Origin of the sequence: Streptomyces sp. HUAS CB01, assembly GCF_030406905.1 — a bacterium.
Taxonomy (GTDB): Bacteria; Actinomycetota; Actinomycetes; order Streptomycetales; family Streptomycetaceae; genus Streptomyces; species Streptomyces chengbuensis.
Window position 1 is genome coordinate 4,373,089 of record NZ_CP129137.1, and the last position, 55,963, is coordinate 4,429,051.

Consider the following 55,963-nt stretch of genomic DNA (forward strand, 5'->3'; position numbering starts at 1 on the left):
GGCGGGGCCGTCTGAGACCGGGGCCGCCCGGGTTCGGGGCCGATGGCGGCCGGATGCCGTCTCGGTCGGCCGCCTGGGACGGGGACCTCCGGACGGGAGCCCAGGGCAGGAGCGCCGAGACCGGTGGGACCGGGGCCCGTCTGGGATCGGGGCCCGGCGGGGGCCGGAGGCCGTCTGGGGCGGGGGGCCGGTTGGGACGGGCTACCTGCCGGCCCGGAAACCGGAGAGCCACTGAACCGTTCGCTCATGGCGGCCCGTTCGGCGCTCCTTCGCTCCCAGTTCCTTCGCTCTTTCGCTCTTTCGCTCCTTCGCTCATGCGGTCCGGCGGCCCTGCGGTCGGCGGACCTGAAGCTCCGCGGCCTCGCGACTCGGCGCTCCCGCGGCCCCGCGAATCGGCAGCCCGGCGCCGGAGAAGCGGCGCGGGCCCGGCTCACTTCGCGTCCGAATACCGTTCCACCACCGCCGTCGTGAAGGGGAACCGCACCGGCGTCTCGCCGAAGGCGATCCGCCCCGCCAGCTCACCGGCCGCGCGGATCGCCCGCACCACCTCCTCGGCCTCCTCGGCCGGGCAGTGCACGATCACCTCGTCGTGCTGGAAGAAGACCAGTTCGGCGCGCATGTCCGCGGTAGCCCTGCGCAGCGCGGCGAGGAGGAGCAGCGCCCAGTCCGCGGCACTGCCCTGGACGACGAAGTTACGGGTGAACCGGCCGCGGGCCCGGGCGTCCGTCGAGGCGTAGCCCGGTGCGAACTCGCTCCGGGCCGGCGCCTCGTCACCGCCCGGCTGCGGAATGCCGGCCTCGTCGTCGTCGCCGGCACCGGCAGCCGGCGGGCTCGTGCGGCCCAGCCAGGTGCGGACCAGACGGCCCTCCTCCCCGGCGCGTGCCGCGTCGTCCACGTACGCCACCGCACGGGGGAAACGGCGGCGCAGCGCCGCGAGGTTCTTCAGCCCGTCGCCGCTGGTCTGGCCGTAGACGGCTCCGAGCAGTGCGATCTTGGCGTGCTCGCGGTCTCCGGAGAACGCCCGGTCCGACAGCCGCGTGTACAGGTCGTCGTCGTGTCCGGCGACCTCCATCAGCCCCGGGTCGCGGGAGATCGCCGCGAGCACCCGGGGCTCCATCTGGTCGGCGTCGGCGACGACGAGCCGCCAGCCCTCGTCCGCGACCACGGCACGCCGGATCACCTTGGGGATCTGCAGCGCACCGCCGCCGTTGGTGGTCCAGCGGCCGGACACGGTGCCGCCGGGCAGGTACTCCGGCCGGAAGCGCCCGTCCCGCACCCAGTCCTGCAGCCAGCTCCAGCCGTGGGCCGTCCAGATCCGGTACAGCTTCTTGTAGGCGATCAGCGGCCGCACGGCCGGATGGTCGATCTCCTCCAGCTCCCAGCGCCGGGTCGACCGCACCTTGATCCCGGCCCGGGCGAACGCCTTGACGACCTCCGCGGGCAGATCGGGGCGCACCCGGTGCCCGAACGCCGCCGAGACCTCGTCGGCCAGTTCGGCGAGGCGGCGCGGCTCGCCCCCGCCCGCGTACCGCTCGCCGAGCAGTTCGTGCAGCACGTCCCGGTGGACGTCCGCGCGCCACGGCAGGCCCGACCTGTTCATCTCCGCGGCCACCAGCATCCCCGCCGACTCGGCCGCGGTCAGCAGCCGCATCCGGCCGGGGTGCTCGGTGGCCCCGTGTCTTCGCTGCTGCCCGGCGTAGACCTCCAGCAGACCCTCGAAGGGCACGGCCACGGGCTCCGGTTCGAACAGCGACGACTGCGAGCCGGGCACGGCGGCGCGCTGCGGCGGGTCGTCCGGCACGGGGGCGTGCCGCAGACGAGCCCACGCGGCGGCCGCGGAACGCGGCTCACCGTGCCGCCCCTCGTGCCCGAGCAGGAGCAGCTCGGCGTCCTCGATGTCGTAGCACCGCTCGACGCCCACGCCGGCCGCGAGCAGGCGCGGATAGATCTCGGTGGTGGACCGCCACACCCACCGCCCGACCTCCGGCCGTGACCTCACCGCGGCGACGAGATCGCCCTCCCTGCGCACCTCCCCGGCGGGCAGCCCGTCCGGGCCGAGCGGCACGAGAAGCGCCCCGCCGTCCTCGGCCGGGGCCAGGGCCCACCGTTCGTTCATGGTGGCGAGTCTGGCACTCACGACTGACAACGCCGCGCCCGCGCGCCCGGCCGGGTGCCCCGACACGGGTACCGCGGGCACCGGCCCCGCGGCCCGGCGCGGCGACAGGCACGGGCGTTCCTCCGCTGCCACGGCGACCCCCTGCCGCGCTGCCACGGGAGTCCCCGTGCCGGGCCGTCCGCCCCCTGCCGGGCCTCCCGTCCGTCAGGTCAGCGCGCGGACCACCCTCGCCGGGTTGCCCACCGCCAGCACACCCCGGGGCAGGTCCCTGGTGACGACGGCACCGGCCCCGACCACCGTGTCGTCGCCGATCGTCACGCCCGGGCAGACGATGACGCCCCCGCCGAGCCAGACGTTGTCGCCGATCGTGATCGGGTCCCCCTTCTCCCAGCCCTCCCGCCGGCGCTCCGCGTCCAGTTCGTGGGAGGGGGTGAGCAACTGGACGTTCGGGCCGAACTGGCAGTGGGCGCCGACCGTGATGGGCGCGACGTCGAGGAACACCGCCCCGAAGTTGACGAACGTGCCCTCGCCGATGCCGATGTGGTACCCGAAGTCGCACTGGAACGGCGGCCGGATCCGGACACCGTCGCCGACGGAGCCCAGGAGCTCGGCGAGGATCGCGGCCCGGTCGGCGGGCGCGGCGCCGCCGTCGGCGTTGTACGCCGCGCAGAGTCCGAAGCGCCGTTCGCTGTCGGCGGCGAGTTCGGGGTCGTCGGGGAGGTACCAGTCTCCTGCCAGCATGCGCTGCTTGTTCTCACCCATGGCCTCACCGTACGGCCCGGCGGCCGGCGAGCACCGGCGCGATTCCCGCCGTCACGGCGATCAGCGCGCAGGCGGCGACCGAGGCGCCGAGCACCGTCCACGGCAGGTCCGGGGTCACCGGCGCAGACAGCGCGGCCAGCGCCGCGGCGAGTCCGGCCAGGTTCACCGCCGTGACGGCGGCGCCCAGCAGTGCGCCGATCCCCACCGCCAGCAGCGACTCGCCCGCCACGACCGCCACGACCTGGGCGCGCGTCGCTCCGGCGAGCCGGAGAGTCCGCAGTTCGCCCGCTCGTACGGAGTTGGCCATGACGAGAGTCCCGGCCAGCGCGATCGCCGTGTACACCAGCGCGATGCCGAGCACCACGAACAGCCCCAGACGGACCTGCGGCCCGGTGCGGGGATGCGTGGCCGCGGCCCAGGCGTCCGCCGTGCGGACGTCGCCGCCGGTGGCCCGCAGGGCCGCCGTGACGGCGGCGAGGTCCGCGCCCGCGTCCAGCCGGACGTCGAGGCGGTCGAGGTGCGCCGCGGGCACGTTGGCGGCGGTGACATAGGCGCCGTTGCCGCCGGTACCGGCCGCGAGGACGGCCGCGATCCGCAGCGTGACCGGCCGTCCGTCGCCCAGCCACACGTCAACCGCCGCACCGACCCGGTGCTCGGACCACTCCTCGTTCACGACGATGGAGCGGTCGTCGAGGTCCCGGAGATCACCGGCCACGACCGGCAGGCGGGCGACGGATGCCAGGGCCGCGGGGTCGGTGACCGCGCGCGCCTCGGACCGTACGAGGGCGGTGCGGTCCTCCCGTACGAAGACGGCGGTGGCGGCGGAACCCGACACCACGGCGCCCGGGATCGGCCCGGGGGCCGTCAGTTCCGCGCCGGTGACCACGAGATCGGCCGACGTCCGACCCCGGGCTTCCGCGCCTTTCGCGGCCGTCACCGTGGCCGCCGACCCCATCAGGGAACCTGCCATCGCCACGGTCACGAGCACAGGAGCGGCGACGGCGGCCGTACGGCGGCGGGCCGCCCGGGCGTTGGAACGGACGAGCAGCGCGGCCGCCCCGGGCAGTCGCAGCAGCCGCGCCAACGGCCCTGCGAGCAGCGGCGACAGCGCGGCCACGGCCGTGATCAGCACCATCGGCCGAGTCGTGTACGACTTGCGCTTCAGCAGATCGGCCGGGTCGGTCGTGAGTGTCCAGAGCAGCAGCCCGGCGCCGCCCAGGAGCAGCGCGCCGCCGAGCAGCAACCGTCCGAGCGGCATCGCGCCGCTCTCGGCGTCCGCCTCCCGCAGTGCCTCGGCGGGTCCGGTACGTCCCGCTCGCCGCGACGCGGCCCAGGCCCCGGCGCAGGCCACCGTGAGCCCGGTCCAGAACGCGGCGTGGAACGGCCAGGTGTGGTCGCCGACGGTGAACCACGACGGAGCGATCCCTTCGTCGACCAGCAGCCCGACCAGCCGGGGCGCGCCCCACGCGCCGAGCGCGCAGCCTGCGGCCGAGGCGAGGACGCCGACGGCGGCGGCCTCCGCGAGGAGCAGTCGGCGCAGCTGGCCGGGGGGCGCGCCGGCCGTCCGCAGCAGCCCGAACTCCCGGCGGCGCAGCGCCACGCCGAAGGCGAACGTCGAGGCGACGACGAAGACCGCGACGAACGCGGTGACGCCAGCGGCCGTACCGAGCAGGGAGTTCACGGTCATCAGCGCTTCGGCGTCCTGCTCGGGCCTGGGGTCGGCCCGGCGGCGGTCGTCGCCGGTGAGCACCTGTGCGCGGTCGCGCACGACGGCGCGTACGGCCGCGGGGTCGGCGGTGACCCCGACGGCGTCCGGGCTGCCGTCCGTGATCAGGGGGCCCAGGGTCGCGAGTTCGCGCTGGAGTTCGATGTCCACAGCCTGTGGATGAGCGAGCCGCTGGGACACCCGGGCGGTCGTGGGGCCCCGTTCGACCTCCACGGTGAGCGTGTCCGTCCCCATGACGACGACGGGCGCGCCGGCGAACCGCTCGACCGGCCGCACGGGCGCGTCCACCGTCGACGCGAGGCCGAGGCCCATCGCGGCGAGCAGTCCCACCCCCAGAGCGAGTGCGATGAAGCTCCCGAGGAGGGTGGCCCAGCGGGCCCTGAGCGAGGCGAGGACGACGGTCACCACGTGAACCCTCCGGAGGCGTGGTGACGCGGGGTACCGGGGGCGCGGGCAGCGGCGGCCGGAAGCCGGCGTCCGCCCCCGAGCCGGGGCCCGTCCTCGCCCCCGCTCCCGCCTCCGCCCCCGTCCCCGGCGGACGCGGGTCCGGGGCCCCGCCCGGGTGTCGGCTCGGCTGTCTCCAGATCCGTCATCGCCGCGGCGACCTGCCCCGCGGACGGGGACGCAAGCCCGCCCACCAGCCGTCCGTCGACCAGGAACACCACGCGGTCGGCGTACGACGCGGCCGCCGGATCGTGGGTGACCATCACCACGGTCAGTCCCTCCCGGTCCACGAGATCCCGGAGCATCACCAGCACGGCCCGCCCCGCCGTGGTGTCCAGCGCTCCGGTCGGTTCGTCGCCGAACAGCACCGCGGGACGGGTGATCAGCGCCCGTGCCAGCGCGGCCCGCTGCTGCTGACCGCCGGAGAGCTGGGAGGGCAGGTGCCGGGCGCGGCCGTCGAGCCCGACCGCCGCGAGGGCGTCCCGCACCTGCGCGCGGGACGGGCGCCGGCCCGCCAGCCGCAGGGGGAGGGCGACGTTCTGCGCGGCGGTCAGTGAGGGGACGAGGTTGAACGACTGGAAGACGAAGCCGATCCGGTCCCTCCGCAGCAGGGTGAGCCGGCGCTCGCTGAGCCCGGTCAGTTCGGTCCCGCCCACCTCGACCGTGCCGGACGTCGGCCTGTCCAGCCCTGCCGCGCACTGCAGCAGCGTGGACTTCCCCGAGCCCGAGGGGCCCATGACGGCGGTGAACGTGCCGGGGAGGACGTCGAGGTCGACGCCGTCGAGTGCGGCGACTCCCCCGTAGGTCCTGCGCAGCGCGCGGATCCGTACGGCGGCGGTGGTCGTGGGCGGTGGCGGGGACGCGGTCGTGGTCATGGCTCAAGACTGCCGTCGGCGGTGCGTGCGATCACGACCACTGGGGGGCGTCCCGGGGGTGGGGCCTGCCCTACCCCCCCCGGGGCCGGTGCGCCCGCCCGGCGCAGGGCTCCAGGGGGTGGGCTCGCGTAGGCTCGATCGGCGTGGATGTGGTGGAGCGTGCGCTCGGCGGGGCGCTGTACGCCGATGACGACGACGCGCTCGACAGCGGCGCCTCGCTGCTGGCCGCGGCGCCGCCCGAGGCCGACGCGGAACTGGCCCGGCGCGGCGAGGAGTTCGTGCGCCGTGCCTGGGAGCGCGGCTGGCAGCCGGCGGACGTCGTACGGATCGTCCGCCGTGACCTCGACGAGGGGCATGTGGAGCTGGCCGCCGGTCTGATCGCGACGGAGACCCGTCGGTACGGGGACGACCTGCCGCCGCGCTGGCGCGCGCAGCTCGACGAACTGCCGGGCGGCGGGAGCGGCCGGCGCCCCGCGGACCGGTTCTCGCACGCGACCGCCGTGCTCCAGCTCTACCGGCTCCTCGTGCGGCTGCCGGTGATCGAGCCGGTGGGGCCGGTGCCGGGGGCGCCCGTGCACCGGGCGTCCGTCGTCCCGCACCACACCGAGCCGCGGATGCTCACCCGGATCCGCGCCCTCCTCGCGAAGGCCGAGGCCACCGGCTACCCGGAGGAGGCGGAGGCGCTGACCGCGAAGGCGCAGGAGCTGATGGCGCGCCACAGCATCGACGACGCGGTGCTCGCGGCCCGTACCCGTCGTGCGGACGTGCCGGCCGCCTGCCGGATCGGCGTCGACGCGCCGTACGAGACGGCCAAGGCGATCCTGCTGGACGCGGTGGCCTCGGCGAACCGCTGCCGCGCGGTCTGGAACAGCGGCCTCGGCTTCTCGACGGTCGTCGGCTTCGAGGCGGACCTGGAGGCGGTGGAGCTGCTGTACACCTCGCTGCTGGTGCAGGGGACGACGGCGATGACCCGCGCGGAGGCCTCCCAGCGGGCGGGCGGACGCAAGCGGACGAAGACATTCCGGCAGTCGTTCCTGCTGGCGTACGCGAACCGCATCGGCGACCGGCTGGCGCGTGCGACGTCCCACGTGGCGGAGGACACGGCCGGCGGCGAGCTCCTCCCGGCGCTCGCCGCCCGGGACGTCGCCGTCACGGACCACGCGGAACGCCTCTTCCCGGACACGGTCCGCACCCGCGTCCGCGGCGCCACGGACGCTGCGGGCTGGCACGACGGCACCGCGGCCGCGGACGGCGCCCGTGTCCGCCCCCGCGACCGCCGGGGCGAACTCCCGCGCTGACGCGAGGTGCCGGGGTCGGTCCGTCAGTCGTCCCTGCGTCGGACTCGCGGCGCGGGCGGCCCGTGCTCCGGCGCCGCCGTACGGCGAGGTCCGCGCGGCCCGGGCGCTCGTGGTGCCGTGGCACGGTGTCGGCCGTCCGGTGGTCCCGCGCCGGCGGCAGCCGTACGGTCCCGTGCTCCGTGCACCCGTGCCGCACGGCTGTCCATTCACGGCCTCAAGAGCCGCGTGTCCGGGCGCCCGGAGCCGTCGTTCCGTACCGAACGCCGAACGCCGAACGCCGAACGCCGAACGCCGAACGCCGAACGCCGAACGCCGAACGCCGAACGCCGAACGCCGAACGCCGAACGCCGAACGCCGGACCAACCGCACCGCCCGTGCCCCGAGCCCGTGGACGCTCACCGCCGCCGTCCGTCCCTCACCAGGACGACTTCGTCACCCCCGGCAGGAACCCCGCATGCGCCTGCTCCCTCAGACGGACGCGGGAGAGGCCGAACCTGCGGACGTAGCCGCGCGGGCGGCCGTCGACCGCGTCGCGGTTGCGGACGCGGGTCGCGCTCGCGTCGCGCGGCTGGCGGCGCAGCTCGCGCTGCGCGGCGAGGCGGTCCTCCTCGCTCGTGCCGGGGTGCCGGACGATCTCCTTCAGTTCCGCGCGCCGGACCGCGTACCGCTCCACGACCTCCCGGCGGCGGTCATTGCGCGCGATCTTGCTCTTCTTCGCCATCAGACCTTCTCCCCCCGCGCGCGGATGCGGGCCACCGCCGCCTCGATGCCGATGCCGTCCACCGTCCTGATCGCCTTCGCGCTCAGCGAGAGCCGTACGTACCGGCCCTCGCCCGGCAGCCAGTACCGCTTGCGCTGGATGTTCGGGTCGAAGCGGCGCGAGGTGCGCCGGTGGGAGTGGGAGATGCGGTTGCCGAAACCGGGCTCGGCCCCGGTCAGCTGGCAGCGTGCGGACAACGTCACACGTCCTTCCTTTGGAAATGGAAACCATTTCCATTTACTGTACCCGCATGGCCCGCAACGAACTACGCCCGATCATCAAGCTCCGCTCCACCGCGGGGACCGGCTACACCTACGTCACCCGCAAGAACCGCCGAAACGACCCCGACCGCCTGACGCTGCGCAAGTACGACCCGGTCGCCGGCCGGCACGTCGACTTCCGCGAAGAGCGCTGAGCGGAAGCAGGAGGGACACCCGTCATGAAGCCCGGAATCCATCCGGCCTACGGCCCCGTCGTGTTCCGCGACCGGGCGGCCGGATTCGCCTTTCTCACCCGTTCGACGACGACGAGCGACCGGACCGTCGAATGGGAGGACGGCAACACGTACCCCGTCGTGGACGTGGAGATCTCGTCCGCGAGCCACCCCTTCTACACGGGCACGGCCCGCGTCCTGGACACCGCCGGCCGCGTCGAGCGCTTCGAGCGCCGCTACGGACGGCGCGAGGCACGGTGATGGAGGGAACGCTTCCCGTCGCGATCGTCGGCGGGCTCCACTCCGACGCCCGTGCCGCGGTCGTCGCGAAGCTGCTGACCACCGTGAGCGGCAGCGTCGCGCTCCGGCACGACCTGTCGACCGCCGTCCGGGGCACCGTCCGGCGCAGTGTCCGCGACGCGACCGGCGTGCTGTCCTGTGGTGAGGCACCGCTCGTCAACGACTGCGCCTGCTGCGCACTGCGCGAGGACCTCGTGCCGGAGCTGGAACGGCTCGCCGGCGACGGCCTCACCCGGCTGGCGATCGTCGAGCTCTGGGACTCGGTCGAGCCCAAGGCGATGGCCGAGGTCGTCGCGGCCCACGGTGACCGGCTGCGGATCACGAGCGTGATCACGGCCGTCGACCCCTCCCTCCTGCTGCCCTATCTCGCCAACGGCGACGACCTGATGGAGGCGGGGCTGGCCGCCGCCCCGACCGACCGGCGCACCGTCGCGGACACCTGGGCGCGTCAGCTGGAGTACGCGCCGGTGCTCGCCCTCGTCGGAGGGGACGAGGCCGACCGGGAGGACCGGGCCCTGCTGGCCCAGCTGCACCCGACGGCCCGTCAGGTGGCGGTGGACGGCGACGAACTGGCCGCTGTGGCCCTGGCCGGCTTCGACGTCGAGGCCGCCGCTGCCGCACAGCACCCGGCGTGCGCACTGCTGCCGCAGGACGCGGACGAGTGCGGGGTCGGGACGTACGTCTGGCACCGCCGCCGGCCGCTCCACCCGGAGCGGCTGTACGCGGCGCTGGAGGACCCCTGACCTGTGCCGCCGCCCGCAGCCGGGGCCGGTTCTGGCTCGCGGACCGCTCCGACACCCTGCTGGCGTGGGACGCGGCCGGGGGAGCGCTCTGCGTCGAGAGCGCGGGGCCGTGGCTGGCTTCGCTTCCCGACGCCGCCTGGGAGATGGTCCCGCCCGTGCGCCGGGCCGCGGCGGCGCTGGACTGGCATCCGGAGCACGGCGACCGCTGCCAGCACCTCGTCTTCACCTCGCCGGGGCTGGACCGCGAGGGCCTGACGGAGCTGCTCGACTCCTGCCTGCTCACCGATGCCGAGTACGCCGCCGGGCCCGAGGCGTGGAAGCGCCTGCCGCCGGCGTTCGACTCCCTCCTGGAGGTGTGACATGGCCAAGCGCCCATTTCACCGCACACCGGTGAAGCCCCGCCCGAACCCGCTGGACGCGGCGGGCATCACGTACGTCGACTACAAGGACACGGACCTGCTCCGCAGGTTCCTCTCCGACCGAGGCAAGATCCGCAGCCGCCGGGTGACCCGGGTGACGGCCCGGCAGCAGCGGCAGTTGGCGAGAGCGGTCAGGAACGCACGGGAGATGGCCCTGCTGCCGTACGCGTCCCCGCCCCGCTGACGGCGACCGCCGCCGGCTGACCGCTGACCCGGTGGCGTGGGCGCGGCGCATCGCGCGGCACCGCCACCGGGCCGGCGGGTGACGGCCGGTCCGGCCTTCGCCGTCCACCTCGACCTGCGCCGCACGGCCTCCCGGAGCACCGCGCGGTGCGGCGGGAGGCCGGACGCGTGTCCGGGGGCCGCTCCGGCAGACGGCGTATCCACCGGCTCGCAGCCGCCCGCCCGTCGACGTACGGGACCTGCTCCATCCGTACGAGCGGTTCTGTCGCGACCGTCTGAACAGGAGCCGGCGCCCGGCGCGACCGGGCGCCCCGCACGGCCGCGAGCCCCCGGAACCGGCGGCCCCTCACCGCCGTTCCCGGTCGACCGGCGACCGGGTCCTTCCGTCCGCGAGGGCCGGAGCGCCCCGACCGACGCCGAGCTCAGCGCCCTGTGAGGCACGTACGGAGACCTCCGCCGCCATGACGGGGCAGCCGGCGGCCGGTCGTTCGTCCGGCCTCGGGCCGGGCCGGTGCCCCGACCGCGTCGGGATCGGAACACCGGCTCCCGGGAGGGAGCGGACACTCCGCATCCGCGGGGCGGACCCGGCGAACGCACGTGACAAAGAGCGTGCGGACGGACAGAAGGCCGACTGACGCGCGGCGGTGCGACGAAGGGTCGCACCGGTACGCGAGTCGCCGGTAGGGGGTGACCAGAACACCGCGAACCGGAAATTCGCCGGACTGAGGAGCCGGAAGGGCCCGGCGCGCGTCTCTTACTCGTGCATGGCGGATTCGGGCCCGGCCGTCCGGCACGGGACGAGGGCGCGGAAGAGGGGAAGACCCGGCGAGGTGCGGCCCGGGCTGTAACCGCGGGACCACCAGGCGTGCACGTGCATCTGCTCATGCATCTGCATATGAACACAGCTATGATCCGAGACAGTTGACACCTGCACCTTGTAACTCGGGGAGCGTCCTGTGCACGACGTGTACAACGGCATGGCGGCCACAGAGCTTCACGGGGTCGTCTGGCAGAAGAGCAGGCACAGCAACTCCCAGGGATCGTGCGTGGAGTTCGCGAAACTGCCCGGCGGGAACGTCGCGGTGCGCAACTCGCGCTTCCCGGAGGGGCCGGCGCTCGTCTACACGCCGGCCGAGATAGAGGCCATGCTGCTGGGGGTGAAGGACGGCGAGTTCGACCACCTCGCCGGCGGCTGACCCGTCCGTGAACCGGGCCCGGTCCTCCGGTCCGCAGAAACGTTCATGCCGTGTGGTCCGGTCCGGGTGTGCCGATGGCCGGCGGCCGCGGCCCGCCGGGCGAGGACGGACGCACGGGGTGCACCGGAGTGCGGGAGGCTCACTCCGGGGGCAGGCGGAACAGCGCCCAGACGACCTTTCCGGTGAGCGAACCCGCCAGCGGGTGCCAGCCCCAGCTGTCGCTGAAGGAGTCGACGAGGAACAATCCCCGGCCGCATTCGGCGGAGTCCTCGGCCTCGCCGGCCACCGGACTGTCCTCGCTGGGATCGCGCACGGCGCACACCAGCCGGCTCGTCCAGCGCATCAGGTGCAGCCGTACGGGGGGCTCCTGGTCGCGCGGAGTGTCCGCGGGCAGGGCGTGCCGCAGCGCGTTGGTGACGAGTTCTGACACGACGAGCGCGACGTCGTCGAAGCGCTCGTCCAGTTCCCACTGGGTCAGCGTCCTGCTGGTGAACTTCCGGGCGCCGCGCACCGCTTCGTAGCGGGCGGGCAGTGCGCACGAGGCGGAGCTGGACACGGCCGCGGGATCGATCGGCGGAAGGCCCTGCCGTAACGGCTCGAGCATGGTCGATCCATTCGTTCCCATGCGAGGCACTCCCGGGAATCGCAGCTGTGGCGCTACAACACGAACGAGCACGTACGAGTACGCAGGTGCGCGGGGTCCATGGTTCCGAATGCCCACAACAGATGCAAGGGCAGATGCACGTGCACGCGCCCGGCCTGTCCCCACCCGTGCTGGTTCACTCTCATATCTTCCGCGTGCTTCCGGTGCGCCCTTCCCGGACGGCTTCTTGTTTCCGTAATCGAATGAGTACGGGGCGAAGCGTTTTGGTGGCAGAATCCGGGGCTCGGGGTTCGGGGGCACTCCGGGAACCGATGGCGATGGGGAGGGTGGGAGACGTGACCGCAGTGGAGTCGTGGGGCTACCCCCGGGCCGATGGTCCCGGCGGAGGGTCCGTGGTGCGCCGCATCCTGCTGGGCTCGCAGCTGAGGCGCCTCCGGGAATCGCGCGGCATCACCCGGGAGGCGGCGGGCTACTCGATCCGTGCGTCCGAATCCAAGATCAGTCGCATGGAGTTGGGACGGGTGAGCTTCAAGGCCAGGGACGTCGAGGACCTCCTCACGCTCTACGGCGTCACGGACGAGGCGGAGCGCGCGTCGCTGCTCGGGCTCGCCAAGGAGGCCAACGTTGCCGGCTGGTGGCACAGCTTCGGCGATGTGCTGCCCGGCTGGTTCCAGACGTACATCGGCCTGGAGGGCGCCGCCTCGCTCATCAGGATCTACGAGGTCCAGTTCGTGCACGGGCTGCTGCAGACCGAGGCGTACGCCCACGCCGTCGTCGAGCGCGGTATGCCCGACGCCCCGGCCGCCGAGATCGACCGCCGGGTCGCGCTGCGCCTGGAGCGCCAGAAGGCGCTCGTCTCCGAGCGCGCGCCCCGCTTCCACGCGGTCCTGGACGAGGCGGCGCTGCGCCGCCCCTACGGCGACCGCTCCGTGATGCAGGGGCAGTTGCGGCATCTGATCGAGGTCTCCGAGCAGCCGAACATCACGCTCCAGATCATGCCGTTCAGCTTCGGTGGCCACGCGGGCGAGTCCGGTTCCTTCACGATGCTGCGCTTCCCCGAGTCCGACCTCTCGGACATCGTCTACCTGGAGCAGCTGACGAGCGCGCTCTACCTCGACAAGCCCGAGGAGGTGGCGCTGTACGAGCGGGTGATGAAGCGCCTGCAGGAGGACAGCCCCGGTCCGGACGAGAGTCGGGACCTTCTCCGAGGACTGCTCCAACTCACTTGACCGGCAAGTAGGATGACGCGACATCAGTCCGACTGGTAACTGCACACGCCCCTGCTCCCGCGGCCGGTAAGGGATCCCATGTCCTCCTTCTTCAGCGACCTGGCACTCCAGTACATAGATGGCGAATGGCGCCCGGGCAGCGGTTCCTGGGACATCATCGACTTCAACCCGTACAACGAGGAGAAGCTCGCCTCGATCACCGTCGCCACGGCCGGCGAGGTGGACCAGGCGTACCGCGCCGCGGAGCGCGCGCAGAAGGAGTGGGCGGCCACCAACCCGTACACGCGGCGGTCGGTCTTCGAGCGGGCGCTGAGGATCATCGAGGACCGCGAGGAGGAGATCGCGGAGGCCATCGTCGCCGAACTGGGCGGCACGCGGCTGAAGGCGTCCTTCGAGCTGCACCTCGCCAAGGAGTTCCTGCGCGAGGCGATCCAGCTGTCGCTGCGTCCCGAGGGCCGCATCCTGCCGTCCCCGGTGGACGGCAAGGAGAACCGGGTCTACCGGCTCCCGGTCGGTGTCGTGGGCGTCATCAGCCCGTTCAACTTCCCCTTCCTGCTGTCCGTCAAGTCGGTCGCGCCGGCGCTGGCGCTCGGGAACGCGGTCGTCCTCAAGCCGCACCAGAACACGCCGATCTGCGGAGGTTCGCTGGTCGCCAAGGTCTTCGAGGACGCCGGTCTGCCCGCGGGGCTGCTGAACGTGGTGATCACCGACATCGCGGAGATCGGTGACGCGCTGATAGAGCACCCCGTGCCGAAGGTCATCTCCTTCACCGGCTCCGACCGGGTGGGCCGGCACGTGGCCACCGTCTGCGCGGCCAACTTCAAGCACGCCGTCCTCGAGCTGGGCGGCAACAGCGCCTTCATCGTGCTCGACGACGCCGACATCGACTACGCCGTCGACGCGGCGGTCTTCAGCCGGTACGTGCACCAGGGCCAGGTCTGCATGGCGGCCAACCGCATCCTGGTGGACCGCGGGGTGGAGAAGGAGTTCACCGAGAAGCTCGTCGCCAAGGTCCAGACGCTGAAGGTGGGCGACCCGGCCGACCCCGAGACCCACATCGGCCCCCTGATCAACTCCCTGCAGGCAGAGGCCGTGTCGAGCCTGGTCGAGCAGTCCGTCGAGGCGGGCGCGACCGCTCTGCTGCGCGGCCGGACCGAGGGCAATGTGGTCTCCCCGTCCGTGCTGACGGGCCTCCCTGCCGACTCGCCCGTGCTGTCCCAGGAGATCTTCGGCCCGGTGGTGCTCCTCATCCCGTTCGAGGGCGACGAGGAGGCGGTACGGATCGCCAACGACACCCCCTACGGGCTCAGCGGCGCCGTGCACACCGGCGACATCGAGCGCGGTGTGGCGCTGGCCCAGCGGATCCACACCGGAATGATCCACATCAACGACTCGACCGTGCACGACGAGCCGATCGTGCCCTTCGGCGGCGAGAAGTCGTCCGGCCTCGGACGGCTGAACGGCGAGGCGATGGTCGAGGTCTTCACCACCCAGAAGTGGATCTCCGTGCAGCGGGGCCGCTCGGTCTTCCCCTTCTGAGGTTCCGAGGCCCTTCCCGCGCGGTCCTCCCGGAGTCCGGGGCGAGACGCGGATCCGTCGCTCGACCCGTGTGCTCGAGGACGGAACCTGACCTAAAGGCTCCGTAACGTGAAGGTGTCAGGGGGCCGCGACCGGCGGCCGCACCCGTCCCGACCCGAAGGCGGACATCATGGTCACTCACGTTCCCGCGGAGGCTCCCGGCGACGAGCGCGGAGCTCTGCTGAGCTTCGTCGAGGCCCAGCGCGGCGCGATCCGCAGGTCCGTGCTCGGGCTGACCGAGGAACAGGCGGCGAGCCGCCCCAGTGCGAGCGAGCTGACGCTCTCCGGTCTGCTCAAGCACGTCGCCGAGTGCGAGCTCTCCTGGCTGCGCATGGCGCAGCAGAGGCCGAACGAGAAGCAGCGCGACGAGAACTCGTGGAGCGACGGCTTCCGCCTTCTCGACGGCGAGACCGTCGCCGGCACCCTGGCCTTCTGGGACGGCGTGGCCAAGGAGACCGAGGAGCTCATCCGCTCGGTGCCGAGTCTGGACGACACCTTCCCGCTGCCGGACGCGCCGTGGTTCCCCAAGGAGGGCAGGGTCTCGATGCGCTGGCTGATGCTGCATCTGGTCGAGGAGATCGGCCGGCACGCGGGTCACGCGGACATCCTCCGCGAGTCCCTGGACGGCAAGGGCGCGTTCGACCTCGTCGCGCTGGAGAGCGGGCGGGCCCCGGGCGAGTAGCGGGCGGGCGACGCGACGGGGCGGCGGGCCGCCCCTCGTGCGGGAGGCGGGCCGGTGCCACACCCTTGAACCATGAGCGACGCACCAGGAGTGGCCCCGATCGTCGTCCTTCCCATCCAGCCGGGTGATCCGCCGTTCCGGGTGGTGGAGATCGAGGGGCGCACGGTCGGGATCGCGCACGACATGGTCGACGTGATCAGCATGGCGCACGAGTCCGGCCGGCACGACGTGGATCTGGACGACCCGGCGCTGGTGCGCTGGGTCGGCGGCGGCAAGTACCGGTGGAGGCCCTGAGACCCCGGCCGGGACCTCGTGTGCGCCCTCCCGGACGCGTACCCTAGTCAAAGTTGAATAGGAGGGTACGCGCATGTCAGCGATCCGGCTTCTGGTCCTCGGGGCGGTGCGCCAGCACGGGCGTGCGCACGGCTACCAGGTCCGCAACGACCTGGAGTTCTGGGGCGCGCACGAGTGGTCGAACGCCAAGCCGGGGTCGATCTACCACGCGCTGAAGCAGATGGCGAAGCAGGGCCTGCTCCACGCCCATGAGATCGCGCCCTCCACGGTCGGCGGCCCGCCGCGCACCGAGTACGAGCTCACCGAGAGCGGCACCGAGGAGTACTTCACCCTGCTGCGCGAGGCGTTGACCTCGTACGACCAGAAGATGGACATCCTCTCGGCCGGTATCGGATTCATCGTGGACCTCGACCGCCGGGAGGCGGTGGAACTGCTGCGGGAGCGGGTGCGTGCCCTGGAGGAGTGGCGCTCGTCGGTCACCGAGTACTACACCCCCGAGGAAGGGCCCGAGTCCCTGGGGCACATCGGAGAGATCATGAACTTCTGGGTCCACTCGGCGGACGCCGGCGCGCAGTGGACGCGCGGTCTGATCGAGCGGATCGAGGGCGGGGCGTACACGTTCGCCGGTGAGGGCGAACCCTTCGTGGGAGTCCTCGCGGAGGGACAGGAGAACCCCTATGCGACGGGTGTGCCGCACGAGGGGGATCTTTCGTGATCAGACCGCCTGTGCCGGTGTCCGGTCTCGTCCCGTCGGCGGTGCGTCGCTTCGTGCGGCCGAGCCACTGACGGACCCGGGGTGCGGGTGGGACCGCCGCACCCCCGGCCGGTGCCGCTCAGTGGTGGAAGCTCGTGGCCGCCGCCTTGTCCTGGCTCTGCGGCGCGCTCTGGGCCCGCAGTTCCGGCATGGCCCGCTGCAGGTCCTCCAGCAGCAGCTCGGCGAGGTCCGCCGAGAAGCCGTTGCGGCAGACGAAGCGCAGCACCGAGAGGTCCTCGCGGTGGGGCGGGAAGGTGTACGCCGGAACCAGCCAGCCGGCCTCCCGCAACCGCCGCGAGACGTCGAAGACGTCGTAGTTCTTCACGTCCGGATTCGTCGTGACGGCGAAGACCGGCAACTCGTCGCCCCTGGTGAGCAGGTGGAAGTCGCCCAGGCAGTCGATCTTCTCGGCCAGGCTCCGCGCCACGTCCCGGGTCGTCTGCTGCACCGCCCGGTAGCCGTCGCGGCCGAGCCTGATGAAGGTGTAGTACTGCGCCACCACCTGGGCCCCGGGCCGGGAGAAGTTGAGCGCGAACGTCGGCATGTCGCCGCCGAGGTAGTTGACCCGGAAGACGAGTTCCTCGGGCAGGTTCTCCGGCGAACGCCACAGCACCCACCCCACGCCCGGGTACACGAGTCCGTACTTGTGCCCGGAGGTGTTGATCGAGGCCACCCTCGGCAGCCGGAAGTCCCAGGCCAGGTCCTCGTCCAGGAACGGCGCGATCATCGCTCCGGAGGCCCCGTCCACATGGACCGGGATGTCCAGGCCCGTCCGCTCCTGCAGGGCGTCCAGTGCCGCGCAGACCTCCTGGACGGGCTCGTACGACCCGTCGAAGGTGGATCCGAGCACGGCGACCACGCCGATCGTGTTCTCGTCGCAGAGGTCGGCCGCCGCCTGCGGGTCGAGGTGGAAGCGGTCGCCCTCCATCGGGACCAGCCGGGGCTCCACCTCCCAGAAGTTGCAGAACTTGTCCCAGCAGACCTGCACGTTGACGCCCATGACCAGGTTGGGGCGGGCGCCGGGGTACCGGTCCTTGTTGCGCTGCGCCCAGCGTCGCTTCAGGGCCATGCCCGAGAGCATGCACGCCTCGCTCGAACCGGTCGTGGAGCAGCCCACCGTGGTGGCCGGGTCCGGCGCGTGCCAGAGGTCGGCGAGCATCGCCACGCACCGCCGCTCCAGTTCGGCGGTCCGCGGGTACTCGTCCTTGTCGATCATGTTCTTGTCGCGGCACTCGGCCATCAGCCTTCCGGCCTCCGGCTCCATCCACGTCGTCACGAAGGTGGCCAGGTTGAGCCGTGAGTTCCCGTCGAGCATCAGCTCGTCGTGCACGAACTGGTAGGCGTTCGCGGGCGCCATCGGGCCCTCCGGCAGCCGGTGCTGCGGCGGGGCGAGGGTCATCGACCCCAGTGGATCGGCCGCCCCGTAGAACGGATTGAGCGACAGCCTCCGCCGTTCCTCGCTCTGCTCCGGATGCCTACCGACCTTGTGCAGTGCCATGTCCGATCGCCTTTCAGCGCAGGGGTGTGCCGTCGTCGTGGAGTTGCATCTGAGGCCGCCCCGTCACCAGCAGCCAGGCCGGGAGCAGGGCGATGCACAGCAGCGGGAGCACATGGGGGTCCGCGGCCAGGACCCCCGCGGTGAACAGGCTGAGCCAGCCCTGCCGGGTGATCGCCAGCAGCACCCCGAGGACCGCGCACACCACCGCGACCGTGGGATGCACCTCGGGTACGAGCGCACTCACACCGAGCCCGAGGGCGACGCCCACGAAGATGCTGGGGAAGATCCGCCCGCCCCGGAAGCCGCACGTGGCGGCGATGGTGAGCGCGGCGACTTTGACCACCGTCATCAGCGCGAACTGTCCCGAGGACCAGCCCGACGGGTCCGCCGCCAGCACCTTCACCTCTTCCAGTCCCTTGAACAGGGTCAACTGCCCGCCCAGCGCGCCGAGGAGCCCCAGCACCAGGCCGCCCGCGGAGATCGCCAGTACCGGGTGTCCCAGCTTGCGGAAGACGGCGTGCGCGTACGGGAACGCGTACACGGCCGCCATCCCCACCAGCGCGCCGAGCAAGGAGACGGCGAGCGCGGCCGGCACGTCGCCCCAGCGCGACCCGCTCAGCGCGGGGAGGTCGAGGTCGAAGGTGGGGTGGGCGATCAGCACGGTGGTCAGCGCGCCGGCGCCGCCCGCGATCAGCGGGGCGAACAGCTTGTCCCACAGCGCGCCGGGCGCCGGGCGGGCGGCCAGGGACTCGGTGAGGATCAGCGCCGCCGCCACGGGGGTGCCGAAGAGCGCCCCGACCGTTCCGGCCGCGGCCAGCGCGGCCCAGAGCTCCGCCCCCGAGCCCCGCATGGCCCGGCCGCCCAGCCAGGCGGCCAGCGCGATGTTCGCCGCCGTGATCGGGTTCTCCGGGCCCAGACTGACCCCGCCCGCGAGTCCGAGTACGGCGGTCAGCAGCAGGCTCGGCACCACCGCGGGGGGCATCGGGGGGTCGACGAGCCCGGTCGTGGCGGGCTCCGGGCCGGCGTGCCCGGGCACCTTCCACACCACGAGCCCGACCGCGAGCCCCGTGGCGGTGAGCACGGCGATCATCCACGGCACCGAGTAGCGGCCGATGCCGATCGCGTCGGGCAGGACTTCCCACAGCAGGCCCTTGAGCTGCTGCGAGAGCTCCGTCAGGCCGAGGAGCAGCAGACTCGACGCGACGCCGACGACGATCGCGGGGACGATCAGCGGCAGCAGCACCCGGGCCGGGGTCGCCACCGGGGCGTGGTCGGTCGTCGTCACGGACCTCACGATAACGGCAGAAAACGCCCATACCGCGCGCCATTCGGGGTCGCGCCGCGATACACCGTCAGACGCGCGTGATCACCACTGCCGTGCCGTACGCACACACCTCGGTGCCGACGTCCGCCGCCTCGGAGACGTCGAAGCGGAACATCAGCACCGCGTTCGCGCCCCGTGACCGCGCCTGCTCGATCAGCCGCTCCATGGCCTGGTTGCGGGTCTGCACCAGGGTCTTGGTCAGGCCCTTCAGCTCGCCGCCGATCATCGACTTCAGGCCGGCGCCGATCTGGCTGCCGAGATGCCGTGACCGCACGGTCAGCCCGAAGACCTCACCGATGACCTGCTCCACCCGGAAGCCCGGGACGTCGTTCGTCGTGACGACCAGCACATCGGCGTGCGGACCCTGGCCTCCGCCGAAATCCTCGATTCCCATGGGCACAGCTTCGTGGCCGTCCGTTCCCTCCGCATCCGGAGCGGGGCACTGGAACCGGCCCTCGAACGAATGCGTTGATAGTTTTGGGCGCCACGCCCCTCGACTCACACCACAGGAGCCCGGACCTCGTGAACACCCTTGCGCTCGGACCGAGCTGGCTGGACCCGGACTATCTGATCACGACCTTCGGGCTGATCGGCGTACTCGTCATCGTGTTCGCCGAGTCCGGTCTGCTGATCGGCTTCTTCCTGCCCGGGGACTCCCTGCTGTTCACCACGGGTCTCCTGGTGACGACCGGCGTCATCAAGCAGCCGCTCTGGTTGGTGTGCACGCTCGTCGTGCTCGCCGCGATCATCGGCGACCAGGTGGGCTATCTCTTCGGCCGCAAGGTCGGCCCCGCGCTGTTCAAGCGCCCGGACTCCAAGTTCTTCAAGCAGGAGAACGTGGAGAAGGCGCACGAGTTCTTCGAGAAGTACGGCCCGAAGTCCCTGGTCCTCGCCCGCTTCGTGCCGATCGTGCGGACGTTCACGCCGATCATCGCCGGTGTGAGCCGGATGAACTACCGCTCGTTCATCACGTTCAACATCATCGGCGGTGTCCTGTGGGGCGCCGGCGTGACGCTGCTCGGCGCCGCGCTCGGCAAGGTCGAGTTCGTGCACAAGAACATCGAGGCGATCCTGATCGCCATCGTGCTCATCTCGGTCCTGCCGATCGTGATCGAGTTCATGCGCGCACGCTCCAGGAACAAGAAGGAGGCCGCGGCCGAAGGCGCCGCGGAGGACGGGACCGCCCCGCGCGGCCGCCACGCCAAGCGCTGAGACCCGCTCGACGCCCCCGGCCCGTAGACGGGCCGGGGGCGTCGTCGTGCGCGGGGAACAGGGCCCCGGGACGCCGTGGCCGGCCGGGTCCCACGGCGTTCCCCCGCCCGCGACCCCGGGGCACACCCACCGTGCCGCCGTGCCGGGGCCGCCCGGGGTGCGGGTCCGGACGGGCCCCGGCCCGCGTGCGGGTCCGGACGGGCTCCGGCTCGTGATCGCAGGCTCCGGAGGCCGCGCGGGCCCCACTGGGCAGTCGGAGCCGGCGCGCGGACCCGGTCACGGCCTAGAAGCCTCGGGTTCGCTTGGCCGCGCGGCGCCGGCCTGCGGCCGCCGGGCTGCGCAGGAACATCCGGGCGATCTCGCCTCCCAGGTTCACGCCGATCGCGATGGCCAGCGCCAGCGCCGCGGCCCTCGCCAGCGAGGCGAAGCCCGCGTCGATGTTGTTCTGCGCGATGTGCAGCACACCGAAGTACATGGCACTGCCCGGCAGCAGCGGGCCGATCGCCGCGGTCACGTACGGCAGCGACGAGGTGTGCTGGAAGCGGGCCAGGAGCTGCCCGAACAGACCCACCAGACCGGCTGCCACCGCCGTCGCCAGCACGGCCGAGCCGTCGGCCGTCACCGCGATCGCCGCGTAGATCACCCACGCCACGCCGCCGTTGGCGGCCGCCACCAGGACGGTGGAACGGTCCTGCTGGAGCAGCACCGCGAAGGTCAGGCTCAGCACCATCGAGGCCAGGATCTGCATCACGGGCCGCTCGACGAGGACCAGCGCCCCCTCGGGACTGAGGTTCGCCTCGAACTGCACGCCCACGTACAGGACCGTGAGCACCCCGACGACGATCGCCACGAAGAAGTAGGCGACCTCCAGCAGCCGGGCCGACGCCGTGATGTAGAAGCCCGTCAGACCGTCCTGGACCGCCGCAACCAGAGCCCGCCCGGGGATCAGGGCGAACAGGCCACCGGTGATGACCGCCGAGGGGCTCAGATCGGCGTGCAGGGCGCTGAGCGCCACACCGATCGCGGCGGGCGGCATCGCCGCCACCACGAACTGGTAGAACTCCGGCAGCCCGCGGCCGGCGCACAGCCACGCCAGCCGGTCGCCCAGCATCGCGCCGATCGCCGCCGCCACGAACACCAGCGCGCCGCCGCCCACCAGGACGGAGGCCCCGCCGGCGAGGACGCCCGCAGCGAGCGTCAGGATCCAGCCGGGGTACGGGTGCCGGTTCCGGCGGATCTCCGCCAGGCGCCGGTACGCCTCGTCGAGCCTGATCTCCTGGTCGTCGCCGCTGATGTCGGCGACCAGCTGGTACACGGCCGTCAGCCGGGTGTAGTCCGTGCCCCGGCGGCGCACGGTCCGGTTCGCCGTCACCGGGTCGTCGACGAGCGACGGCTGGTAGGTGATCGACAGCAGCGTGAACGTCACCGTCGGCTCGACGTGGTCGAGGCCGTACGCGTTCGTGATGGCGAGCATCGCCGCCTCGACGTCCTCCGCGCCCTCGCCGCCCGCGAGCAGCAGCTCGCCGATGCGCAGCGTGAGGTCGAGCACGCGCGGCACCGCTGGCCCCGCCTCGTCGTGCCGCTGTACCGGCTCCGGCATCGGCCGCTCGCTCACCGGGATCCGGAGCATCGTGCGCATCCGGTCCTGCCAGGGCACGTCCTTGGACAGCTGGAGCACCGGGAATCCGTGGGCCGGGGTGTAGGCGGGTGGCGACGCCTTCGCCCGGTACGTCGCGGGCGGCGCGAACGCCGAGCCCTCCGGCTCGGCCGGGGCCTCGGTCGTCAGCCCCTCGGGAACGGCGAACTCGGAGGAGGGATGGTCCTCCTCTGGCGGTCCCGGCTGGTCGACACCCTCCGGCGGGGTGAAGGCGCTGCGTGCCTCGTCGGACTGCGGCTTCCGGTCCTCGACTGGACCTTCCGGCTCCGCCACCACGCTCTACCGACTCCTCCCGCTCGCGTACTGCGTGTGTGCGCCCAGTATGCGACGGGCGGCACACCCCTCGTGGGGTGCACCGCCCGGTCGTGCGTACAGGGAATGCGTCAGTGGGCGCCGCCCTGCGCCTCGAGGCGCTTGAAGGAGGCCTCGATCTCGGCCTCGGCCTCGGCGCGGCCGACCCAGTTGGCGCCCTCGACCGACTTGCCCGGCTCGAGGTCCTTGTAGACCTCGAAGAAGTGCTGGATCTCCAGGCGGTCGAACTCCGAGACGTGGTGGATGTCCCGCAGGTGCTCCACACGCGGGTCGGACGCCGGGACGCACAGCAGCTTGTCGTCGCCGCCGGCCTCGTCCGTCATCCGGAACATGCCGATGGCGCGGCACTTGATGAGGCAGCCCGGGAAGGTGGGCTCGTCCAGGATGACCAGGGCGTCGAGCGGGTCGCCGTCCTCGCCCAGGGTGTTCTCGACGAAGCCGTAGTCCGCCGGGTAGCTGGTCGAGGTGAAGAGGCGACGGTCCAGACGGATCCGGCCGGTCTCGTGGTCCACCTCGTACTTGTTCCGCGACCCCTTCGGGATCTCGATGGTGACGTCGAACTCCACGGGTGGTACTCCTCCATGATCAACACATATGTAGGTGACGCGGCTGTCCGCAGTGATTAAGTGTCCCCTACGCAGGTGTGTGATCGCGAAAGGGGCTGGTCAATGGTGCCCGACCGAGGAACGTGGCAGCTCACGGCGGGTGCGGCCGTGGTCGGCCTGGCCTTCGCCGCCGCGGCGGTGACCGCGGCCGGCCCCTGGGACAACGGTCAGCGTAAGGCCGAGCGCACGCACGCCGCCGCTCTCGGCCGCGCAGGTGGCGCAGATCACCAGGGCGCGGGGCAGGGGCGCGAGGCGGCGGAGGCACCCGGCCCCGCGCCTGCGCCGAGCGCCCCCGGCGTACTGGCTGCCGCAAGCGCCCCCAAGGTGCCCTCGGTCGCGCCGGCCGCCCTGGCCGACGTCCTCGCCCCCCTGCTCGACGACCCGGGGCTCGGTCCGCTGCGCACCGCCTCCGTCGTGGACGCCGCCACCGGCAGACAGCTGTACGGACGGGGCGCCGGTACGGCCATGACGCCCGCCTCCACGGTCAAGATCGCCACCGCTGCGGCCGTGCTGTCCGCCACCGGTCCCGCGCACCGCATCCCCACCAGGGTCGTCGCCGCCCCCGACTTCCGGTCGATCACCCTGGTCGGCGGCGGGGACCCCACCCTCGACACGCCCCGGATGCGTGCCCTCGCCGACCGGACCGCGAAGGCCCTGCGCGACCGGGGCGTCACCACAGTCCGCCTCTCCTACGACACCTCGCTCTACAAGGGGCCGGTGATCCACCCCATCGGCGCGGGCAACGACAACATCGCCCCCGTCACCGCCCTCATGATCAACGAGGGGCGCCTCGACGACTCGACGGAGGGCAGCGCACGCCGCAGTCCCGACCCCGCCGGCGACGCCGCCCGCGCCTTCGTCGGGCTGCTCAGCGAACGCGGTGTGAACACCGCGTCGGGGCCCGCCTCCGGCAGGGCCCCCGCCAAGGGGCCCGCCCTCGCCACCACGCACTCCGCGCCGGTCCCGGCCCTCGTCGAGCGGATGCTGACCAACAGCGACAACGACATCGCCGAGGCCCTGGCCCGGCAGACCGCGCTCGCCACCGGCCGCCCGGCGAGCTTCGCCGGGGCGGAGGCCGCGGTGACCGACCGGCTCAAGCGGCTGAAGCTGCCCATGACCGGATCGCGTTTCGCCGACGGCAGCGGACTGAACCGTGCCGACAAGGTCTCGGCGGCCCTCCTCACCACCCTGCTGGTGCGGGCCGCCGACCCCGCCCGCCCGGAGCTCCGCCCCGTCCTCACCGGCCTTCCTGTCGCGGGCTTCACGGGCACGCTCAGCGGCCGCACCGCCGCCGGGTCCGGCGGTCTCGTACGGGCCAAGACCGGCACGCTGAGAGGCGTGGACACCCTCGCCGGAACGGCGCTGTCCGCCGACGGCAGGCTGCTCGCCTTCGCCTTCCTCGCCGGTGACACGCCGTCCGCGGGCGTGGCCCGCCCCGCGCTCGACCGTCTCGCGGCGGCCCTCCTGCCCTGACGGAACCCGCGCTTCCGAGCCGGCGGCGGCCGCGCCCCGGCCCGCCCTTCGCAGCCCGCCCGGGCGCGGCCGCGGGGCCCGGGGGACGCCGACACCTCACCGTGTGCCGGGGTGACAACGTACGGTTGACGCATGACGAGCATCGGTGGTGCCGAGATGGTCGACTGGAACCTCGCGGTCGCGACCGCGATCCGCCTCGTCCGGCCGGGGCCGGACGTCACCCGCGAGGAGGCCCGCGCCGTCGTCGCCGAGCTGCGCCGGCACGCCAAGGCCTCCGAGGAGCACGTCCGCGAGTTCACCCGGATGATCCCCGACGGACACGAGCCGGAGGACACCCCGGTCCTCGTCGTCGACCGGCCGGGCTGGATCCGGGCGAATGTCGCGGGCTTCCGCGAACTGCTGAAGCCCCTTCTCGACAAGATGCAGGAGCGCCGGGCCGGCACCGCCGGCGGAGCCGTGCTCGGGGCCGTCGGCGGCAAGGTGACCGGCGTCGAGCTGGGCATGCTGCTGTCGTTCCTGGCCTCCCGCGTCCTCGGCCAGTACGAGACCTTCGCCCCGCCCACGCGCGAACTGCCCGGGGCACCCGGCAGCGGCGGGAGGCTGCTCCTGGTCGCCCCCAACATCGTCCACGTCGAACGCGAACTCGACGTCGCCCCGCACGACTTCCGGCTGTGGGTGAGTCTCCACGAGGAGACCCACCGCACCCAGTTCACGGCCGTGCCCTGGCTGCGCGACCATCTCGAGGGCGAGATCCAGTCATTTCTCGCCGAGACCGACGTGGACCCCATGACCGTGCTCGAGCGGCTGCGCGAGGCCGCCCAGACGCTCGCCGGCGGCCGTCCCGAAGGCGAGGAGGACGAGGGCCGCTCGCTGGTCGAGATCGTCCAGAGCCCCGCGCAGCGGGAGATCCTCGGCCGGCTCACGGCCGTGATGTCCCTGCTCGAGGGCCACGCGGACTTCGTGATGGACGGCGTGGGCCCGCAGGTCGTGCCGTCCGTGGGCGAGATCCGCGAGAAGTTCCAGCAGCGCCGCGCCCGGGGCGCCTCGCGCCTCGACCTGGCACTGCGCAAGCTCCTCGGCCTGGACGCCAAGCTGCGCCAGTACCGCGACGGCGAGCGCTTCGTACGGGCCGTCGTCGAGGAGGTCGGGACGGAGGGCTTCAACCGGGTCTGGACCTCGCCGAACACGCTGCCCACCAAGGCGGAGATCGCCGCACCCGCGGACTGGATCGCGCGCGTGCACCGGAGGGCGGAACCCTGAAACCCCGCGCGGCCGACGGCACACGGACGCCGCCGTAATCACCCGTCCGAGGGACCGTCGGCAATGGGTAGGCGTGCAATGCTCGGGGAACGGCACGGTTCTGTCACCATCGAGACACTCTCAGTGACGGAATCCCCCCGACCCCCACCCTCCTCCTCACGGAGGCACCCCCGACTCCACGAAGGGCACCGGACATGGGTCCGCATCCTGCGGTCGCGGCGATACGCCTGGCGGTCCGCCGCGTACTCCACGACGTACTCAACGAACTGAACGACATCCCGAGCGCCGCACTCCCCGCCGGCGGGCGCTCCCCCGCCGCACCGGGCCCGGACGGCCGCCCCCTCGTGCTGGTCGCCTGCTCGGGCGGCGCCGACTCCATGGCGCTCGCCTCCGCCCTCGCCTTCGAGGCCCCCAAACTGGCCGTCCGTGCCGGCGCCGTCACCGTCGACCACGGCCTGCAGGCAGGCTCCGATCTCCGCGCCGCCGAAGTCGCCGACCGACTCACCGCCATGGGCCTCGACCCCGTCGAGGCCGTCGCCGTGACCGTCGGACGCGCCGGCGGCCCCGAGGCCGCCGCCCGGGACGCCCGCTACGCCGCCCTCGACGAGGCGGCCGAGCGCCACGGTGCCGCCGCCGTGCTCCTCGGCCACACCCGCGACGACCAGGCGGAGACCGTCCTCCTCGGCCTCGCCCGGGGCTCCGGCATCCGGTCGCTCTCCGGCATGGCGGACGTCACCGGGGCCGGCCGCCGCTACCGGCGCCCCTTCCTCCGGCTCGACCGCCAGACGGCGCGCAAGGCGTGCCTCGTCCAGCACCTGCCCGTCTGGGACGACCCGATGAACGCCGACCCCGCCTACACCCGCTCCCGGCTGCGCCACGAGGGCCTGCCCGCCCTGGAGAAGGCGCTCGGCAAGGGCGTGGTGGAGGCGCTGGCGCGTACCGCCCAACTGTCCCGCGACGACGCCGACGCCCTGGACGCCTGGGCCGCGCAGGCCGACGAGACCGTCCGCGACGACGCCGGACTGCTCGAATGCGCGAAGCTCTACGCACTGCCTCCGGCCGTCCGCCGCCGGGTGCTCCGCCGGGCCCTGGTCGCAGCCGGTTCACCTGCGGGTTCGCTGTTCGCCCGGCACATCGAGGAGGTCGAGCGGCTCATTGTGGGATGGCGGGGGCAGAAGCCCCTGAACCTGCCCGGCCGGGTCGAAGCGCGCCGCCAGGGTGGCAGACTGGTCATTCGGCAAGGCTGAGCCGGCAGCAGGCCGAGCGCCGGGACGCCGAGACAGAAAGCGACGCGGGTGAACGAGAAGGACATGGGCGCCGATCTCAAATCGGTACTCATCACCAAGGAAGAGATCGACGCGAAGCTGGCCGAGCTGGCCGCGAAGATCGACGCGGAGTACGCGGGCAAGGACCTGCTCATCGTCGGAGTCCTCAAGGGCGCCGTGATGGTGATGGCGGACCTGGCGCGTGCGCTGTCCACCCCCGTCACCATGGACTGGATGGCGGTGTCCTCGTACGGCGCGGGCACCCAGTCCTCCGGAGTGGTCCGCATCCTCAAGGACCTGGACACCGACATCAAGGGCAAGCACGTCCTGATCGTCGAGGACATCATCGACTCCGGGCTGACGCTGTCCTGGCTGCTGTCGAACCTGGGCTCGCGCGAGCCCGCCTCGCTCGAGGTGTGCACGCTGCTCCGCAAGCCGGACGCCGCGAAGGTCGCGATCGACGTGAAGTGGATCGGGTTCGACATCCCGAACGAGTTCGTCGTCGGATACGGCCTCGACTACGCCGAGAAGTACCGCAACCTCCCGTTCGTGGGGACCCTCGCGCCCCACGTGTACGGGGGCTGAGGCGCGGACGCGTCCCGGGAACCCCGGCCGCCTTCCCGCCGTTGGAGCATGGGAAGGCGGTCCCGGGTGACAATGCTGGGGTACCGTCCGAAGAACAGTCTTTTACTCAGTCTCACAGCAGCACTCTCAGAGCAGCATTTACCTACGGGCAGGAGGGACGGGGCGACACCGCTCCGTATGGATGGACGTGAAGCGATACTTCCGTGGGCCGGTCATGTGGATCGTGCTGGCCGTCCTCGCCGTGGTCGTGCTGATGCAGGTCGTCGGCTCGTCGGGCGGCTACAAGACGGTGGACACCGCGAAGGTTGTCCAGGCGATCAACAAGAACCAGGTCGAGCAGGCCAAGCTGACCACCGGCGACGAGCAGATCATCAAGATCGAGCTGAAGGACGGCCAGAAGGTCGACGGCAGCGACAAGGTCCAGGCGAGCTACATCGGCGACCAGGGCGTCGAGCTGGCCACGACCCTGCAGCAGAAGTACGACGCGGGTGAGATCGAGAAGGGCTACACGGTCTCGCCCGAGCGGCAGAGCCCGTTCCTCTCGGTGCTCCTCTCGCTGCTGCCCTTCGTGCTCATCGTGGTCGTCTTCCTGTTCCTGATGAACCAGATGCAGGGCGGCGGCTCCCGGGTCATGAACTTCGGGAAGTCCAAGGCCAAGCTCATCACCAAGGACACACCGAAGACCACCTTCTCCGACGTGGCCGGGTCCGACGAGGCCGTCGAGGAGCTCCAGGAGATCAAGGAGTTCCTGCAGGAGCCGGCGAAGTTCCAGGCCGTCGGCGCCAAGATCCCGAAGGGCGTGCTGCTGTACGGCCCGCCCGGTACGGGCAAGACGCTGCTCGCGCGCGCCGTCGCGGGCGAGGCGGGCGTGCCGTTCTACTCGATCTCCGGCTCCGACTTCGTCGAGATGTTCGTCGGTGTCGGTGCCTCCCGGGTCCGTGACCTCTTCGAGCAGGCCAAGGCGAACGCCCCGGCGATCGTCTTCGTCGACGAGATCGACGCGGTGGGCCGCCACCGCGGTGCCGGCCTCGGCGGTGGTCACGACGAGCGCGAGCAGACCCTGAACCAGCTCCTCGTCGAGATGGACGGCTTCGACGTGAAGGGCGGCGTCATCCTGATCGCCGCCACCAACCGGCCGGACATCCTCGACCCGGCGCTGCTCCGCCCGGGCCGTTTCGACCGGCAGATCGCCGTCGACCGCCCGGACATGCAGGGCCGCCTGGAGATCCTCAAGGTGCACCAGAAGGGCAAGCCGGTCGCCCCGGACGTCGACCTCTCGGCCGTCGCCCGCCGCACCCCCGGCTTCACCGGTGCCGATCTGTCGAACGTGCTGAACGAGGCCGCCCTGCTGACGGCCCGCAGCGACAAGAAGCTGATCGACAACCACTTCCTGGACGAGGCCATCGACCGCGTCGTCGCGGGCCCGCAGAAGCGGACCCGGATCATGTCCGACAAGGAGAAGAAGATCACCGCGTACCACGAGGGCGGACATGCCCTGGTCGCGGCGGCCTCCCCGAACTCCGACCCGGTCCACAAGATCACGATCCTGTCCCGCGGCCGGGCCCTCGGCTACACGATGGTGCTCCCGGACGAGGACAAGTACTCGACCACGCGCAACGAGATGCTCGACCAGCTGGCCTACATGCTGGGCGGCCGCGCGGCCGAGGAACTCGTCTTCCACGACCCGACCACGGGCGCGGCGAACGACATCGAGAAGGCCACGGCCACGGCCCGCGCGATGGTCACGCAGTACGGCATGACCGAGCGGCTCGGCGCGATCAAGTTCGGCGGCGACAACACGGAGCCGTTCCTCGGCCGCGAGATGGCGCACCAGCGCGACTACTCGGAAGAGGTCGCCGCGCTGGTCGACGAAGAGGTCAAAAAGCTCATCGAGACCGCGCACAACGAGGCCTGGGAGATCCTGGTCGAGAACCGCGACGTCCTCGACAACCTCGTCCTCGCGCTGCTGGAGAAGGAGACCCTCGGCAAGGAGGAGATCGCCGAGATCTTCGCCCCGATCGTGAAGCGCCCGGCCCGTCCGGCGTGGACCGGCTCCTCGCGCCGCACGCCGTCCACCCGTCCTCCGGTGCTGTCGCCGAAGGAGCTCGCGCTCACCAACGGCGCGAACGGGACCTCGGCCCCGACGGTGACCGATGTCACCAAGGCGCCCAAGGAGGCGGTTCAGGAAGAGCGTCCGGAAGCCTGACCAGGCATGATGCGGCGGTGAAGACCGCCGGACCGGAATGAACGCCGCACTTCCCAGGTTCTAGCCTGGGAAGTGCGGCGTTTTCACGCCAAGGCAGAGCAAGGGAACGAGGCACAGATGACCGACCCGGTGACGCTGGACGGCGAGGGCACGATCGGCGTGTTCGACGAGAAGCGTGCCGAGAACGCCGTACGCGAACTCCTCATCGCAGTCGGCGAGGACCCGGACCGCGAAGGTCTGAAGGAGACCCCGGCGCGGGTGGCACGGGCGTACAAGGAGATATTCGCGGGACTCTGGCAGCAGCCGGAGGACGTGCTCACCACGACGTTCGACCTCGGCCACGACGAGATGGTCCTGGTGAAGGACATCGAACTCGTCAGCTGCTGTGAGCACCACCTGGTGCCCTTCCGGGGCGTTGCCCACGTCGGCTACATCCCGTCGACCACCGGCAAGATCACCGGCCTGTCCAAGCTCGCCCGTCTCGTCGACGTCTTCGCCCGCCGACCCCAGGTGCAGGAGCGTCTGACCACGCAGATCGCCGACTCCCTGATGGAGATCCTGGAGCCGCGCGGGGTCATCGTGGTCATCGAGTGCGAGCACATGTGCATGTCCATGCGCGGCATTCGCAAGCCGGGCGCCAAGACGATCACCTCGGCCGTCCGCGGCCAGCTCCGCGACGTCGCCACGCGCAACGAGGCGATGAGCCTGATCATGGCGCGCTGACCGGCCCCCGGCCCGGGCCGGGCCCCCGCACCTCCGGGCGGTGTGGTCCCGTCGCACACCCCTGTACGACCGAAGCACCCCCGGCCCACGAGGCCGGGGGTGCTTCGTCGTCGTGTCGTCGTCACGGGGCCCCGAGCGGGCCGGACGGCGTCAGCGCGCCGGGACCTGGCCCGTGCCGTCGTCCTCGTCGTCCGGGAGTTTGCAGACCCGCTCCAGGAACAGCCCCGCGGCGATCACCCCGATACCCGCGAGGACCGCGAAGCCCGCGTAGATCGCCTGGTCCCGGCGCGCCGGGACGTCGAGCGAGCCGAGCAGGAAGACCGCCACGCCGCCGTACACACCGCTGACGAGGGCCGCGACCAGCGCGCTCGCCTGGCCGAAGACGACCGCGCGGGCGGCCATGAGCGGCTCGACGCCCTTCGCCCCCGGCCGGCGCTCCCGCTGGGCCCGCAGCCGGGCCCGCAGCGACAGCGCGGTCGCCAGGAGGACCACGGCGATCGCCGCCAGGACGATGGGCGCGGCCAGCGGCACGCTCGGCAGCGTGCCCACCGCGTCCCACAGCCGCGTGCCACCCCAGGACAGCACCCCGGCCACCACGAACAGCCCGGCCAGTACCCCAAGCCGTAGTTGCTTCACCGCACGCCCCTGTGTCCTTCGTCCTGGTGCCGGAGACCCTGAAGAGCGTAACGACTACTCGGGCAGGCGGAGTTCCAGGTCCACGCGCGGCGCCACGCCCGTCCGGCCCACGCCGGACAGCAGCTCCGCGATTCCGCCCAGGCCCGGGAGCTGGGCCTCGGGCTCCACGTCGTGCCACGGGGCGAGGACGAAGGCCCGCTCGTGCGCCCGCGGGTGCGGAAGGGTGAGGAGCGGGTCGTCCGAGACCACGTCCGCGTACGCCACGATGTCGACGTCGATTGTGCGCGGACCCCAGCGCTCCTCGCGCACCCGGTCGAACGCCTCCTCGATCGCCTGGCCTCGCTCCAGCAGGGAACCGGGCGGCAGCGTCGTCTTCACGAGCACCACCGCGTTGAAGTACGGCGGCTGGGTGCCCGGCTCGACGCCCCACGGCTCCGTCTCGTACACGGGGGAGACCGCCTTGACCCGGATGCCGGGGGTGTCCTCCAGCAGGTCGATGGCGCCCTGGATCGTCTCCAGCCGGTTGCCCAGGTTGGACCCGAGCGCGATCACGGCGCGCTTGGGGTTGGACAGGGTGATGTCGGCCGCGTCGACCTGCTCGACGACGGCGGTGGGCACGGGCTGCACGGTGGGGTCGCTCATGCACGGCTCCGGGTGATGGTGATGGTGACGTCGTCGAACGGGACGGTGATCGGGGCGTCGGGCTTGTGCACGACGACCTCGACCTCCTGGACGCCGGCGTGCTTGAGGCACTGCTGGGCGATGCGCTCCGCAAGCGTCTCGATCAGGTCCACCGGCTCCCCCTGGACGACGTCGACGACCTCCTCCGCCACCACTCCGTAGTGGACGGTCTTCGCCAGGTCGTCGTCGGCGGCCGCGGGACGGGTGTCGAGGCCGAGCACCAGGTCCACGATGAAGGTCTGGCCCTCCTCGCGCTCCCGGGGGAAGACGCCGTGGTGCCCGCGGGCCTTCAGGCCGCGCAGCGCGACACGATCCACGCGAATCACTCCTGCTGTCGTAGTCCGGCGCGCACGCGGCCGCGTGCGGGCGGCAGCAGTGCACGGATTCGAATCTACCTGCGGGGTCGGACACGACCTGCCCACGGGGGCCGTGGACGGACCGTCACCGGCTGGTGGCGGCGCCTACCCCGCAGCCGCGGAAACGAACCTCCCACAACCCGGTTTACCCACTCACGGGGTGGAATCGCCGTCCTCTTCGTCGTCCGATTCCGCCAGAACGGGCGAACCGTGATGTGACCAGATTCTCCACCCCTCGGGTGTGCGACGGAACACGTTGGTGGCCACGACCAGCTGCCCGACGAGGGGACCGAGCTCGCCGGCCTCCTCGGCGGGGCCGCCGCTGAGGATGTTCTCGGTGCAGGTCACGACGGCGGTGTCGCCGGAGACGCTCACCCGCACGTCGGTGAGGAAGAACTGGATGTACTCGGTGTTCGCCATGATCAGGGCGTACGAGCGCAGCACCTCGCCGCGCCCCGAGAGCACCGGCCAGCCGGGGTGCACACAGGAGATGTCCTCGGCCTCCCCGCCGTCCAGCCAGAGGCCGGAGACCCCCTCGAAGTCGCCCCGTTCCATGGCCTCGTAGAACGCGGTGTTGGCGGCCTCCACGTTCTCGACGTCGGTACGTGAGGTCACCGGGCTCCCTCGACCGCCCGCGCGACCCGCACGGCGTCCGCCGTGGCCCGCACCTCGTGGACCCGGACCGCCCAGGCGCCCTCGTGGGCGGCGATCGCGGAGATCGCGGCCGTGGCGGCGTCCCGCTCGCGCGCGGGCGGCGGGGCCGCGGCGCCGTCGGCCAGGACGTGGCCGAGGAACCGCTTGCGGGAGGCGGCGACGAGGAGCGGCCGGCCCAGGGTGCGCAGCTCGGCGAGGTGGGCCACCAGCGCGAGGTCGTGCGCCGCCTGCTTGGCGAAGCCGAGGCCCGGGTCGACGATGAGCCGCTCGGCGGCGACACCGCCCGCGACGACGGCGTCCATCCGCTCGCGCAGTTCCGCGACGACCTCGGCGACGACGTCCCCGTACACGGCCCTGCTGTTCATGTCCTCGCTGAAGCCGCGCCAGTGCATGACCACGAAGGGAACCTCCGCCGCGGCGACGGCCGGGATCATCCCCGGGTCGGCGAGACCGCCGGAGACGTCGTTGACGAGGGTGGCGCCGGCCGCGACCGCCCGGGCGGCGACGGAGGCGCGCATGGTGTCGACGGAGACGGTGACGCCCTCGCCGGCCAGCCCCCGCACCACGGGGAGGACGCGCCGCAACTCCTCCTCCTCGTCGACGCGGGAGGCGCCGGGACGGGTGGACTCACCCCCGACGTCCACCAGGTCGGCGCCCTCGGCGACGAGGTCGAGGCCGTGCTTGACGGCGGCCGTGGTGTCGAACCAGCGGCCTCCGTCGGAGAAGGAGTCGGGCGTCACATTCACGACCCCCATGACCGCACAGCGGTCCCACTCCGGCAGGCCCGTGGCCGTGCCCCGTCCGCGCAACGTACTCATACGACCAGCCTAGGCCCGGAAGAGACCCGTCCATGCCGCTGCCGCTCCGGCCGGGTGCCGCTCCGGGCGGTCCCGCTACGCCGCGCGCACCTCGTGCTCCTGCGAGGCGGCCGGACGGATGTGGGCGCAGGGGCGGGGCGCCCTGGCCGTCCCGCGGCGGAACGGACGCGGCACGGCCAGGGTCACGAAGCCCTCCGCCTGCATGGCGGCGAATCCGATCCGGGGCAGGTCGCGGGTCTTGCGGAAGACCACGAAGCGGGGCTCCCAGCGCGGCCGGAACTTGGCGTTGAACTTGTACAGCGACTCGATCTGGAACCAGCGGGAGAGGAAGACGAGCAGCCCCCGCCAGACCCGCAGGACCGGTCCCGCGCCCAGCTGCTCACCGCGGGCGAGCGCCGAGCGGAACATCGCGAAGTTCAGCGAGACCCGGGCGATGCCGAGCTTCGGGGAGGCCTGCAGGGCGGCGACGATCAGCAGCTCGTTCATGCCGGGGTCGGCGGAGCGGTCGCGGCGCATCAGGTCCAGGGACATGCCGTCGGTACCCCACGGCACGAAGTGGAGCACGGCCTTCAGGTCGCCGTACGGGCCCGGCTCGCCGTCGTCGGCCTTGTGCGCGGTGGCGATCACGCTGTCGCCGTCCGAGGGGTCGCCGATCCGGCCGAGGGCCATGGAGAAGCCGCGCTCCGTGTCGGTGCCGCGCCAGTCGTCCGCGGCCCGGCGTATCCGCTCCAGCTCGCCGTCCGAGAGGTCACGGACGCGGCGGACGCGGGTCTCGTAGCCGTTGCGCTCGATGCGTTTCACCATCTGGCGCACGTTCCGCATGGCGCGCCCGGTGAGCGAGAAATCCGGGACGTCCACCACCGCCTCGTCACCCAGCTCCAGGGCGTCGAGTCCGGTTTCACGGGTCCAGACCTGGCCGCCCGTCTCGGAGCACCCCATCACGGCAGGGGTCCAGGAGTGTGCCTTGGCCTCGTCCATGAAGCGCTCGATGGCGCCCGGCCACGCCTCGACGTCGCCGATCGGGTCGCCGCTGGCGAGCATCACTCCGGAGACGACGCGGTAGGTCACGGCGGCCTTGCCGCTGGGGGAGAAGACGACGCCCTTGTCGCGGCGGAGCGCGAAGTGGCCGAGGGAGTCGCGGCCGCCGTGCTTCTCGAGCAGCTCGCGGAGCCTCGCCTCGTCGTCCGTCGTCAGCGTGGCGGCCGGGTGCTCGGGGCGGAACGCCAGGTAGATCGTGGTGACGGCGGTGAGCAGGCCGAGCGCACCGAGCGAGTAGCCGACGGTCCAGTCGACGCCGCTCTCGTAGCCGACCGGCCCTTCGAAGCCGAACAGCCCGAGCAGGACGTGCTCGAGACGGTCGGTGAGGCTGGGGCTGCCGATGACCTTGCCCGGGTGGGCGCTGACGACGACCAGTCCGAGGCCGATCGAACCGGCGCCCATCAGGACGAAGTTGGCGAGTGCCTTCCACCGGCTGCGCGGGTCGGGCAGCGCGGAGAACTCGCTGCGGTGGCGGAGCAGCAGCGCGAGCAGTGCCAGCGACAGCAGGACGCCGATGACCGAGTGGCGGTAGGCGAACTGCGCGGCGGCGCCGGCGGGCAGCAGGATCACCGCGGCTCGCCAGGCGCGCCGCTTGTGCCGCTTGAGGCCGTGCGCGAGGAGCAGCAGCAGGACGCCGGCGCTGAGCGACAGCGCGGCGGCGAACGGGCCGAGGGCGCCGGGGAGCACCTCGGCGAGGGCGTGCATCCGGCTGTGCCGGAAACGCGGGAAGACCCCTGCGGCGATGTCGATCAGACCGATGAAGGTGCAGGCGGTACCGACCAGCGCAGGAACGGATTCGGCGCGCGGGCCGCGGAGGATCCGGCGTACGCGATCCGGAACCAAGCCCGACTTATCCCCATCTATGGTGACAGACATCGCTTCCTGAGGCTCTCGAGAGAGTTCGTGGAGTCCATGGCCGCAGAACGTTCGGCCCGGACAATTTGCGCTCTCTAGGACGGCACTTCCGGGCGGCGGGTTCATTGACTCTCAGGAAATTCTCACGGAAGAAGCTCGATCGCCTCATGGGTCTCACCAGTAACAAGGTTCTGGCGCTGGCCGTTCTGGCCGCCGTGGCTCTCTTCGCCGCGACGATCTGGCTGTGGCCACGGCTCTCCCGTCGCGGCTGGCGCGCGGTCCTCGGCCGGGTCGGGCTGCTCCTGGCGACGCAGCTCGCACTGTTCGCCGCAGTGGGCCTGGCCGCGAACAACTCCTTCCTCTTCTACGGCTCCTGGGCCGATCTCCTCGGCCAGGAGCAGGAGATGGGGGAGGTCGTGGACCACTCCGCGAGCAGCAGGACCGTCAAGGTGGTCGGCAAGCAGAAGCTGGACGTCCCGGGGAGTTCACGGCCGGAGACGGGCGGCCAGATCCAGAAGGTGGTGGTCGTGGGCGAGAGATCGGGGATCGACAGCCCGGCGTACGTGTACCTGCCGCCCGAGTACTTCCAGCCCGCCTACGCGAGGAAGACCTTTCCCGTGACCGTCGTGCTGACCGGCTACCCGGGCACCGCGGAGAACCTGCTCAAGGGCCTCAAGTACCCGAGGACGGCGTTCATGCAGGCCCGGGAGGGACGGATGCAGCCGATGATCCTGGTCATGATGCGGCCGACGGTGGCGCCGCCGAGGGACACAGAGTGCGTCGACGTCCCGGACGGGCCGCAGGCGGAGACGTTCTTCGCGAAGGACCTGCCGGCCGCCGTGTCGGCGACCTACCGGGTCGGCACCGGACCGCGCAGCTGGGGCATCATGGGCAACTCGACGGGAGGGTACTGCGCGCTGAAGATAGCCCTCCACCACCCCGAGCGGTTCGGTGCCGGAGCGGGCCTGTCCGCGTACTACAAGGCCGCGGAGGACCCGACCACCGGTGATCTCTTCCACGGGAACCAGGCCGAGCGCAAGCGCGCGAACCTGCTGTGGAGCCTGGACCACCGGCCGCAGGGTGCCTCGTCGTTCCTGGTGACCACGTCCGAGCAGGGCGAGGGGAACCTCAAGGGGACGCGCGAGTTCATCAGGAAGGTGAAGGCACCCGCACGCGTCTCGTCGATCACGCTGGACAGCGGCGGGCACAACTTCAACACGTGGCGCCGCGAGATCCCGCCGGCGCTGGTGTGGATGAGCGGCCGGCTCGGCGCGGCGTGACGTCCGGCTGACGCGCCTGAGCGCGGTTCCTGGACCTGAGCCGCCTCCCGCACCCGAACCACGGTCCCTCGCCGGGGTCTCAGCCGGAGGGGACCTTGTCGATGTCCACCGTGGTACGGGGGACGTCCTGGGCGTCCGCGTCGATGGAGCGGCGCAGGGCCTCGTGCAGCCGCCCCGGGGTCAGCACCCCGAGGAAGCGGCCCTTCTCCTCCTTGTCGACGACCGCTATCCACCCGGCGTCGTGCTGCAGCATCGTGGAGAACGCCTGCTTCAGGGAGGCGCCGACGGGCAGCCAGGCGTCCATGCGGCGGGCGTGCTCGCGCACGGTGCCGGTACGGCCGGCGTGCTCGGCGGAGATCCATCCGTGCAGATCGCCGCCGGGGTCCAGGACGACGGCCCACGGCGAGTCCAGCGTGCGGGGCAGCGGGTCGTCGAGGCGCACCACGGGCGGCTGCTCGAGATCGCCCTCCTCGACGGGGGTGACCGACAGCCGCTTGAGGCCCCGGTCCGCTCCGACGAAGTCCGCCACGTAGGGGTTGGCCGGTGCCCCCAGCACGGCGGCCGGGGCGCCGAACTGCTCGATCCTGCCCTGCCCGTAGACGGCGATCCGGTCGCCGAGCCGGACGGCCTCCTCGATGTCGTGGGTGACGAAGAGCACCGTCTTGCGGACGGCGGCCTGCAGCCTGAGGAACTCGCTCTGCAGGCGTTCCCGGACGACGGGGTCGACCGCGCCGAACGGCTCGTCCATGAGCAGGACCGGCGGATCGGCCGCCAGGGCCCGGGCCACGCCCACGCGCTGGCGCTGGCCGCCGGAGAGCTGCTCGGGGTAGCGGTCGCCGTACACGCGGGGGTCGAGGCCGACGAGATCGAGGAGTTCGGCGGCGCGCTCGCGGCCCCTGGCGCGCTTCCAGCCCAGGAGATGGGGCACGGTCGCGGTGTTCTCCAGGACCGTCTTGTGCGGGAAGAGGCCCACCTGCTGGATGACGTAGCCGATCCGGCGCCGCAGTTGGACGGGGTCGACGGTGGATATGTCGTCCCCGTCCAGGAATATCCGGCCCTCGGTCGGCTCGATGAGCCGGTTGACCATCTTCATGGTGGTCGTCTTGCCGCAGCCGGACGGACCCACGAGCGTGACGAGTTCACCCGCGGCGACCTCGAAGGAGAGGTCGTCCACAGCGGTCGTGCCGTCCGGGTACCGCTTGGTCACGTGCTCGAATCGGATCATGGTTCCCCATTGTGACGGGTGAGGGCGGGGCCTTGTGTGAAGGCAGTGTTGCCGGAACGCGAAGCTCCTCGGCGATTGTCGGTGGCGGGGGTTAGGGTCGGTTTCCGTTCGGCAACCGGTCGAACAGGCCGGACACGAGGACGGGGGTGGGGCGATGGCGGGCCGGGACTGCCTCGTCACGAACGACTGGATCTGCGGCGAGTACCTGCGCTCCCGCAGCCAGGAGCTGGTCGACGCCACCGTGCAGCACGTCGGGATCACGGTCGCCTCGGTCGCGATCGGTCTCGTGGTGGCCTTTCCGCTGGCGCTGCTCGCGCGGGGCCGGCCCCGGTTCGCCGGGCCCGTGCTCGGGCTGACGACCGTGCTCTACACGATCCCGTCGCTGGCCATGTTCTCGCTGCTGCTGCCGTTCCTCGGCCTCTCGGCCGCCCTGGTGATCGCGGGCCTGGTGCTCTACTCGCTGACGATCCTGGTGCGGAACATGGTCGCGGGGCTGGAGGCGGTCCCCGCGGAGGCCCGAGAGGCCGCCCGCGGCATGGGCTACGGCCCGGCCCGGCTGCTGTGGGAGGTCGAGCTCCCGCTCGCCCTGCCGGCGCTGATGGCGGGCCTGCGGATGGCGACGGTCTCGACGGTCGCGCTCACCACCGTCGGCTCGATCGTCGGCCGCGGCGGCCTGGGCAATCTCATCGAGGACGCGCTGCCCAGCTTCTTCAAGGCGCAGGTGCTGACCGCCTCGCTGCTCTGCGTACTCCTCGCGGTCGCCGCGGATCTGCTGCTGCTGGGTGTGCAGCGGCTGCTCACGCCCTGGACCCGGATACGCGCGGCCGGGACCCGGGGGGCCCACTGATGGACGTACTGGCCGGCACCTGGACATGGCTGACCTCCGGCGCCAACTGGTCCGGGGAGGGCGGAGCCTGGCACCGGCTGGGCGAGCATCTGTACGTCACCGGCGTGGCCATGGTCCTGGCCTGTGCCATCGCCCTGCCCGTCGCGCTGTGGCTGGGACACGTCGGCCGCGGCGGCGCCCTGGCCGTGAACCTGTCGAACGTGGGGCGGGCCGTCCCGGTCTTCGCGGTGCTCGCGCTGTTCATGGTCTCGCCGCTGCGCAGCGCCGGATACGTCCCGACGATCATCGCCCTGGTGCTGTTCGCGGTGCCGCCGCTGCTCACCAACGCCTACGTGGGCATGCGGGAGGTCGACCGGGCGGTCGTCGAGGCCGCGCGGGGCATGGGGATGTCGGGCGGGCAGCTCTTCGTCCGGGTCGAACTGCCTCTGGCGTACCCGATGGTCATGACCGGGCTGCGGTCCGCCGCGGTCCAGGTGGTGGCCACCGCGACGATCGCGGCGATGGTCGGGCAGGGCGGCCTCGGCCGCATCATCACGGCCGGGTTCAACACGTACGACACCCCGCAGGTGGTCGCGGGCGCCCTGCTCGTGGCCGTGCTGGCCCTCCTCGTGGAGGCCGTGCTGGTGGCGGTGGACCGCTTGTTCAGTCCGCTCCGGAAGACCGTGTGACGACTCACTCCCTTGGATGGTGAACCTGATGAGCAAGACCTCGCGCCTCGCGGGAGCGGCACTGGGCGTCATGGCCCTGGTGGGCTCGCTCGCCGCCTGCGGCGGCGACAGCCTGGAGCAGGAGAAGGGCGGTTCCGGCACCTCGGACGGTACCGCGAGCGGCGGAGGCAAGGGCGCCCTCGTCGTGGGGGCGGCCGCCTTCACGGAGTCCAAGGTGCTCGCCGAGCTCTACGCCCAGGTGCTGCGCGACGCCGGATACGACGCCTCCGTCACCACGGTCAAGAACCGCGAGCTGTACGAACCGTCCCTGGAGAAGGGCGAGATCGACGTCGTGCCGGAATACGCGGCCACGATCGCCGAATTCCTCAACGCCAAGGCGAACGGCCCGAAGGCGCCCGAGGAGAAGCCCGTCGCCTCGAGCGATGTCGCCGCGACGGTGGCCGCCCTGGAGAAGCTCGCGGCGCCTCGCGGGCTGAAGGTGCTGCCCGCCGGAGAGGCGGTCGACCAGAACGCGTTCGCGGTGAGCAAGGAATTCGCCGAGAAGAACAAGCTCAAGTCCCTTTCCGATCTCGGCAGGTCGAAGATCAAGGTAAAGATCGCGGCCGGGGACGAGTGCGAGGTGCGCCCGTTCTGCGCGCCGGGTCTGAAGAAGGCGTACGGCATCGACGTGGCGGGGGTGGACCCGAAGGGAGTCGGCACCCCGCAGGCCAAGCAGGCGGTCAAGGACGGTGAGGACCAGCTCGTCCTCACCACCACGACCGACGCCACGCTGGAGAGCTTCGGGCTGGTGCTGCTCGAGGACGACAAGAAGCTCCAGAACGCCGACAACGTGCTGCCCGTGGTCAACGCCAAGGACGCCGGATCGCAGGAGATAGCCGACGCGCTCGGCAAGCTCACCGGGGCGCTGACGACCGAGGACCTGGTCGAGCTGAACCGGAAGGTGGACGCCGAGCGGGCCAAGCCGCAGGACGTGGCGAAGGAGTATCTGGCGTCCAAGGGCCTGGTCGGGAACTAGGGCGTGTTGCGGTAGTAGCCCCGTCCGCCCGCAGGGCGGGGTCTGCGGCGTCCGGTGCGTGCGATCGCACGGCGGAGGATCGTCCTCGTACTGGACGTACGCGGATGACTCCGACGACGCAGCGAGCGTGCGTGCCGGGCTTCGCGGGCCAGGAGGGACTTTCGCAGCAAGCCCTGGCCACCGCCGAGCGGGAACAGGCCCGGAGCGAGCCGGAACAGGGTGGGGAAAAGGACGGACGGCCCGGCACATCGAAAGCGATGTGTTCCTGATGCGAAGAGATTGCCGGGCCGACCCCCCAATCGTCACCTACGCACGGTAAATTTCAGGCCATGCCACGTGGACGCCACCGCCATTCCCCACCTCTGCACAGGCTTCTTCCGCCCTCGGCGGTCGCCGGAGCTTCGGTCCTTTGTGCTTTGGGCGCCTGGCTGCTCTCCGATCCGGTCCTGCTCCGTGTCCTGGTCGCCGCGGCCGCCGCCGCTGCGGTCACCGGCGCCGTTCTCATGCGCAGTTGGGACCGGTACGCGGGCCGCCGCGTCGCCGAACTCACCCGTCTCCGCGCCAGCGACGCGTGGAAGACGGAGGAGCGCACGGCGGAGCTGGAAGCCGATCTCGAGGAGTCCCGCGAACTGCGGACCAAGCTCGACGCCAAGCTGCGCGCCAAGCGGGTCGAGCTGGCCGGCCTGCGCAATGAGCACGCCGCCCTGCTCCGCCGGTACGCGAACGCGGAGACCGAGCGGGCCAGCGCGCTCGAAGGCCGCAGGCAGCTCGCGATCGAGGCCGGCTCGCCCAAGGAGCTTCCCGCGGCCGGTTCCACGCCGACGCCGTCCGCGTATCTGCGCGCGGCCAAGGCACTGGAGGACCTGCCTCGCCGGGCCGCCGAGCAGCAGGCGAAGCGCACCGTCGAGGAAGCCCGCAGGCGTGACATCGCCGAGCGGGCCCGAGAGGCGGACGAGCCGCAGGGGAAGCACGCGGCGGCCGCCGGGGGAGCTCAGCACGCCCGCCCGTCGTCCGCCGTCCCCGCCACGCGTGTGCCGGTCGCCGCGGCGATAGTCCCCTACTCCGGGCAGCGCCGGCCCGCGCGCCCGCAGGGCGGTTTCGACTTCTTCGGCACGCAGGGGGCGAAGGCTCCCGAGGCCGGCGAACAGGCCGCGGAAGCGGCCGGGTCCACCGGCCCGGACGCGACCGCCGGAGGCGGCAGTCGCAAGAAGAAGCCGGTCGCGGCCCTCGAACCCGCCCAGCTCGCCTCGGTCCAGGAGGAGGACCTCGCGGACGTCGTGGGCGAGGAGGCGCTGGCCCACAGCAGGCGCACCGAGGAGCGCGCCGTGGGAGAGGTCATCGATCTGACCGCGCACGACGAGACGGAGCAACTGGACGTCGCGCAGCTGCGCAGCGCGATCTCCTGACCCGCTCCGGGTGCCGCGCGGCTCCGGCCGCGGAGACGCCGGGTGGCTCCCGCCGCCCGGCGTCTTGTCGTGTCCGGGGAACGGATGGGCCGAGCCGGCCTACTTGTCGATGTCCCCGACCACGAAGAACATCGATCCCAGGATCGCCACCATGTCCGCGACGAGGGTGCCGGGCAGCAGCTCGGTGAGGGCCTGGATGTTGTTGTACGACGCCGAGCGGAGCTTGAGGCGGTACGGGGTCTTCTCGCCCTTGGACACCAGGTAGTAGCCGTTGATGCCCAGCGGGTTCTCGGTCCAGGCGTACGTGTGGCCCTCGGGGGCCTTGAGCACCTTCGGCAGCCGCTGGTTGACCGGCCCGGGCGGCAGCTCGGCGAGCCGGTCCAGGCAGGCGTCCGCCAGCTCAAGCGAGTTGTGCGTCTGCCACAGCAGGCACTCGAAACGGGCCAGGCAGTCGCCCTCGGTACGGGTGACGACCTTCAGAGTGTCCTTGAGTTCGCCGTAGGCCAGGTAGGGCTCGTCGCGGCGGAGGTCGAAGTCGACGCCGGAGGCACGGGCGATGGGACCCGAGACGCCGTACCCGTGTGCCGTCCGCTCGGTCAGCACGCCGACGCCCCGGGTGCGGCCTCGGAAGATCTCGTTGCCGAGGACGAGCCGGTCGTAGACGTCCATCCGCGAACGGACCTCGGCGATCGCGTTCCTCGCCCGGCCGGTCCACCCCGCGGGCAGGTCCTCCTTGAGGCCGCCCACGCGGTTGAACATGTAGTGCATCCGGCCGCCGGAGATCTCCTCCATCACGTGCTGGAGGTCCTCCCGCTCGCGGAAGGCGTGGAAGATCGGGGTGATTCCGCCGAGTTCGAGGGGATACGACCCCAGGAACATGAGGTGGTTGAGCACCCGGTTCAGCTCCGCGAGGAGCGTGCGCAGCCACACGGCGCGCTCCGGGACCTCCATGCCGAGCATGCGCTCGACGGCCATCACGACGCCCAGCTCGTTCGAGAACGCGGACAGCCAGTCGTGGCGGTTGGCCAGCATCACGATCTGACGGTAGTCACGCGCCTCGAAGAGCTTCTCCGCGCCGCGGTGCATGTAACCGATCACCGGCTCGGCCTGCTCGATGCGCTCGCCGTCCAGGACGATACGGAGGCGCAGCACGCCGTGCGTGGAGGGGTGCTGCGGCCCGATGTTCAGCACCATGTCGGTGCTCTCCGCCGCGCCGCCGATGCCGATCGTCGTCTCCGTCATGGGCGACAGTATCCCTCGCGTGGGCGCGCCACCGTAGTCCTGCCCGGGGGCCGGACGGGCAGGGGCCCGGATGGGGCGGGGACCGGCAGGGGTCCCGCGAGGGACCCGGACGGGGTCTGCGCCCGGGCCCGGAAGCCGGCCCTGTCCGGGCCGCGGCCCGGGACCGAGCAGAGGGCCGGATCGTGCCTCCGTCCGGGCCTTGCACCGTGCCGCCCCGGGGTCCGGAGGCCGTCCCGTCGGGGGCGCCGCCCGCGCCCTGCCCAAGGGCCGGAGCCGCCGGTGCCGGGGCGTGATCCGTCCGGGTCCTCGAACCCGGTCCCGTGCGGGACCGGACCCGATCGGTCCAAGGGGCGGAGCTGCTTGGCCGGCGGCCGGGGGTGGCTCCGGCCGGGTCTTGAACCCGGTCCGGTCCGAGTCGCTGACGCGGTCCCGTGCGGGGCCGGACCCGATCAGTCCAAGGCGCCGGAGCCGCCGGTGCCCGGGGTGGTTCCGACCGGGCCCGGAAGCCCGCCCCGTGCGGGTCCCCGAACGCGGTCCTGTGCGGGGCCCGTCCAGTGGCCCGGAGCCCGTTCCGTCCGCGTTCCGGCCTGGCCTCGTCCGGGTTCCCCGACGTTCCGAGGGCTCCGGTCCAGTTCCGCCCGATGCATGCGGACACCGGTCCTCCGCCGCTCGTGGTGGCGGTGTTCCGAGGGCCTCCCGTTCCGCCCGGTGTCCGTCCGTGTCGGTCCTCCGCCGCTCGTGGTCGGCGGTGTCGTGACGTGCCGGAACGCCCGCGCCCCGGCGGCACGCGCCCTGCGCGTACGTCGGGGCCCCTCGGGCTCCGGGCCCCCGGTCCCGAGGCCCGTGTCCGCGCGGGGCGGCGCCCCAGGAGCGTCGCGCCGTCGCAGACGCCTCAGCGGGCCGGGGCCGGTTCAGCGGGACGGGACCGGCTGGAGGAGCCAGGTGAAGTCGCCGAGGCCGCCGGGTGCGGTCAGTTCGGCGGCCTCGCCCGCGGCGGCCAGCGCCCGGACGTAGGCCGCGGGGTCGGACGAGGCCAGGGCGAGCGGCGGCCGGGCGCCGGAGACGCCGAGACGGCGCAGTGCCTCGCGCTGGCTCACCAGCTCGGCGCCCGGGCCGGCGCAGGCGTCGAGGGCCACGTGCGCCGTGATGTCACAGCCGCCGTCCGGGACGGGACGGACCTCGCGCCCTCCGCTGAACCCGGTCAGCGTCCCGAAGGGCGGACGATCGCCGGCGCGGTGGGCATAGTCCACGGCGACCGCGAGCCCGGCGTCCAGGCCCGCCACGGCCGCCGCCCAGGCCTCGTCGCGGGGCCGTCCGATCTCGGCCCGCGCGCCCGGGCCGGCGGGCGGCCACCAGCGGTCCAGCCAGGCGGCGTCCGCCCCGTCCACCGGATCCCCGAGGCGTTCCTCACCATCCGCCCTGACCAGCACGTAACGGGGCACACCCGCGTCGTCGACCTCGGCGACGTCCACCGGCACGTTGTCCAGCCACTCGTTCGCGAACAGCAGTCCGGATACCCCGGCCGGCGGCTGCTCGCCCCATTCGATCCGCGGGTCGGTCCCCGTGGGCCGGGCGGCCCGCTCTACGGCGTACGCGCGCACCGGAAAGCCCTCCGGCAGTGCCGCCAGGACTCCGGTCAGCAGTTCCCCGCGGCCCGCGCCGACATCGACGAGGGCGACCTCCGAGACCGGGGCCGGCAGGCCCTCCGCCGTCTCCCGCAGCAGCCGGGCCACCGCGGCGGCGTACAGCGGCGACGCGTGGACGGACGTACGGAAGTGCCCCGCCGGACCCTCCGGCCTGCGGTAGAAGCCCCGCGGCCCGTACAGCGCGCGCTCCGTGGCCTCCCGCCAGCGGAGCCATTCCGCGCCGCCGGTGGGCACCGCCTCGTTCGTCGCCTCGTACGTCACGCGCCCAAGTCTCCACCTTGGGGAGTACGCGCCGGCGGACCGGATCGCCCCTCCGGTTGACCCGGGCACCTTTCGTCCTTGCCTACGCTGGGTTACGTGCAGCGCCTCTATGACTTTCTCCGCAGGCACCCGACGGGCGTCGACAGCTTCTGGGCTGTGATGCTCTTCGGGTTCTCCATGCTGTGGGTCGTCCAGGAGCACGTCGGGGTCGAGCCGCGCATCGCGCCCGCCGTCGTCGTACTCCTCCTCTGCCTGGCCGTCGCGCTGCGCCGCCGCATGCCGGAGAAGATGCTGCTGCTGGTCGCCGGGATCGGCGTCGCCCAGCTGGCGCTGGATGTCGGGCCCAACCCGGCGGACTTCGCGATGCTCGTCGTCATCTACACCGTCGCCGCGCACGACGGCCCGCGCTGGGCCTCCCACCTCGCCCTCGCCGGCGGTCTGTGCGCCGCGACGCTCGCCCAGATCCGCTGGCCCGAGCCGAGCATGAGCGCGGGCACGAAGATCTTCTTCACGGTGGTCATGACCGTCCCCTTCGCCCTCGCCTGGGTGCTCGGGGACTCCCTGCGCACCCGCCGCGCCTACTTCGCCCAGCTCGAGGAGCGTGCCGCCCGGCTGGAGAAGGAACGCGAGGCGCAGTCCAAGGTGGCGGTCGCCGCGGAGCGCGCCCGGATCGCGCGCGAACTCCACGACGTCGTCGCGCACAACGTCTCGGTGATGGTCGTGCAGGCCGACGGCGCCGCCTATGTGCTGGACGCCGCACCCGACCAGGCCCGGCAGGCCCTGGAGACGATCTCCTCCACCGGCCGGCAGGCGCTCGCCGAGATGCGCCGGCTGCTGGGCGTCCTGCGCACCGGTGACGCCCCGGAGAGCGGCGAGTACGTGCCGCAGCCGGACGTCGAGCAGATCAAGGAACTCGTGGAACAGGTCCGCGGCTCCGGTCTGACCGTCGACTTCCGGATCGAGGGCACCCCCCGCCCGCTGCCGAGCGGAGTCGAGCTCACCGCCTACCGGATCGTCCAGGAAGCCCTGACCAACACCCGCAAGCACGGCGGCCCGGACGCCGGTGCGAGCGTCCGGCTGGTCTACTTCGACGACGGCCTCGGCCTCCTCGTCGAGGACGACGGCCGCGGCGCGGCCCACGAGCTGTACGAGGACGGCGGCGCGGACGGCAGGGGCCACGGCCTCATCGGCATGCGGGAGCGTGTCGGCATGGTCGGCGGCACGCTCGACGCCGGTCCGCGGCCGGGCGGCGGATTCCGGATCAGCGCGCTGCTGCCCCTCAAGTCCGCCCACTAGCCTGCCCTCACCGGCCCTGTTCCGCCCGCTCCCGCGCCCCGACCGCCCCCGGCCAACAAGACAAGGACCCCGCCCATGACCATCCGCGTGATGCTCGTCGACGACCAGGTGCTGCTGCGCACCGGCTTCCGGATGGTGCTCGCCGCCCAGCCCGACATGGAGGTCGTCGCCGAGGCCGGCGACGGGGCCGAGGCCATCGAGATCCTCCGCTCCACGGCGGTCGACGTGGTGCTGATGGACGTCCGTATGCCCCGGCTGGACGGGGTGGAGGCGACCGGCCGGATCTGCGCCCGGCCCGACGCGCCGAAGGTGCTGATCCTCACCACCTTCGACCTCGACGAGTACGCCTTCTCGGGACTCAAGGCCGGTGCCAGCGGCTTCATGCTGAAGGACGTGCCGCCGGCCGAACTGCTCGGCGCCATCCGTTCCGTGCACAGCGGTGACGCGGTGGTCGCCCCGTCCACCACGCGCCGGCTGCTCGACCGCTTCTCGCCGATGCTGCCCTCCCACGGGAAGGAGCCGCAGCAGAAGGAGCTGGAGCGGCTCACCGACCGCGAGCGCGAGGTCATGATGCTCGTCGCACAGGGCCTGTCGAACGGCGAGATCGCCGCCCGGCTGGTGCTGTCCGAGGCCACGGTGAAGACCCACGTCGGCCGCATCCTCACCAAGCTCGGGCTGCGCGACCGGGTGCAGGTCGTGGTGCTCGCCTACGAGAGCGGCCTGGTCCGCGCGGGTGGCGGGACCGCCTCCTGACCGATGTGCTGCCCGGGATCGACGGCCCGCTCGAACGGCGGCAGGACGCAGCCGGCGTACGCGGCAGGACCCGGACGGTGTACGCGGCAGGACCCGGACGGCGTCGGAGCCGGCCGCGGCGGTCGCCGGGCGGCGCGGTCCTCGGGCCCGGGGAGGCCGGCGACGGGCCGCACCGGATGACGCCGCCGTCGCAGCGGCACGACCTCCCCGGCGCCGGTACTCAGCGCTGCACGGGTACTCAGCGCAGCACGGTCTCCAGGAAGTCGCTCCCGAGCCGCGCCACCACAGCGACGTCCAGCTGGTGCAGGACGTACCGGCCGCGCCGGCGCGTCGTGACCAGTCCGGCGCGCTTCAGCACCGCCAGGTGCCGGGACACCTCCGGCGCGGTGATGCCGTGGGTCTCGGCCAGCTCGCCGGTCGTGTACGGGGCCCGGCCCAGGTTCCGGCACAGCCGCATCCGCAGGGGGTGGGCCAGCGCGTCCATCCTGCGCTTGAGGATCTCGACGGAGGCGGGGCCGGGCAGGTCGGGCGCTCCCACCGGGTAGGCGATGACGGGCCGCCAGCCCGTGGCGTGCAGCACCATCAGATGCGGCCAGCCGAAGTGGGACGGTACGAACGTCAGCCCCGGCCCGACGGCGGGGTCGACCGCGGTGGTCCCTCCCTCGCTGAGCTTGTCCACCGCGATCAGTCCCCGCTCCTCGTCGAAGGACAGCGCGGGCGAGACGTCGCGCAGCGCGTCGCCGAGGGTCTTGCGGCGCAGCAGCTCCGTCTTGTGCCGGGCGTCGGCGGCGAGCCCGGGGCCGACCCGGCGCCAGGTGTCCGCGAAGAACGCGTGGTCGCAGTCCTCGAACAGGCGCCGCAGCCATGCCCGTACGGCCCCGGGGTCGTCGAGGATGCGGCGGGCGAAGCCCAGCTGCTTGGGCCCGCGGGACGCGGCGAGGTCGAGGGCACGGTCGGGTTCGATCATGACGCCGGTGGCGTACGAGCGGGAGCAGGTGAACTCCATCGCGGCCGTCAGGAACCGCTCCTCGTCGAGCCGGTCCAGCAGGTCCAGCTCCTCGGCGAGCGTGGCGCCGGTCCGGCCGTCGCCGCCGCGGATCCCTGAGAACGGCATGAACACGTCGGAGAAGGTCGACGTCCAGAGGAAGTCGGCCTCGTGCAGGCGGTCGGCAAGGTCCGGCTTCAGGCTCGCGGCGGTCGCCGTCGCCCAGCCGTGCAGCCCCGGGTGGTGCCCGGGCTCGGCCAGTGCGTGCAGAGCCACGCCGAGTTCGGTGAGCGGCGACGGCTCGAAGACGATGCGCTCGGGCGGCAGGCCCGCGATGTCGATGGTGACGGTCACGGCCCCCATGGTGCGTGGTGGAGGGCGGTGCGCGTCGCGTCGGTTGACGGTCCTCGTCAATCCACGCGCCGGGGGACGCCGGCCGGCCCCGACCTGGAACGCATGGACACCATCCAGCAGCACATGCTCGACAGCGCCCGCGCGGCCCGGCGCGGTGAGGCGCCGCCGCCTCTTCCCGGCTGCTGTGACCTGGCCGTTCTCCGCAGCCGGCCGGCTGCGGTGAGGCGCGGCCCGCGCGCCGCGGAGATCCGGGCGGGAGGAGCGACGCCGACGAGGGAATGGCCCGAGGGGGAGCGGCCCGAGGGAGAGCGGCCCGTGCGGGACCGGCCGGGTCGGGCCCTGTCGGTCCGGGCCCTGTCGGTCCGGGCCCTGTCGGTCCGGGACAGGCCGGCCGGGGACGTGTCGGACCTGGACGTGTCGGACCGGCACCGGCCGGTCGGCGGCGGACCGGCGCGGGACCACCGGAGTCGCCGCCCCGCCGGCCCCGCACCCTCCCGTCTGCGAAGCGCGCTGTCCCGCCTCGGCCGCAGGGAACGTCCGCCGCGGTGACGCCCCCGGGAAGGGGCACGAGACGAGCCGTCCTCGCCCCGGGCGGAGATCTGCCCGCCGGTGACGCCCTCGCTCACGGACGGGTGCGTCACGCCCCGGGGGAGGGACGCCTCCCCCGCCCGTCAGTCCCTCCCCCGACCGTCCCCGTACCGCACCCGCGCCATGAAGTCGGCGAGGGCCGCCCTGACGTCGCCGGTGGTCCACGACAGTCCCGGCGAGGCGACGGTGACCTCCGTGGCGCAGACACCGGGAGGCCCGGACGGGGCCGGGAACCAGCGGCGGAACAGCGTCACCCCCGTCTCCTCCGCCTGCCGTACGCCCGCTTCGTCCAGCAGGTCGGCGTCGAACGGGAGCCACACCTGGAACTGGTGCGTGTGCGGCGGTTCCGGATGCACCCGGTACCAGGGCACGCCCGGGTCCTCCGCCAGCCCGGCCGACAGCGTCGCCGCGACGGTCCTCGCATGTGCCACGTACGACGGCAGCCTCGGTAGTTCCCGCTCCAGGCCGAGCAGCGCGGACAGCGCCGCCGGGTACTGCTGGAAGACCAGGCCGCCGTAGCGGTGGCGCCAGGCACGTGCCTCCTCCACCAACGACTCGGGCCCGGCCAGCGCCGCGCCGGACAGGCCGGCGAGGGACTTGTAGAACGACACGTACACGCTGTCCGCGAGCGCGGCGATCTCGTCCAGCCCACGGCCGAAATGGGGGGCGCATTCCCAAATTCGCGCGCCGTCGAAGTGCACCACCGCGTCCATTTCACGCGCCGTCTCGACGACCTCGACCAGTTCGTCCCACTCCGGCAGCACGAATCCGGCGTCCCGCAGCGGCAGTTCCAGCATCAGGGTGCCGAACGGTTCGTCCAGGCCGCGTATCTCGTCGGCCGTCGGCAGCCGCGGCTCCCGGGTCGGGTGCACCGTGCGCAGCCCGCCGACCGCACCCAGCGCACCCCGCTCGTGCACCTCGGGATGGGCGAGCGGATGCAGCGCGACGGTCCGGTTGCCCGTGCGCCCGGCCCAGCAGCGCAGCGCCACCTGCTGCGCCATCGTCCCGGTGGGGAAGAACGCCGCGGCCGGGAAGCCGAGCAGCGCCGCCACGCGTTTCTCCAGCTCGGCGACGACCCCGTCGCCGTAGAGGTCCACGGGCTCGTCCAGGTCGTGGACCGTGCCCGCGTCGGCCGCCAGGGCTGCGAGCCGCTCGCCGAGCCGGCCGTCGGCGGAGCCGCGCCACAGCACCCGCTCGGAGGCCCGCCAGGCCGTCAGCCTGCGGCGGCGCTCGGCGTCCTCGCTCGTGCCCGTGCCCTGCTCCGAGGCCCCGGCCGGGTCCTCGGCCCTGTCCCCGCCGGCCGCCCTGTCCGGGCCCGCGGCCGTCCCGCCGACGTCGACGGGCAGCGTCCGCTCCGCGTTCTGAGTCATGCTGCGATCATCGCCCACGCCCGGCCGTCCCGTGCCGTTGTCCACAGGCCCGGTCCGCCCGGGGCGGATACCGTCTCCACAGCCTGTGGACAAGCGGAAGCCCCGTCGAAACGCTGGCGTAGCATGGCGAAGAATCGTCCGGTACCCCCTGCGGACTGGAACGGAAGGCCGCGCGTGAACGCACCATCGCCAGCAACACCACCGGCACAGGAGCCGGTCGACCCCAAGGACCGTCCGGCCCGCCTCGCCGTGGGTGTCGTCGGTGCGGGCCGCGTCGGCCCGGCCCTCGCCGCGTCCCTCCAGCTCGCCGGCCACCGTCCCGTGGCCGTCTCCGGAGTCTCCGACGCCTCCGTGCGCCGGGCCGCCGCGATGCTGCCCGACGTGCCGCTCGTCCCCCCGGCGGAGGTGCTCGCCCGTGCCGAGCTGGTGCTGCTGACCGTCCCCGACGACGTGCTGCCCGGACTGGTCGAGGGCCTCGCCGAGACCGGCGCCGTGCGCCCCGGCCAGCTGCTCGTCCACACCTCGGGGCGGTACGGCGCGGCGGTCCTCGACCCCGCCCGCCGGGCGGGGGCACTCCCGCTCGCCCTGCACCCCGCCATGACCTTCACGGGCACCTCGGTGGACGTCCAGCGGCTGGCCGGCTGCTCCTTCGGCGTCACCGCGCCCGAGGAGCTGAGGCTCGCCGCCGAGGCGCTCGTCATCGAGATGGGCGGCGAGCCCGAGTGGATCGAGGAAGCCAATCGCCCGCTCTACCACGCGGGCCTCGCCCTCGGCGCGAACCACCTGGTCACGCTGGTGGCCCAGGCCATGGAGCTGCTGCGTACCGCCGGGGTCTCCGCCCCGGACCGCATGCTCGGCCCGCTGCTCGGCGCCGCGCTCGACAACGCCCTGCGCTCCGGCGACGCCGCGCTGACCGGGCCGGTCTCCCGCGGTGACGCCGGGACGGTGGCGGTCCACGTCTCCGAGCTGCGCAAGCACGCTCCGGGCATGGTCGCCGGCTATCTGGCGATGGCCCGGACCACGGCGGACCGCGCCCTCGCACACGGCCTGCTCAAGCCCGAACTCGCCGAGGACCTGCTGGTGGTCCTCGCGAACGGCCACGACGCCACGGACGGCCGGGGCCCCGCGGAAGGTCCGGGCGGCGCGGACGGGGAGAACGACCGATGATCGGCCCCCTGCGCACCGCCGCCGAGCTCGACGCCCTCGCCCCGGCGGCCCCCGCCCGCCGCGCCGTCGTGATGACGATGGGCGCCCTCCACGAGGGCCACGCCACCCTGATCCGTACGGCCCGCTCCCTGGTGGGGCCGGAAGGGCAGGTCGTGGTCACGGTCTTCGTGAACCCCCTGCAGTTCGGCGCCGGCGAGGACCTCGACCGCTATCCGCGCACCCTCGAAGCGGACCTGAAGACCGCGGCGGAGTCCGGCGCGGACGCCGTGTTCGCCCCCTCCGTGGACGAGGTGTACCCGGGCGGCGAGCCCCAGGTCCGGATCACCGCCGGCCCCATGGGCGAACTCCTCGAGGGCGCCTCCCGGCCCGGCCACTTCGACGGGATGCTGACCGTCGTCGCCAAGCTGCTGCACCTCACCCGCCCCGACACCGCGCTGTACGGGCAGAAGGACGCCCAGCAACTGGCCCTGATCCGCCGTATGGTCCGGGACCTGAACTTCCCGGTGGAGATCGTCGGAGTCCCGACCGTGCGGGAGCCGGACGGCCTCGCCCTCTCCAGCCGCAACCGCTACCTCTCGCCGGAGGAGCGCCACACCGCCCTGGCGCTGTCCCGGGCCCTCTTCGCCGCCCGTGACCGGCTCGCCGCCCAGGTCGCCCTGCGCGCCCGGGCCGAGTCCGCGCCGGCGTCCAACGCCCGGGCCGCCGCGCTGTCCGCGCTCGGCGAGGCCCGTGCCGCCGCCGACGCCCACGCCGTGGCCGCCGCCCAGCCCGGCGGCGGCGCCGACGCCGTGCGGGCCGCGGCGCGCGCCGTGCTCGACGACGCCGCCAAGTCCTCGTCGCCGCTCGTCCTCGACTACCTCGCCCTGATCGACCCGGCCGACTTCTCCGAGGTCGCCGACGACCACACCGGCGAGGCGATCATGGCCGTCGCCGCCCGGGTCGGCACGACCCGGCTGATCGACAACATCCCCCTGACCTTCGGAGCCGCCTCGTGACGAGCACCGGTATACGGCTGAACGCCCCGGCCCCCGGCTGGGCCATCGACGCGGACGTCGTCGTGGTCGGCTCCGGTGTCGCGGGCCTCACGGCGGCACTCCGCTGCACGGCCGAGGGCCTGCGCACCGTCGTGGTCACCAAGGCGCTCCTGGACGACGGATCCACCCGCTGGGCCCAGGGCGGCATCGCGGCGGCGCTCGGCGAGGGCGACACCCCCGAGCAGCACCTCGACGACACGCTCGTCGCGGGTGCCGGTCTGTGCGACGAGGAAGCCGTGCGCACGCTCGTCACCGAGGGCCCGGACGCGGTGCGGCGCCTGATCGCGACGGGAGCGCGGTTCGACACCACCGCCGCCGGCTCCATCGCGCTGACCCGCGAGGGCGGCCACCACCGGCGCCGTATCGCCCACGCGGGAGGCGACGCCACCGGAGCCGAGATCTCCCGCGCGCTCGTCACGGCGATCCGCGACGGCGCCGTACGCGTCATCGAGCACGCGCTGGTGCTCGACCTGCTCACGGACGCGGCCGGCCGTACGGCCGGCATCACCCTGCACGTCATGGGCGAGGGCCAGCACGACGGCGTGGGCGCGGTGCACGCCCCCGCGGTGGTCCTCGCGACCGGCGGGATGGGGCAGGTCTTCTCCGCCACCACCAATCCGTCCGTGTCCACCGGTGACGGCGTGGCGCTCGCACTGCGCGCCGGAGCCGAGGTGAGCGACCTCGAGTTCGTCCAGTTCCACCCGACGGTCCTCTGGCTCGGCCCGGACTCCGAGGGCCAGCAGCCGCTGGTCTCCGAGGCGGTGCGGGGCGAGGGCGCCCATCTCGTCGACGCGGCCGGCACCCGCTTCATGGTGGGGCAGCACGAACTGGCCGAGCTGGCCCCCCGCGACATCGTGGCCAAGGGCATCATGCGGCGCATGCAGGAGCAGGGCGCCGACCACATGTTCCTGGACGCCCGCCACTTCGGCGCCGAGATGTGGGAGAACCGGTTCCCCACCATCCTCGCCGCCTGCCGCGCGCACGGCATCGACCCGGTCACCGAGCCCGTCCCGGTCGCCCCGGCCGCCCACTACGCCTCGGGCGGCGTCCGCACCGACCTCCACGGGCGGACGACCGTCCCCGGCCTGTACGCCTGCGGCGAGGTCGCCTGCACCGGCGTCCACGGCGCCAACCGGCTGGCGTCCAACTCCCTCCTGGAGGGCCTCGTCTTCGCCGAACGCATCGCGAGGACGATCGCGGAGTCCCGGGCCGCGGAGCCCGTCCCGGCGGCAGGTCAGGACGGCCCCGTGCCCGCCGCGGACGCCCGGCCGGCGACCGCGACCGGGGCCGCGTCGGACGCCGGCTCCCGGGGCCCCGTCCCGCTCCTCGTGCCGGAGGCCCGGCACGAGATCCAGCGGATCATGACGAACGGCGCCGGAGTGCTGCGCTCCGCGGCGAGCCTGGAGGCGGCGGCGGACGCCCTGGAGGCGCTGCACCTGTCCGCGCTGCACGACGCCGAGGAGTTCGACAAGGCCGCCGAGCCCGGAGTCGAGTCCTGGGAGGCCACCAATCTGCTGCTGGTCTCCCGTGTGCTGGTCGCCGCCGCCCAGGAGCGGACCGAGACGCGCGGCTGCCACTGGCGGGAGGACCACCCCGGCCGGGACGACGCCGAGTGGCGCCGCCATGTCGTCGTGCGCCTCACCCCCGACCGCCGCCTCGTCGTACGCCGCACGGAGACCGAGGCGTTCCCACCCGCCCGTCCCCTCATCCTCACCACCCCCACCGCCGACAGGGAGCCGCAACAGTGAGCACGCCCGAAGAACGTCCGGAGCCCGTGGACGTACCGCTGATCCAGATCGGCGCCCGCGCTGCCGAAGAGCAGGGCTGCGGCGACGACTGCGGCTGCGGCGACGAGGTGTACGAGTGCGGCCTGGACCCCGCCCTCGCCGAGCTCCTGGCCGAGTCCGGCCTCGACCCCGTACAGGTCGAGGACATCGCGCACCTCGCCATCGAGGAGGACCTCGACGGCGGCATCGACGTGACGACCGTCGCCACCGTCCCCGAGGACGCGGTCGCCACCGGTGACTTCACCGCCCGTGAGGCCGGCGTCGTCGCCGGTCTGCGCATCGCCGAGGCCGTCCTCTCGATCGTCTGCACCGACGAGTTCGAGGTCGAGCGCCACGTCGAGGACGGCGACCGCGTCGAGCCGGGTCAGAAGCTCCTCTCCGTCACCGCCCGCACCCGGGACCTGCTCACCGGGGAGCGCAGCGCCCTGAACCTCCTGTGCCGTCTCTCGGGCATCGCCACCGCCACCCGGGCCTGGGCCGACGCGCTCGAGGGCACCGGAGCGCGGGTGCGCGACACCCGCAAGACGACACCGGGCCTGCGCGCCCTGGAGAAGTTCGCGGTGCGCTGCGGCGGCGGGGTCAACCACCGCATGTCGCTGTCCGACGCGGCCCTCGTCAAGGACAACCACGTGGTCGCCGCGGGCGGCGTGGCCCAGGCATTCAAGGCCGTCCGGGAGACGCTGGCCGAGCTGGGCACCCCGGACCTGCCCGTCGAGGTCGAGGTGGACACCCTCCACCAGGTCCGCGAGGTCCTGGACGCCGGTGCGGACCTGATCCTCCTGGACAACTTCACGCCCGTGGAGACCGCCGAGGCCGTGGCGATCGTCGGGAAGCGCGCCGTCCTGGAGTCCTCCGGCCGGCTCACCCTGGCGAACGCCCGGGCCTACGCCGAGACGGGCGTGGACTACCTCGCGGTCGGTGCCCTCACCCACTCCTCCGCGATCCTCGACATCGGTCTCGACCTCCGAGAGGCCGAGGTCTGATCCGATGCTGCTCACCATCGACGTCGGCAACACCCACACCGTCCTCGGCCTCTTCGACGGCGAGGACATCGTCGAGCACTGGCGCGTCTCCACCGATCCGCGCCGCACGGCCGACGAACTGGCCGTGCTCCTCAACGGCCTGATGGGCATGCACCCGCTGCTCGGCGAGGAACTGGGCGACGGCATCGAGGGGATCGCGATCTGCGCCACCGTGCCGTCGGTGCTCCACGAACTCCGTGAGGTGACCCGCCGCTACTACGGCGACGTGCCCGCCGTGCTCGTCGAGCCCGGCATCAAGACCGGCGTGCCGATCCTGATGGACAACCCGAAGGAGGTCGGCGCGGACCGCATCATCAACGCGGTCGCCGCCGTCGAGCTCTACGGGGGCCCGGCGATCGTCGTGGACTTCGGTACGGCGACGACCTTCGACGCCGTCAGCGCCCGCGGCGAGTACGCGGGCGGCGTCATCGCCCCCGGCATCGAGATCTCGGTCGAGGCCCTC

At 72.7% G+C, this 55,963-nt stretch carries 52 protein-coding genes and 2 pseudogenes (2 of these 54 running past the window's edge); 31 read left to right on the plus strand and 23 right to left on the minus strand.

Features of this window, described 5'->3' with window-relative positions:
* Nucleotides 1–15: the final stretch of an AfsR/SARP family transcriptional regulator gene (locus QRN89_RS19370; RefSeq protein ID WP_290350676.1), read on the plus strand. It extends 3,255 nt beyond the left edge of the window; 15 of the gene's 3,270 nt are visible here — the last part of the coding sequence; the start codon falls outside the window, past its left edge; the stop codon is at nucleotides 13–15.
* Between the two features lie 415 nt (nucleotides 16–430).
* Here QRN89_RS19370 and QRN89_RS19375 read toward each other — a convergent pair whose 3' ends face one another.
* From QRN89_RS19375 to QRN89_RS19390, 4 genes and pseudogenes are all read right to left on the minus strand, one after another.
* Nucleotides 431–2,116 carry a bifunctional 3'-5' exonuclease/DNA polymerase gene (locus QRN89_RS19375; protein ID WP_290350677.1) on the minus strand — a complete coding sequence of 562 codons (1,686 nt, stop codon included), beginning with the start codon at nucleotides 2,114–2,116 and terminating at the stop codon, nucleotides 431–433.
* Nucleotides 2,117–2,320: 204 nt separating this feature from the next.
* A complete protein-coding gene (locus tag QRN89_RS19380) occupies nucleotides 2,321–2,878 on the minus strand; it encodes a sugar O-acetyltransferase (RefSeq protein WP_290350678.1) in 558 nt (185 codons plus the stop codon).
* A 4-nt stretch (nucleotides 2,879–2,882) separates the two neighbouring features.
* Complete coding sequence (locus QRN89_RS19385) at nucleotides 2,883–5,012, minus strand: ABC transporter permease (RefSeq protein ID WP_290350679.1); 2,130 nt, start codon at nucleotides 5,010–5,012, stop codon at nucleotides 2,883–2,885.
* Between the two features lie 170 nt (nucleotides 5,013–5,182).
* A pseudogene (locus QRN89_RS19390) lies at nucleotides 5,183–5,923 on the minus strand (ABC transporter ATP-binding protein); the annotation flags it as partial.
* Nucleotides 5,924–6,066: 143 nt separating this feature from the next.
* On the opposite strand from QRN89_RS19390, the gene QRN89_RS19395 reads away from it, so the two are divergent.
* Complete coding sequence (locus tag QRN89_RS19395; protein WP_435833258.1) at nucleotides 6,067–7,221, plus strand: DUF2786 domain-containing protein; 1,155 nt, start codon at nucleotides 6,067–6,069, stop codon at nucleotides 7,219–7,221.
* 415 nt (nucleotides 7,222–7,636) lie between these two features.
* Here the strand turns inward: QRN89_RS19395 and rpsN are convergent, their stop codons facing one another.
* Both rpsN and rpmB read right to left on the minus strand, forming a co-directional pair.
* The gene (gene rpsN, locus QRN89_RS19400; protein ID WP_290350681.1) at nucleotides 7,637–7,942 is read right to left on the minus strand and encodes a 30S ribosomal protein S14; all 306 of its coding nucleotides are present in this window, start codon (nucleotides 7,940–7,942) and stop codon (nucleotides 7,637–7,639) included.
* Nucleotides 7,942–8,178, minus strand: coding sequence for a 50S ribosomal protein L28 (rpmB, locus tag QRN89_RS19405; RefSeq protein WP_290353776.1), 237 nt, complete (start codon nucleotides 8,176–8,178; stop codon nucleotides 7,942–7,944). Before rpmB ends, rpsN begins: the two co-directional genes overlap by 1 nt.
* Before the next feature lie 53 nt (nucleotides 8,179–8,231).
* Between rpmB and rpmG the strand changes: the two genes are divergently transcribed.
* The 5 genes and pseudogenes from rpmG (at nucleotide 8,232) to QRN89_RS19430 (ending at nucleotide 11,255) form a co-directional block, all read left to right on the plus strand.
* Nucleotides 8,232–8,396 (plus strand): 50S ribosomal protein L33, encoded by a 165-nt coding sequence (gene rpmG / locus QRN89_RS19410; protein WP_017949758.1) that lies wholly within the window; start codon nucleotides 8,232–8,234, stop codon nucleotides 8,394–8,396.
* 24 nt (nucleotides 8,397–8,420) lie between these two features.
* The gene (locus QRN89_RS19415) at nucleotides 8,421–8,675 is read left to right on the plus strand and encodes a type B 50S ribosomal protein L31 (protein WP_290350682.1); all 255 of its coding nucleotides are present in this window, start codon (nucleotides 8,421–8,423) and stop codon (nucleotides 8,673–8,675) included.
* Nucleotides 8,675–9,816: pseudogene (locus QRN89_RS19420) on the plus strand (CobW family GTP-binding protein). The gene QRN89_RS19415 and the pseudogene QRN89_RS19420 overlap by 1 nt, the downstream one beginning before the upstream one ends.
* A 1-nt stretch (nucleotide 9,817) precedes the next feature.
* Nucleotides 9,818–10,060, plus strand: coding sequence for a 30S ribosomal protein S18 (rpsR, locus tag QRN89_RS19425; protein ID WP_290350683.1), 243 nt, complete (start codon nucleotides 9,818–9,820; stop codon nucleotides 10,058–10,060).
* Nucleotides 10,061–11,015: 955 nt separating this feature from the next.
* Nucleotides 11,016–11,255: a DUF397 domain-containing protein gene (locus tag QRN89_RS19430; RefSeq protein ID WP_138053866.1), complete on the plus strand. Its 240-nt coding sequence runs from the start codon at nucleotides 11,016–11,018 to the stop codon at nucleotides 11,253–11,255.
* Nucleotides 11,256–11,394: 139 nt separating this feature from the next.
* Here the strand turns inward: QRN89_RS19430 and QRN89_RS19435 are convergent, their stop codons facing one another.
* Nucleotides 11,395–11,880, minus strand: a complete 486-nt coding sequence (locus tag QRN89_RS19435; RefSeq protein ID WP_290350684.1) for an ATP-binding protein — start codon at nucleotides 11,878–11,880, stop codon at nucleotides 11,395–11,397.
* Between the two features lie 374 nt (nucleotides 11,881–12,254).
* Here QRN89_RS19435 and QRN89_RS19440 point away from each other — a divergent pair, with 374 nt between their 5' ends.
* The 5 genes from QRN89_RS19440 to QRN89_RS19460 all read left to right on the plus strand — a co-directional run bounded on the left by QRN89_RS19440 (nucleotide 12,255) and on the right by QRN89_RS19460 (nucleotide 16,357).
* Complete coding sequence (locus QRN89_RS19440) at nucleotides 12,255–13,088, plus strand: Sco1979 family transcriptional regulator (protein ID WP_290353777.1); 834 nt, start codon at nucleotides 12,255–12,257, stop codon at nucleotides 13,086–13,088.
* Between the two features lie 78 nt (nucleotides 13,089–13,166).
* Complete coding sequence (locus tag QRN89_RS19445; RefSeq protein ID WP_290350685.1) at nucleotides 13,167–14,627, plus strand: aldehyde dehydrogenase family protein; 1,461 nt, start codon at nucleotides 13,167–13,169, stop codon at nucleotides 14,625–14,627.
* A gap of 169 nt (nucleotides 14,628–14,796) precedes the next feature.
* Complete coding sequence (locus tag QRN89_RS19450) at nucleotides 14,797–15,348, plus strand: DinB family protein (protein WP_290350686.1); 552 nt, start codon at nucleotides 14,797–14,799, stop codon at nucleotides 15,346–15,348.
* Nucleotides 15,349–15,420: 72 nt separating this feature from the next.
* Entirely contained in the window at nucleotides 15,421–15,642 is a 222-nt protein-coding gene (locus tag QRN89_RS19455; protein ID WP_290350687.1) for a hypothetical protein, read from the plus strand.
* Nucleotides 15,643–15,715: 73 nt separating this feature from the next.
* Nucleotides 15,716–16,357, plus strand: coding sequence for a PadR family transcriptional regulator (locus QRN89_RS19460; RefSeq protein ID WP_290350688.1), 642 nt, complete (start codon nucleotides 15,716–15,718; stop codon nucleotides 16,355–16,357).
* Nucleotides 16,358–16,475: 118 nt separating this feature from the next.
* Here QRN89_RS19460 and gad read toward each other — a convergent pair whose 3' ends face one another.
* The 3 genes from gad to QRN89_RS19475 form a co-directional block, all read right to left on the minus strand.
* Nucleotides 16,476–17,894 (minus strand): glutamate decarboxylase, encoded by a 1,419-nt coding sequence (gene gad, locus QRN89_RS19465; RefSeq protein ID WP_290350689.1) that lies wholly within the window; start codon nucleotides 17,892–17,894, stop codon nucleotides 16,476–16,478.
* 13 nt (nucleotides 17,895–17,907) lie between these two features.
* Nucleotides 17,908–19,137 carry an ion channel protein gene (locus QRN89_RS19470; protein ID WP_290353778.1) on the minus strand — a complete coding sequence of 410 codons (1,230 nt, stop codon included), beginning with the start codon at nucleotides 19,135–19,137 and terminating at the stop codon, nucleotides 17,908–17,910.
* Between the two features lie 109 nt (nucleotides 19,138–19,246).
* The gene (locus QRN89_RS19475; protein WP_290350690.1) at nucleotides 19,247–19,612 is read right to left on the minus strand and encodes a YbjQ family protein; all 366 of its coding nucleotides are present in this window, start codon (nucleotides 19,610–19,612) and stop codon (nucleotides 19,247–19,249) included.
* 128 nt (nucleotides 19,613–19,740) lie between these two features.
* Between QRN89_RS19475 and QRN89_RS19480 the strand changes: the two genes are divergently transcribed.
* Nucleotides 19,741–20,430, plus strand: coding sequence for a DedA family protein (locus tag QRN89_RS19480; protein WP_290350691.1), 690 nt, complete (start codon nucleotides 19,741–19,743; stop codon nucleotides 20,428–20,430).
* A 283-nt stretch (nucleotides 20,431–20,713) separates the two neighbouring features.
* Here QRN89_RS19480 and QRN89_RS19485 read toward each other — a convergent pair whose 3' ends face one another.
* Together QRN89_RS19485 and QRN89_RS19490 are read right to left on the minus strand one after the other, a co-directional pair.
* Nucleotides 20,714–22,363, minus strand: coding sequence for a threonine/serine exporter family protein (locus tag QRN89_RS19485; RefSeq protein WP_290350692.1), 1,650 nt, complete (start codon nucleotides 22,361–22,363; stop codon nucleotides 20,714–20,716).
* A 107-nt stretch (nucleotides 22,364–22,470) separates the two neighbouring features.
* Nucleotides 22,471–22,965: an inorganic diphosphatase gene (locus tag QRN89_RS19490; protein ID WP_017949744.1), complete on the minus strand. Its 495-nt coding sequence runs from the start codon at nucleotides 22,963–22,965 to the stop codon at nucleotides 22,471–22,473.
* Nucleotides 22,966–23,067: 102 nt separating this feature from the next.
* Between QRN89_RS19490 and dacB the strand changes: the two genes are divergently transcribed.
* From dacB to folE, 6 genes are all read left to right on the plus strand, one after another.
* Nucleotides 23,068–24,477: a D-alanyl-D-alanine carboxypeptidase/D-alanyl-D-alanine endopeptidase gene (gene dacB, locus QRN89_RS19495; protein WP_290350693.1), complete on the plus strand. Its 1,410-nt coding sequence runs from the start codon at nucleotides 23,068–23,070 to the stop codon at nucleotides 24,475–24,477.
* A 132-nt stretch (nucleotides 24,478–24,609) separates the two neighbouring features.
* Complete coding sequence (locus QRN89_RS19500; protein ID WP_290350694.1) at nucleotides 24,610–25,737, plus strand: zinc-dependent metalloprotease; 1,128 nt, start codon at nucleotides 24,610–24,612, stop codon at nucleotides 25,735–25,737.
* A 194-nt stretch (nucleotides 25,738–25,931) separates the two neighbouring features.
* Nucleotides 25,932–26,984: a tRNA lysidine(34) synthetase TilS gene (gene tilS, locus QRN89_RS19505; RefSeq protein ID WP_290350695.1), complete on the plus strand. Its 1,053-nt coding sequence runs from the start codon at nucleotides 25,932–25,934 to the stop codon at nucleotides 26,982–26,984.
* Nucleotides 26,985–27,047: 63 nt separating this feature from the next.
* Entirely contained in the window at nucleotides 27,048–27,587 is a 540-nt protein-coding gene (hpt, locus tag QRN89_RS19510; protein WP_093660903.1) for a hypoxanthine phosphoribosyltransferase, read from the plus strand.
* Nucleotides 27,588–27,768: 181 nt separating this feature from the next.
* Nucleotides 27,769–29,793, plus strand: a complete 2,025-nt coding sequence (gene ftsH / locus QRN89_RS19515; RefSeq protein ID WP_290350696.1) for an ATP-dependent zinc metalloprotease FtsH — start codon at nucleotides 27,769–27,771, stop codon at nucleotides 29,791–29,793.
* Between the two features lie 117 nt (nucleotides 29,794–29,910).
* The gene (gene folE / locus QRN89_RS19520; protein WP_290350697.1) at nucleotides 29,911–30,516 is read left to right on the plus strand and encodes a GTP cyclohydrolase I FolE; all 606 of its coding nucleotides are present in this window, start codon (nucleotides 29,911–29,913) and stop codon (nucleotides 30,514–30,516) included.
* 150 nt (nucleotides 30,517–30,666) lie between these two features.
* Here the strand turns inward: folE and QRN89_RS19525 are convergent, their stop codons facing one another.
* The 6 genes from QRN89_RS19525 to QRN89_RS19550 form a co-directional block, all read right to left on the minus strand.
* Nucleotides 30,667–31,152, minus strand: coding sequence for a DUF3180 domain-containing protein (locus QRN89_RS19525; protein WP_290350698.1), 486 nt, complete (start codon nucleotides 31,150–31,152; stop codon nucleotides 30,667–30,669).
* Between the two features lie 54 nt (nucleotides 31,153–31,206).
* Complete coding sequence (folK, locus tag QRN89_RS19530; protein WP_290350699.1) at nucleotides 31,207–31,794, minus strand: 2-amino-4-hydroxy-6-hydroxymethyldihydropteridine diphosphokinase; 588 nt, start codon at nucleotides 31,792–31,794, stop codon at nucleotides 31,207–31,209.
* Entirely contained in the window at nucleotides 31,791–32,150 is a 360-nt protein-coding gene (folB, locus tag QRN89_RS19535) for a dihydroneopterin aldolase (protein ID WP_156693033.1), read from the minus strand. Before folB ends, folK begins: the two co-directional genes overlap by 4 nt.
* A 192-nt stretch (nucleotides 32,151–32,342) precedes the next feature.
* On the minus strand, nucleotides 32,343–32,804 hold the full coding sequence (locus QRN89_RS19540) for a nuclear transport factor 2 family protein (RefSeq protein WP_290350700.1): 462 nt from the start codon (nucleotides 32,802–32,804) through the stop codon (nucleotides 32,343–32,345).
* Nucleotides 32,801–33,661 (minus strand): dihydropteroate synthase, encoded by an 861-nt coding sequence (folP, locus tag QRN89_RS19545; RefSeq protein WP_290350701.1) that lies wholly within the window; start codon nucleotides 33,659–33,661, stop codon nucleotides 32,801–32,803. Before folP ends, QRN89_RS19540 begins: the two co-directional genes overlap by 4 nt.
* 75 nt (nucleotides 33,662–33,736) lie before the next feature.
* Nucleotides 33,737–35,575 carry a phosphatidylglycerol lysyltransferase domain-containing protein gene (locus QRN89_RS19550; RefSeq protein ID WP_290350702.1) on the minus strand — a complete coding sequence of 613 codons (1,839 nt, stop codon included), beginning with the start codon at nucleotides 35,573–35,575 and terminating at the stop codon, nucleotides 33,737–33,739.
* Between the two features lie 146 nt (nucleotides 35,576–35,721).
* Here QRN89_RS19550 and QRN89_RS19555 point away from each other — a divergent pair, with 146 nt between their 5' ends.
* Nucleotides 35,722–36,834 (plus strand): alpha/beta hydrolase, encoded by a 1,113-nt coding sequence (locus tag QRN89_RS19555; RefSeq protein WP_290350703.1) that lies wholly within the window; start codon nucleotides 35,722–35,724, stop codon nucleotides 36,832–36,834.
* A 79-nt stretch (nucleotides 36,835–36,913) separates the two neighbouring features.
* Here the strand turns inward: QRN89_RS19555 and QRN89_RS19560 are convergent, their stop codons facing one another.
* Nucleotides 36,914–38,059 (minus strand): ABC transporter ATP-binding protein, encoded by a 1,146-nt coding sequence (locus QRN89_RS19560; RefSeq protein WP_290350704.1) that lies wholly within the window; start codon nucleotides 38,057–38,059, stop codon nucleotides 36,914–36,916.
* A gap of 154 nt (nucleotides 38,060–38,213) precedes the next feature.
* Between QRN89_RS19560 and QRN89_RS19565 the strand changes: the two genes are divergently transcribed.
* The 4 genes from QRN89_RS19565 to QRN89_RS19580 all read left to right on the plus strand — a co-directional run bounded on the left by QRN89_RS19565 (nucleotide 38,214) and on the right by QRN89_RS19580 (nucleotide 41,995).
* Nucleotides 38,214–38,906 (plus strand): ABC transporter permease, encoded by a 693-nt coding sequence (locus tag QRN89_RS19565; protein ID WP_290350705.1) that lies wholly within the window; start codon nucleotides 38,214–38,216, stop codon nucleotides 38,904–38,906.
* Nucleotides 38,906–39,574: an ABC transporter permease gene (locus QRN89_RS19570; protein WP_290350706.1), complete on the plus strand. Its 669-nt coding sequence runs from the start codon at nucleotides 38,906–38,908 to the stop codon at nucleotides 39,572–39,574. Before QRN89_RS19565 ends, QRN89_RS19570 begins: the two co-directional genes overlap by 1 nt.
* 28 nt (nucleotides 39,575–39,602) lie before the next feature.
* Nucleotides 39,603–40,589 carry an ABC transporter substrate-binding protein gene (locus QRN89_RS19575; RefSeq protein WP_290350707.1) on the plus strand — a complete coding sequence of 329 codons (987 nt, stop codon included), beginning with the start codon at nucleotides 39,603–39,605 and terminating at the stop codon, nucleotides 40,587–40,589.
* A gap of 329 nt (nucleotides 40,590–40,918) precedes the next feature.
* Entirely contained in the window at nucleotides 40,919–41,995 is a 1,077-nt protein-coding gene (locus QRN89_RS19580) for a hypothetical protein (RefSeq protein ID WP_290350708.1), read from the plus strand.
* A gap of 99 nt (nucleotides 41,996–42,094) precedes the next feature.
* Here QRN89_RS19580 and QRN89_RS19585 read toward each other — a convergent pair whose 3' ends face one another.
* Entirely contained in the window at nucleotides 42,095–43,237 is a 1,143-nt protein-coding gene (locus QRN89_RS19585) for an NADH-quinone oxidoreductase subunit D (protein ID WP_290350709.1), read from the minus strand.
* A 911-nt stretch (nucleotides 43,238–44,148) separates the two neighbouring features.
* On the minus strand, nucleotides 44,149–45,144 hold the full coding sequence (locus QRN89_RS19590) for an SAM-dependent methyltransferase (protein WP_290350710.1): 996 nt from the start codon (nucleotides 45,142–45,144) through the stop codon (nucleotides 44,149–44,151).
* A 96-nt stretch (nucleotides 45,145–45,240) separates the two neighbouring features.
* Between QRN89_RS19590 and QRN89_RS19595 the strand changes: the two genes are divergently transcribed.
* Entirely contained in the window at nucleotides 45,241–46,440 is a 1,200-nt protein-coding gene (locus QRN89_RS19595) for a sensor histidine kinase (RefSeq protein WP_290350711.1), read from the plus strand.
* 75 nt (nucleotides 46,441–46,515) lie between these two features.
* Nucleotides 46,516–47,193, plus strand: a complete 678-nt coding sequence (locus QRN89_RS19600) for a response regulator transcription factor (RefSeq protein WP_290350712.1) — start codon at nucleotides 46,516–46,518, stop codon at nucleotides 47,191–47,193.
* Between the two features lie 238 nt (nucleotides 47,194–47,431).
* Here the strand turns inward: QRN89_RS19600 and QRN89_RS19605 are convergent, their stop codons facing one another.
* Entirely contained in the window at nucleotides 47,432–48,541 is a 1,110-nt protein-coding gene (locus QRN89_RS19605; protein WP_290350713.1) for a DUF5937 family protein, read from the minus strand.
* 662 nt (nucleotides 48,542–49,203) lie between these two features.
* Nucleotides 49,204–50,490, minus strand: coding sequence for a threonine aldolase family protein (locus tag QRN89_RS19610; protein WP_290350714.1), 1,287 nt, complete (start codon nucleotides 50,488–50,490; stop codon nucleotides 49,204–49,206).
* A gap of 123 nt (nucleotides 50,491–50,613) precedes the next feature.
* On the opposite strand from QRN89_RS19610, the gene QRN89_RS19615 reads away from it, so the two are divergent.
* The 5 genes in view from QRN89_RS19615 to QRN89_RS19635 are tightly spaced (at most 4 nt apart) and all read left to right on the plus strand, a layout consistent with a single transcriptional unit that may run on beyond the window.
* Entirely contained in the window at nucleotides 50,614–51,657 is a 1,044-nt protein-coding gene (locus QRN89_RS19615; protein ID WP_390701177.1) for a Rossmann-like and DUF2520 domain-containing protein, read from the plus strand.
* Entirely contained in the window at nucleotides 51,654–52,652 is a 999-nt protein-coding gene (gene panC, locus QRN89_RS19620; RefSeq protein WP_290350715.1) for a pantoate--beta-alanine ligase, read from the plus strand. Before QRN89_RS19615 ends, panC begins: the two co-directional genes overlap by 4 nt.
* Complete coding sequence (locus QRN89_RS19625) at nucleotides 52,649–54,439, plus strand: L-aspartate oxidase (RefSeq protein WP_290350716.1); 1,791 nt, start codon at nucleotides 52,649–52,651, stop codon at nucleotides 54,437–54,439. Before panC ends, QRN89_RS19625 begins: the two co-directional genes overlap by 4 nt.
* A complete protein-coding gene (gene nadC / locus QRN89_RS19630; protein WP_290350717.1) occupies nucleotides 54,436–55,461 on the plus strand; it encodes a carboxylating nicotinate-nucleotide diphosphorylase in 1,026 nt (341 codons plus the stop codon). The genes QRN89_RS19625 and nadC overlap by 4 nt, the downstream gene beginning before the upstream one ends.
* Nucleotides 55,462–55,465: 4 nt before the next feature.
* Nucleotides 55,466–55,963 carry the 5' portion of a type III pantothenate kinase gene (locus QRN89_RS19635; RefSeq protein ID WP_290350718.1) on the plus strand. It continues 300 nt past the right edge of the window, so only the first 498 of its 798 coding nucleotides appear in the window; its start codon is at nucleotides 55,466–55,468; its stop codon lies beyond the right edge, outside the window.

Coding starts and splice junctions, on each gene's coding strand:
- QRN89_RS19375 (WP_290350677.1), bottom strand. CDS start 2,116: ATGAACGAACGGTGGGCCCTGGCCCCGGCCGAGGACGGCGGGGCGCTT.
- QRN89_RS19380 (WP_290350678.1), bottom strand. CDS start 2,878: ATGGGTGAGAACAAGCAGCGCATGCTGGCAGGAGACTGGTACCTCCCC.
- rpsN (WP_290350681.1), bottom strand. CDS start 7,942: ATGGCGAAGAAGAGCAAGATCGCGCGCAATGACCGCCGCCGGGAGGTC.
- rpmG (WP_017949758.1), top strand. CDS start 8,232: ATGGCCCGCAACGAACTACGCCCGATCATCAAGCTCCGCTCCACCGCG.
- QRN89_RS19415 (WP_290350682.1), top strand. CDS start 8,421: ATGAAGCCCGGAATCCATCCGGCCTACGGCCCCGTCGTGTTCCGCGAC.
- rpsR (WP_290350683.1), top strand. CDS start 9,818: ATGGCCAAGCGCCCATTTCACCGCACACCGGTGAAGCCCCGCCCGAAC.
- QRN89_RS19435 (WP_290350684.1), bottom strand. CDS start 11,880: ATGGGAACGAATGGATCGACCATGCTCGAGCCGTTACGGCAGGGCCTT.
- QRN89_RS19445 (WP_290350685.1), top strand. CDS start 13,167: ATGTCCTCCTTCTTCAGCGACCTGGCACTCCAGTACATAGATGGCGAA.
- QRN89_RS19450 (WP_290350686.1), top strand. CDS start 14,797: ATGGTCACTCACGTTCCCGCGGAGGCTCCCGGCGACGAGCGCGGAGCT.
- QRN89_RS19455 (WP_290350687.1), top strand. CDS start 15,421: ATGAGCGACGCACCAGGAGTGGCCCCGATCGTCGTCCTTCCCATCCAG.
- QRN89_RS19460 (WP_290350688.1), top strand. CDS start 15,716: ATGTCAGCGATCCGGCTTCTGGTCCTCGGGGCGGTGCGCCAGCACGGG.
- gad (WP_290350689.1), bottom strand. CDS start 17,894: ATGGCACTGCACAAGGTCGGTAGGCATCCGGAGCAGAGCGAGGAACGG.
- QRN89_RS19475 (WP_290350690.1), bottom strand. CDS start 19,612: ATGGGAATCGAGGATTTCGGCGGAGGCCAGGGTCCGCACGCCGATGTG.
- dacB (WP_290350693.1), top strand. CDS start 23,068: ATGGTGCCCGACCGAGGAACGTGGCAGCTCACGGCGGGTGCGGCCGTG.
- QRN89_RS19500 (WP_290350694.1), top strand. CDS start 24,610: ATGACGAGCATCGGTGGTGCCGAGATGGTCGACTGGAACCTCGCGGTC.
- tilS (WP_290350695.1), top strand. CDS start 25,932: ATGGGTCCGCATCCTGCGGTCGCGGCGATACGCCTGGCGGTCCGCCGC.
- hpt (WP_093660903.1), top strand. CDS start 27,048: ATGGGCGCCGATCTCAAATCGGTACTCATCACCAAGGAAGAGATCGAC.
- ftsH (WP_290350696.1), top strand. CDS start 27,769: ATGGACGTGAAGCGATACTTCCGTGGGCCGGTCATGTGGATCGTGCTG.
- folE (WP_290350697.1), top strand. CDS start 29,911: ATGACCGACCCGGTGACGCTGGACGGCGAGGGCACGATCGGCGTGTTC.
- folK (WP_290350699.1), bottom strand. CDS start 31,794: ATGAGCGACCCCACCGTGCAGCCCGTGCCCACCGCCGTCGTCGAGCAG.
- folP (WP_290350701.1), bottom strand. CDS start 33,661: ATGAGTACGTTGCGCGGACGGGGCACGGCCACGGGCCTGCCGGAGTGG.
- QRN89_RS19550 (WP_290350702.1), bottom strand. CDS start 35,575: ATGTCTGTCACCATAGATGGGGATAAGTCGGGCTTGGTTCCGGATCGC.
- QRN89_RS19555 (WP_290350703.1), top strand. CDS start 35,722: ATGGGTCTCACCAGTAACAAGGTTCTGGCGCTGGCCGTTCTGGCCGCC.
- QRN89_RS19560 (WP_290350704.1), bottom strand. CDS start 38,059: ATGATCCGATTCGAGCACGTGACCAAGCGGTACCCGGACGGCACGACC.
- QRN89_RS19565 (WP_290350705.1), top strand. CDS start 38,214: ATGGCGGGCCGGGACTGCCTCGTCACGAACGACTGGATCTGCGGCGAG.
- QRN89_RS19570 (WP_290350706.1), top strand. CDS start 38,906: ATGGACGTACTGGCCGGCACCTGGACATGGCTGACCTCCGGCGCCAAC.
- QRN89_RS19575 (WP_290350707.1), top strand. CDS start 39,603: ATGAGCAAGACCTCGCGCCTCGCGGGAGCGGCACTGGGCGTCATGGCC.
- QRN89_RS19580 (WP_290350708.1), top strand. CDS start 40,919: ATGCCACGTGGACGCCACCGCCATTCCCCACCTCTGCACAGGCTTCTT.
- QRN89_RS19585 (WP_290350709.1), bottom strand. CDS start 43,237: ATGACGGAGACGACGATCGGCATCGGCGGCGCGGCGGAGAGCACCGAC.
- QRN89_RS19600 (WP_290350712.1), top strand. CDS start 46,516: ATGACCATCCGCGTGATGCTCGTCGACGACCAGGTGCTGCTGCGCACC.
- QRN89_RS19605 (WP_290350713.1), bottom strand. CDS start 48,541: ATGGGGGCCGTGACCGTCACCATCGACATCGCGGGCCTGCCGCCCGAG.
- QRN89_RS19610 (WP_290350714.1), bottom strand. CDS start 50,490: ATGACTCAGAACGCGGAGCGGACGCTGCCCGTCGACGTCGGCGGGACG.
- QRN89_RS19615 (WP_390701177.1), top strand. CDS start 50,614: ATGGCGAAGAATCGTCCGGTACCCCCTGCGGACTGGAACGGAAGGCCG.
- panC (WP_290350715.1), top strand. CDS start 51,654: ATGATCGGCCCCCTGCGCACCGCCGCCGAGCTCGACGCCCTCGCCCCG.